The sequence below is a fragment of the Kribbella sp. NPDC056861 genome, assembly GCF_040687575.1.
In the GTDB taxonomy this organism is placed as follows: domain Bacteria; phylum Actinomycetota; class Actinomycetes; order Propionibacteriales; family Kribbellaceae; genus Kribbella.
Map to the genome: position 1 here is coordinate 1,515,079 of NZ_JBFBNQ010000001.1, position 53,334 is coordinate 1,568,412.

The 53,334-nt window shown below is 68.0% G+C and carries 46 protein-coding genes; 24 read left to right on the top strand and 22 right to left on the bottom strand.

Annotated elements, in window-relative coordinates:
* Window positions 1–151: 151 nt before the first annotated feature.
* The 5 genes from AB0P21_RS06865 to gcvT all read right to left on the bottom strand — a co-directional run bounded on the left by AB0P21_RS06865 (window position 152) and on the right by gcvT (window position 10,436).
* Window positions 152–1,912 (bottom strand): ABC transporter substrate-binding protein, encoded by a 1,761-nt coding sequence (locus AB0P21_RS06865; protein WP_363694324.1) that lies wholly within the window; start codon window positions 1,910–1,912, stop codon window positions 152–154.
* 40 nt (window positions 1,913–1,952) lie between these two features.
* Window positions 1,953–2,960 (bottom strand): ABC transporter permease, encoded by a 1,008-nt coding sequence (locus tag AB0P21_RS06870; protein WP_363694325.1) that lies wholly within the window; start codon window positions 2,958–2,960, stop codon window positions 1,953–1,955.
* A 356-nt stretch (window positions 2,961–3,316) separates the two neighbouring features.
* On the bottom strand, window positions 3,317–6,229 hold the full coding sequence (locus AB0P21_RS06875; protein ID WP_363694326.1) for a BTAD domain-containing putative transcriptional regulator: 2,913 nt from the start codon (window positions 6,227–6,229) through the stop codon (window positions 3,317–3,319).
* A gap of 1 nt (window position 6,230) precedes the next feature.
* A complete protein-coding gene (locus AB0P21_RS06880) occupies window positions 6,231–9,035 on the bottom strand; it encodes a BTAD domain-containing putative transcriptional regulator (RefSeq protein WP_363694328.1) in 2,805 nt (934 codons plus the stop codon).
* A 294-nt stretch (window positions 9,036–9,329) separates the two neighbouring features.
* Window positions 9,330–10,436, bottom strand: a complete 1,107-nt coding sequence (gene gcvT, locus AB0P21_RS06885) for a glycine cleavage system aminomethyltransferase GcvT (protein ID WP_363694330.1) — start codon at window positions 10,434–10,436, stop codon at window positions 9,330–9,332.
* 186 nt (window positions 10,437–10,622) lie between these two features.
* Here gcvT and AB0P21_RS06890 point away from each other — a divergent pair, with 186 nt between their 5' ends.
* Window positions 10,623–12,116 carry a leucyl aminopeptidase gene (locus AB0P21_RS06890; RefSeq protein WP_363694331.1) on the top strand — a complete coding sequence of 498 codons (1,494 nt, stop codon included), beginning with the start codon at window positions 10,623–10,625 and terminating at the stop codon, window positions 12,114–12,116.
* A 14-nt stretch (window positions 12,117–12,130) separates the two neighbouring features.
* On the opposite strand, the gene AB0P21_RS06895 is transcribed toward AB0P21_RS06890, so the two are convergent.
* A complete protein-coding gene (locus AB0P21_RS06895; protein WP_363694332.1) occupies window positions 12,131–12,451 on the bottom strand; it encodes a cupin domain-containing protein in 321 nt (106 codons plus the stop codon).
* A complete protein-coding gene (locus tag AB0P21_RS06900; RefSeq protein ID WP_363694334.1) occupies window positions 12,448–13,131 on the bottom strand; it encodes a DUF2848 family protein in 684 nt (227 codons plus the stop codon). Before AB0P21_RS06900 ends, AB0P21_RS06895 begins: the two co-directional genes overlap by 4 nt.
* An 87-nt stretch (window positions 13,132–13,218) precedes the next feature.
* Here AB0P21_RS06900 and AB0P21_RS06905 point away from each other — a divergent pair, with 87 nt between their 5' ends.
* Window positions 13,219–14,535 (top strand): MFS transporter, encoded by a 1,317-nt coding sequence (locus AB0P21_RS06905; protein ID WP_363694336.1) that lies wholly within the window; start codon window positions 13,219–13,221, stop codon window positions 14,533–14,535.
* Here AB0P21_RS06905 and AB0P21_RS06910 read toward each other — a convergent pair.
* On the bottom strand, window positions 14,522–15,163 hold the full coding sequence (locus AB0P21_RS06910; RefSeq protein ID WP_363694338.1) for a GntR family transcriptional regulator: 642 nt from the start codon (window positions 15,161–15,163) through the stop codon (window positions 14,522–14,524). The genes AB0P21_RS06905 and AB0P21_RS06910 overlap by 14 nt on opposite strands.
* Window positions 15,164–15,191: 28 nt before the next feature.
* Between AB0P21_RS06910 and AB0P21_RS06915 the strand changes: the two genes are divergently transcribed.
* Window positions 15,192–15,962, top strand: coding sequence for a carbon-nitrogen hydrolase family protein (locus tag AB0P21_RS06915; RefSeq protein ID WP_363694340.1), 771 nt, complete (start codon window positions 15,192–15,194; stop codon window positions 15,960–15,962).
* A 16-nt stretch (window positions 15,963–15,978) separates the two neighbouring features.
* Here AB0P21_RS06915 and AB0P21_RS06920 read toward each other — a convergent pair whose 3' ends face one another.
* Window positions 15,979–16,296 carry a hypothetical protein gene (locus tag AB0P21_RS06920; protein ID WP_363694342.1) on the bottom strand — a complete coding sequence of 106 codons (318 nt, stop codon included), beginning with the start codon at window positions 16,294–16,296 and terminating at the stop codon, window positions 15,979–15,981.
* A gap of 137 nt (window positions 16,297–16,433) precedes the next feature.
* On the opposite strand from AB0P21_RS06920, the gene lpdA reads away from it, so the two are divergent.
* The 3 genes from lpdA to AB0P21_RS06935 all read left to right on the top strand — a co-directional run bounded on the left by lpdA (window position 16,434) and on the right by AB0P21_RS06935 (window position 20,948).
* Window positions 16,434–17,822 carry a dihydrolipoyl dehydrogenase gene (lpdA, locus tag AB0P21_RS06925; protein WP_363694344.1) on the top strand — a complete coding sequence of 463 codons (1,389 nt, stop codon included), beginning with the start codon at window positions 16,434–16,436 and terminating at the stop codon, window positions 17,820–17,822.
* Between the two features lie 105 nt (window positions 17,823–17,927).
* Window positions 17,928–20,030: a 2-oxoglutarate dehydrogenase, E2 component, dihydrolipoamide succinyltransferase gene (gene sucB, locus AB0P21_RS06930; RefSeq protein WP_363694345.1), complete on the top strand. Its 2,103-nt coding sequence runs from the start codon at window positions 17,928–17,930 to the stop codon at window positions 20,028–20,030.
* A 30-nt stretch (window positions 20,031–20,060) separates the two neighbouring features.
* A complete protein-coding gene (locus AB0P21_RS06935; protein ID WP_363694346.1) occupies window positions 20,061–20,948 on the top strand; it encodes a TIGR01777 family oxidoreductase in 888 nt (295 codons plus the stop codon).
* A 21-nt stretch (window positions 20,949–20,969) separates the two neighbouring features.
* Here AB0P21_RS06935 and AB0P21_RS06940 read toward each other — a convergent pair whose 3' ends face one another.
* Entirely contained in the window at window positions 20,970–22,346 is a 1,377-nt protein-coding gene (locus AB0P21_RS06940; protein WP_363694348.1) for a protein kinase family protein, read from the bottom strand.
* Between the two features lie 119 nt (window positions 22,347–22,465).
* Here AB0P21_RS06940 and lipB point away from each other — a divergent pair, with 119 nt between their 5' ends.
* On the top strand, window positions 22,466–23,185 hold the full coding sequence (lipB, locus tag AB0P21_RS06945; RefSeq protein ID WP_363694350.1) for a lipoyl(octanoyl) transferase LipB: 720 nt from the start codon (window positions 22,466–22,468) through the stop codon (window positions 23,183–23,185).
* A gap of 222 nt (window positions 23,186–23,407) precedes the next feature.
* Window positions 23,408–25,468, top strand: a complete 2,061-nt coding sequence (locus AB0P21_RS06950; RefSeq protein ID WP_363694351.1) for a hypothetical protein — start codon at window positions 23,408–23,410, stop codon at window positions 25,466–25,468.
* A gap of 77 nt (window positions 25,469–25,545) precedes the next feature.
* On the opposite strand, the gene AB0P21_RS06955 is transcribed toward AB0P21_RS06950, so the two are convergent.
* From AB0P21_RS06955 to AB0P21_RS06975, 5 genes are all read right to left on the bottom strand, one after another.
* Entirely contained in the window at window positions 25,546–26,511 is a 966-nt protein-coding gene (locus AB0P21_RS06955) for a LysR family transcriptional regulator (protein WP_363694353.1), read from the bottom strand.
* Window positions 26,512–26,619: 108 nt separating this feature from the next.
* A complete protein-coding gene (locus AB0P21_RS06960) occupies window positions 26,620–27,792 on the bottom strand; it encodes an ABC transporter permease (protein ID WP_363694354.1) in 1,173 nt (390 codons plus the stop codon).
* On the bottom strand, window positions 27,789–28,679 hold the full coding sequence (locus tag AB0P21_RS06965) for an ATP-binding cassette domain-containing protein (RefSeq protein ID WP_363694436.1): 891 nt from the start codon (window positions 28,677–28,679) through the stop codon (window positions 27,789–27,791). Before AB0P21_RS06965 ends, AB0P21_RS06960 begins: the two co-directional genes overlap by 4 nt.
* A gap of 160 nt (window positions 28,680–28,839) precedes the next feature.
* Window positions 28,840–29,514, bottom strand: a complete 675-nt coding sequence (locus AB0P21_RS06970; RefSeq protein ID WP_363694355.1) for a response regulator transcription factor — start codon at window positions 29,512–29,514, stop codon at window positions 28,840–28,842.
* Window positions 29,507–30,892, bottom strand: coding sequence for a sensor histidine kinase (locus tag AB0P21_RS06975; protein WP_363694356.1), 1,386 nt, complete (start codon window positions 30,890–30,892; stop codon window positions 29,507–29,509). Before AB0P21_RS06975 ends, AB0P21_RS06970 begins: the two co-directional genes overlap by 8 nt.
* 61 nt (window positions 30,893–30,953) lie before the next feature.
* Here AB0P21_RS06975 and lipA point away from each other — a divergent pair, with 61 nt between their 5' ends.
* From lipA to AB0P21_RS06995, 4 genes are all read left to right on the top strand, one after another.
* A complete protein-coding gene (gene lipA / locus AB0P21_RS06980; protein ID WP_363694358.1) occupies window positions 30,954–31,898 on the top strand; it encodes a lipoyl synthase in 945 nt (314 codons plus the stop codon).
* A 33-nt stretch (window positions 31,899–31,931) separates the two neighbouring features.
* On the top strand, window positions 31,932–32,627 hold the full coding sequence (locus tag AB0P21_RS06985) for a DUF4191 domain-containing protein (protein ID WP_363694360.1): 696 nt from the start codon (window positions 31,932–31,934) through the stop codon (window positions 32,625–32,627).
* Between the two features lie 137 nt (window positions 32,628–32,764).
* Window positions 32,765–34,048 (top strand): cyclopropane-fatty-acyl-phospholipid synthase family protein, encoded by a 1,284-nt coding sequence (locus AB0P21_RS06990; RefSeq protein ID WP_363694361.1) that lies wholly within the window; start codon window positions 32,765–32,767, stop codon window positions 34,046–34,048.
* A 4-nt stretch (window positions 34,049–34,052) separates the two neighbouring features.
* Entirely contained in the window at window positions 34,053–35,261 is a 1,209-nt protein-coding gene (locus tag AB0P21_RS06995) for an aminopeptidase (RefSeq protein WP_363694363.1), read from the top strand.
* A 1-nt stretch (window position 35,262) separates the two neighbouring features.
* On the opposite strand, the gene AB0P21_RS07000 is transcribed toward AB0P21_RS06995, so the two are convergent.
* On the bottom strand, window positions 35,263–35,727 hold the full coding sequence (locus AB0P21_RS07000; protein ID WP_363694365.1) for an RDD family protein: 465 nt from the start codon (window positions 35,725–35,727) through the stop codon (window positions 35,263–35,265).
* Window positions 35,728–35,895: 168 nt separating this feature from the next.
* Here AB0P21_RS07000 and glnA point away from each other — a divergent pair, with 168 nt between their 5' ends.
* Window positions 35,896–37,320, top strand: a complete 1,425-nt coding sequence (gene glnA / locus AB0P21_RS07005; RefSeq protein ID WP_363694366.1) for a type I glutamate--ammonia ligase — start codon at window positions 35,896–35,898, stop codon at window positions 37,318–37,320.
* 30 nt (window positions 37,321–37,350) lie between these two features.
* Here glnA and AB0P21_RS07010 read toward each other — a convergent pair whose 3' ends face one another.
* Together AB0P21_RS07010 and AB0P21_RS07015 are read right to left on the bottom strand one after the other, a co-directional pair.
* Entirely contained in the window at window positions 37,351–38,448 is a 1,098-nt protein-coding gene (locus tag AB0P21_RS07010; protein WP_363694367.1) for a site-specific integrase, read from the bottom strand.
* 6 nt (window positions 38,449–38,454) lie between these two features.
* Window positions 38,455–39,009, bottom strand: a complete 555-nt coding sequence (locus AB0P21_RS07015; RefSeq protein ID WP_363694369.1) for a hypothetical protein — start codon at window positions 39,007–39,009, stop codon at window positions 38,455–38,457.
* 113 nt (window positions 39,010–39,122) lie between these two features.
* Here AB0P21_RS07015 and AB0P21_RS07020 point away from each other — a divergent pair, with 113 nt between their 5' ends.
* From AB0P21_RS07020 to AB0P21_RS07055, 8 genes are all read left to right on the top strand, one after another.
* A complete protein-coding gene (locus AB0P21_RS07020) occupies window positions 39,123–39,329 on the top strand; it encodes a helix-turn-helix domain-containing protein (RefSeq protein ID WP_363694370.1) in 207 nt (68 codons plus the stop codon).
* 157 nt (window positions 39,330–39,486) lie between these two features.
* On the top strand, window positions 39,487–39,753 hold the full coding sequence (locus tag AB0P21_RS07025) for a hypothetical protein (RefSeq protein WP_363694372.1): 267 nt from the start codon (window positions 39,487–39,489) through the stop codon (window positions 39,751–39,753).
* Entirely contained in the window at window positions 39,754–40,959 is a 1,206-nt protein-coding gene (locus tag AB0P21_RS07030) for an AAA family ATPase (RefSeq protein ID WP_363694373.1), read from the top strand. It begins immediately after the preceding gene.
* Window positions 40,956–41,279: a hypothetical protein gene (locus AB0P21_RS07035; RefSeq protein ID WP_363694374.1), complete on the top strand. Its 324-nt coding sequence runs from the start codon at window positions 40,956–40,958 to the stop codon at window positions 41,277–41,279. The genes AB0P21_RS07030 and AB0P21_RS07035 overlap by 4 nt, the downstream gene beginning before the upstream one ends.
* On the top strand, window positions 41,279–41,560 hold the full coding sequence (locus AB0P21_RS07040; RefSeq protein ID WP_363694376.1) for a hypothetical protein: 282 nt from the start codon (window positions 41,279–41,281) through the stop codon (window positions 41,558–41,560). Before AB0P21_RS07035 ends, AB0P21_RS07040 begins: the two co-directional genes overlap by 1 nt.
* Before the next feature lie 14 nt (window positions 41,561–41,574).
* The gene (locus tag AB0P21_RS07045) at window positions 41,575–42,363 is read left to right on the top strand and encodes a hypothetical protein (protein ID WP_363694377.1); all 789 of its coding nucleotides are present in this window, start codon (window positions 41,575–41,577) and stop codon (window positions 42,361–42,363) included.
* A 54-nt stretch (window positions 42,364–42,417) separates the two neighbouring features.
* Complete coding sequence (locus AB0P21_RS07050) at window positions 42,418–42,669, top strand: hypothetical protein (RefSeq protein ID WP_363694379.1); 252 nt, start codon at window positions 42,418–42,420, stop codon at window positions 42,667–42,669.
* 323 nt (window positions 42,670–42,992) lie between these two features.
* Window positions 42,993–46,793, top strand: coding sequence for a phage tail tape measure protein (locus AB0P21_RS07055; protein ID WP_363694380.1), 3,801 nt, complete (start codon window positions 42,993–42,995; stop codon window positions 46,791–46,793).
* A gap of 423 nt (window positions 46,794–47,216) precedes the next feature.
* Here the strand turns inward: AB0P21_RS07055 and AB0P21_RS07060 are convergent, their stop codons facing one another.
* The 4 genes from AB0P21_RS07060 to AB0P21_RS07075 all read right to left on the bottom strand — a co-directional run bounded on the left by AB0P21_RS07060 (window position 47,217) and on the right by AB0P21_RS07075 (window position 50,267).
* On the bottom strand, window positions 47,217–47,360 hold the full coding sequence (locus AB0P21_RS07060; protein WP_363694381.1) for a hypothetical protein: 144 nt from the start codon (window positions 47,358–47,360) through the stop codon (window positions 47,217–47,219).
* Between the two features lie 41 nt (window positions 47,361–47,401).
* Window positions 47,402–47,650: a hypothetical protein gene (locus AB0P21_RS07065; protein WP_363694382.1), complete on the bottom strand. Its 249-nt coding sequence runs from the start codon at window positions 47,648–47,650 to the stop codon at window positions 47,402–47,404.
* Between the two features lie 557 nt (window positions 47,651–48,207).
* A complete protein-coding gene (locus AB0P21_RS07070) occupies window positions 48,208–49,263 on the bottom strand; it encodes an aldo/keto reductase (RefSeq protein WP_363694384.1) in 1,056 nt (351 codons plus the stop codon).
* A gap of 11 nt (window positions 49,264–49,274) precedes the next feature.
* Window positions 49,275–50,267 carry a saccharopine dehydrogenase NADP-binding domain-containing protein gene (locus AB0P21_RS07075; RefSeq protein ID WP_363694385.1) on the bottom strand — a complete coding sequence of 331 codons (993 nt, stop codon included), beginning with the start codon at window positions 50,265–50,267 and terminating at the stop codon, window positions 49,275–49,277.
* A gap of 93 nt (window positions 50,268–50,360) precedes the next feature.
* Between AB0P21_RS07075 and AB0P21_RS07080 the strand changes: the two genes are divergently transcribed.
* The 3 genes from AB0P21_RS07080 to AB0P21_RS07090 all read left to right on the top strand — a co-directional run bounded on the left by AB0P21_RS07080 (window position 50,361) and on the right by AB0P21_RS07090 (window position 53,182).
* Window positions 50,361–50,972 (top strand): TetR/AcrR family transcriptional regulator, encoded by a 612-nt coding sequence (locus AB0P21_RS07080; RefSeq protein ID WP_363694387.1) that lies wholly within the window; start codon window positions 50,361–50,363, stop codon window positions 50,970–50,972.
* A gap of 44 nt (window positions 50,973–51,016) precedes the next feature.
* A complete protein-coding gene (locus AB0P21_RS07085) occupies window positions 51,017–52,081 on the top strand; it encodes an LLM class flavin-dependent oxidoreductase (protein ID WP_363694388.1) in 1,065 nt (354 codons plus the stop codon).
* A gap of 189 nt (window positions 52,082–52,270) precedes the next feature.
* Window positions 52,271–53,182, top strand: a complete 912-nt coding sequence (locus AB0P21_RS07090; protein WP_363694390.1) for a peptidoglycan recognition family protein — start codon at window positions 52,271–52,273, stop codon at window positions 53,180–53,182.
* The last annotated feature ends 152 nt before the right edge of the window (window positions 53,183–53,334 follow it).

Genomic DNA, 53,334 nt, shown 5'->3' on the forward strand with positions numbered 1-53,334 from the left:
CCCCGTCACGCCCTGCCGCAACGGTCTGCGACCCTGACGCAGAGCCCCGAGGTGTGGGGCGGGGGGGGGGGGGGGGGGCGGCGCCCCCCCCCCCCCCCCACCACCCCTTCGTTCAGTTCTGACCAGTCGGCTGCCTCACGGCAGCCTCAGATCACGGCTGCTTCAGGTACAACGAGGTGAACTCGGGCAGACCCTGGGTCGGGTCGTTGACCGCGTTACCGATGTTCTTACCGACCGGGAACGCACTGGCCGAGTAGTACAGCGGAACTGACGGCAGGTAGTCGGTCATGATCAGCTTGTCGACCTTCGACCACTCCTTCACCTGCTCGTCCGGGGTGAGCGCGGCGACCCGGTCGATCTCGGCGTCCAGCTTCTTGTCCTCGAGCTGACCCTGGCTGTTGCCCAGGGCGATCGCGTCGGAGCGGTACAGCACCGGCATCCAGCTGGTACCGGCCGGCCAGTCGGAGCACCAACCGGCAGGAGTCTTGCCCATGTTGACCGGCGCGTCCTGGTTACCGACGAGGGTCCGGATCTTGGCCTTCGGCACACCGACGGCCTTGACCTTGAAGCCGGCCTTCTCGTAGGTCTGGGTGCGGAGCTGGTTGACCTGGGTCGCGATCGGGTCGTCGTTGGAGTAGTACCAGGAGAGCTCGAAGTTCTCCTTGCCGAGCTCCTTCAGCTTGCTCTTGATCTCGTCGGCGACGGCCGGGTCAGCTGCACCCTTGCCGGTACCGGTCAGACCGGCGACCTCGTACTTCTCGAAGCCCGGGACGGCCGGCGGCAGGTACGTCGAGGCCGGGATGGCGGTGTCCGGGGTCAGACCGGCGACCTTGCGCCAGTCCTCGATCGGGTAGCCCTTGGCGATCAGCTTGCGGATCTCGAGCGGGATCCGGCGGCTGTCCATCGGCCAGGTGATCGTGCAAGGCGTCGGGCCCTTGATGATCTGGGCCGGGTCCTTGACCTCGTTCAGGAGGCTGGCGTCCAGGTTGCTGTAGTTCAGCGCGTTCGCGTCGACACCGGAGCTGGCCAGCACCTGGCGCTGCACCTTGATGGTGTCCTGGGCGAACTTGAAGTTGAAGCCGTCGACGTACTGGTGCCGCACCGGGTCGGTGTTCGGGTCCCAGTTCTCGTTCTTGACCAGCTTCAGCTCCGAGCCGGGGGTCAGCGACGCGAGCTTGTACGGGCCGGTCGACTTCGGCTTGAGCTCGTACTCCTTCTTCGTGTCGGCGGCCTGCGGGATCGGGGTGAACATCGGGAAGGCGGCGTAGAACGGCAGGTCGTCGAACTTCTTCGCCAGCTTGATGACGAGGGTCGACTCGTCCGGCGTCTCGACACCGGCGTACTTGTCGCCACCGGCGCCGTACGGGCCCTTGTACTTGTCGCCGTCCAGGAAGAACTGCTGCTGGTACGTGGGTCCGGCGTCGAACAGGTCGTGCGCGAAGGAGCGCTTGATCGCGTACGCGTAGTCGGCGGCCTTGACCGGCGTGCCGTCGTCGTACTTGATGCCCTGCTTCAGCTTGAACGTCCAGGTCAGGCCGTCGGCCGACTTGGTGCCCAGGTCGTCGGCGAGGTCGGGGACCAGGGTCGGCTTCTGCGTCTTCGGGTCCAGCCGGTACTGCGTCAGCGCGCGCATGTACAGCTTCGCGATCTGGTTACCGTCGGTGTAGTAGATGTTCGTCGGGTCGAAGGTGTCCGGCGTGACGTCGGACAGGATCTGGATCGTCCCGCCCTTCTTCGCGCCTTCGACCTCGGCCGCCGGGCCCTTGGCTGCCGGGTCGGTGGCCTTGACCTGCGTGCCGCCTGCGTCGCCCCCGCTACCGCCGCTGGGCTTGTTGCTCGACGACGGGCTGCCACATGCCACGGCGGCCAGCATGACCGTCGCCGCGACCGCGGTGATCCGTTTCCACTGCATTGTCGTGTTTCTCCTTTTCTGCCGCTGGGGCAACGTCGGGCTACCGACGAGTCTTGGGGTCGAAGGCGTCGCGTACCGCGTCACCGAGCAGGGCCAGCGCGAGCACCAGGATGGTGATGCCCAGCACCGGGAGCCACAGGTAGAGCGGGTCCGCCTTGAACCAGTTGGTCGCGTTGGCGATCGTCTGACCCCAGGACGGGATCGGCTCGATCAGGCCGACGCCGAGGAAGGACAGGCCTGCCTCCGCGGTGACGTAGGCCGGCAGGGACAGCGAGGCCGAGATGACGATCGGGGCGACCAGGTTCGGCAGCAGCTCCTTGAAGAGCACCTGCCGGGTCGGCACCCCGATGGCCTTGGCGGCCAGCACGAACTCACGCTCGCGCAGGGACAGCACCTCGCCCCGGATGATCCGGGCCAGGCCCGCCCAGCCGAAGAACGAGAGCACGAAGATCAGCACGAAGAACCGGGTCGAGGCCTGCTCGCTCGGGCTGAGGTTGAACGAGCCACCCCGCAGCGACTCGACGATCGGGACCATCGCGATCGCGAACAGCAGGTACGGCAGGCTCAGGACGAAGTCGATGATCCAGGAGATGACCCGGTCGGTCCAGCCGCCGAGGAAGCCGGCCAGCAGGCCCATCACGACACCGACGACGGTGCCGAAGATGGTCGCGACGAAGGCGACCACCAGCGACGGCCGGGCGCCGTACACCCAGCGGGCGAAGTTGTCCCGGCCGGTCTTCGGCTCGACCCCGAACCAGTGCTGCGCGTTCGCGAAGAACGTCGGGTACCCGTACTCGTCGACCAGGTCGGAGTTGAAGGTCCCGATGTCGCTGCCCTCGAGCTTGGTCAGCACCGGCGCCAGGATCGCGACCAGGATGAACAGCAGCACGATCACCGTGCAGACGACGGCGACCTTGTCCTTGCGGAGCCGGTCCATCGCGATCCGGGTCGGGGACTTTCCGTGCGCGACAGACGCCGAGCGAGCCGGCTCTGCTGATGCCGGATGATCCTCGACTCCTACGGTCGAGTCGGGTGCCCCAATACTCATTCGCGCTCCGTCAGCTTGGTCAGCAGAATTCCGGGATTCAGTCCCGGCACCGATCGGTAGATCGTGCCGAGCCTGGCTCTGGAAGGCCTTTACGTCAAATTGCCTTGACAAGGGCCGAACACCTGGGCCGCGCGCTAGCCTGCCCGACCCGGTGACGCCAAACCAGCGGTGTCCGGGACCAGTGCACAAATCGTTACCGGAACGCGTACCCGACTGGAACATTGATCGCCGATGGTTACTCTATGCGCACAACCCAGCGCGAAATGCGGCGGCACAGCACCGACAGTGGCAAATTTGTGCCACAATGTTACAGATCGTTACACTCGAGGGACATTGGGCTTCTGTTGCGACCTACGTCACGGACTGGGATTGCCCGCGTCCCTAGGGCACCCTTCGGCATCAATCCGGGCCCAGTACTGCAATAAGTTCGAACGGCTGTACGGAATATTGCCGTCGATGCATTCCTGTAATTTGCTCCGAAGTGTGCTCCGGGCGTTATCGAGCTGCCCTTGCGCGAGCTGTAGAGAGGCCCGCCCGAGCGCGGCCATCAATTGACCAGTCGAATCCGGTCTATACCGGAATGTCTTTTCCGCCTGGCCCAGCAAGTCGCCGGCGCCGTCGAGGTCACCGAGCAGCACTTGCAGCCGTGCTCGGGCGACACCGACGTGGGCTTCGCCGAGCTCGTCCCCGATCTCCTCGACCGCCTGTCTGGCCTGGGTCAGCAGCTCGGTCAGTTCGGCGATGTGCTTCGCGCCTCGGCCGGCATCCAGGAGCAGGACGCTGGCAAGGTTCACCGAGCGGATCGCGTACAGACGGGTTCCCGCCGCGCTCAGGTGGACCGCTCGGCGGATCGACTGCTGTGCTTCGTCGAGCCGGCCGAGCAGCGTCAGCGCTCCACCTTGATGGTCGAGCCCTCTCGTCAGCAAGGCCTGATCGGATCGCCTCGTCGCGGCCAGCGACAACATCATCTGGGCAACTTCGAGTTGCCGCTCACCATCGGCCCGGGCCTCGGCGGCCCAGGCGACCTGGCCGAGCGCCCGCACCCGCACTTCGAGGCTTCCGGCGCGTCCTGCCGAGTCGAGGCTGCGCTCCGCGAGGACCGTCAACTCGGCCAGCGGCGCGCCCCGTTGCGCACTCGCGCCGAAGACCGCGCGGTCGATCTCTGCCTCCAGCCCGACCTCGCCTGCTCCGATCACCGCGTCCCTGACCAGCCGGAAGATCTCGTCGCGGGCCTCCCGGTGATCACGGACCACCAGATATCCGTGCAGGCGAAGGGTCAACATTCCAGCCAAGCGAGCCCGCTTCCCGGCAGCGAGGTTGATGGCCGAGTGCATCAGCGGCAAGTGCGCATCGAGCCAGTTGGCGCGCTCGGCGGCAACCTCGGCCTCGACGATCGGCAGTGCTCGCCCGCTCCCGCCGTCGATCGGGATCAACACCTCGACCCCGTGCTCGATCTGCTCGTCGGCGATCGTCAGGAGGCGCAGTACGGTCTCCAGGTAGCGCTCCTCGACGCCCGCCCGGACCTCCGGGGAGATCTGGCCCAGCAGCTCACCGGAGTACGAGCGGACCAACCCATGCATCCCGTACGTCGCCGGCTCTGTCCGGCGCTGCTGCAGCAAGCCCAGAGCGATCAGGCTGTCGAAGACCGCGTCGGCTCGCGGTTCGCTGAGGCCGAGTAGCGGGGCGGCGACCCAGGACGAGAACTCGTCGGCGCCGACCAGGTGCAGCAGGGCAAACAGCCGCTGGGCGGCGGGATCCGCGCTGCGCAGTGTGATCTCGAGGCTGGCGCGGACCGCGCGGTCCCCCGCCACCAGGTAGTCGAGGCGTTGGGTGTCGTCGGCCAGGGCCTTCAGTACGTCGGCAGTGTCCTCGCCCGCGATGCCAAGCCGGGCGCCGACGATTCGCAGGGCCAGCGGCAGGCCTGCGCAGTACTGGATGATCTCTGTCAGCTCGGAGAGCGGCAGGCCGCTGAGTGACTCGAGTAGCTGGGCGCTCTGCTCGTCGGCGAGCGGCCGGACCTCGCGGTGGACCGCGTCTTCGAGGCCGAGCAGTGGCTGTCGGGAGGTTGCCACGACAGCACAGCGACCGTCGGCGGGGAGCAGCGGCCTCAGCTGGCCTGCGTCGCGGACGTCGTCGAAGACGAGGAGAACAGCGCGCCCTGCCAGCGTGCTGCGGAGCAGCGACGAACGCTCCTCCAGGGAGTCCGGGATGTTCTGACTCTCGACGCCCAGTGATCGCAGCAGTCGCCCGAGCACGACCCGCGCCGGTACTGCGTCGCCGTGCACGTCCTGCAGCCGCACGAAGACCTGTCCATCCGGGTACTCATCAGCCAACCGCCGCCCAAGCCGCACAGCCGCAGCCGACTTGCCGGTGCCGGCACCGCCGTACAGCGACACCACCACCGGTACGCCGTTCCTGCGCGTCGCCCGAGTCAGTACCCCGGACAGCTCAGCCAACAGCTCATCGCGACCCACCAGCAGCCCCACATCGGCCGGTAGCTCTCGCGGACCCGTGCTAGGTGCAGTGAGGCTCAGCGACTCGTCCTGCCGCAGCATGGCCACCTGCAGGTCCCGGAGCTCCTCGCCAGGCTCGACTCCCAACTCCTGGTCCAGGTGACGCACCAACTCGGCATAGACGGCCAGTGCATCGGCCTGCCGACCAGAGCGATACAGCGCGGTCATGCGAGCCGCTGCCAACCCCTCCCGAGTCGGCTCGGCGCTGGTGAGCTCCGCCAGCTCAGGCAGCAGCTCCTGATGACGTCCCAACGCCAGGTCGGTACTCAGCCGCAGCTCATGAGCCGCCCACCGCGACTCGTCGAGACCGCCACACAGCCGCCGGCGTACGTCCTCGGAGGCGACATCTGCCAGCGCAGGTCCTCGCCACAACGCCAGCGCTTCGACCAGCAGGTCACGCCGCTGCTCCAAGTCCCGCAGGTCCTGGGCACGGCTGACCAACTCCGCGAACCTCTCGACATCGGTCCGCCCAACAGCCCCCTGCAGCGAGTACCCCTGGGTCTCAGCCAGCAGCCGCGCATCCGGATCCTCGGCAGTCAGCGCGGCCCGCAGCCGGGACACGTAGACCTGCAGTGCCCGCTTCGGGGTCCCCGGCAACTCCTCCGGCCACAACAACTCGATCAGCCGGTCGGTGGGCACGACCTTGCCTGGCTCCAGCAGCAGCACGGCAAGCAACAACCGCTCCTGCCGACGCTTCAGCACGACCTTGCGACCGGCGGCCCAGACCTCGACAGGACCCAGCAAGCGGTACTCCACGTCAGCGGCCCCCTTCACCCAGTACTGCGCGCGCCTCGGCGAGCCGGCCGACAAGGACAGCTCGTCTCGCCTCGTCCCTAGCTCGCGTCGCTTCGTCGAGCCCGATCTGCAGGCAGCTGATCGCCTCGGTGATCTCGCCGTGGGCCAATAACGCCTCACCCAGCTCGCCGACCGTTTCGGCCATGTCGTCCGGCTGGCTCAGGCTGCCGTAGACCGCGACGCTCTCGCGAAGATGCTGGACCGCGGCCCCCGTCCGGCCGTTCCGAAGCTCGAATGTCCCCAGGCTGGCCAGGATGTAGGCCCGACGCCATGGATTCGACTCGCCGGCACCGTCCGCCAGCGCGGCCTCCAGGTGGCGTCGTTCCGCGACAGTGTCACCGATCTCGGCGTACAGCAGACTGAGCGCCAGGTGACCACCGCTCCGCAGCGAGATGTCGCCCACCAGGTCTGCCAGCTCGAGATTCTCCAGACCGACCTCGATCCCCTCGTCGAACCGGCGCGCTTGCTGCAGGATCCGGGTCAGGTTGTTCGAGATCGCCACCGCCGCCCGGAACTCGCCGAGCGCTCGCAGTCGGCTGAGGGCCTGCCGGAAAGCCGGGATGGCGGCATCGAAGTCGCCGATCCCCGCGGCGGCGATGCCCAGGTCGCCGAGCACGAACGCGGTAGCGAGCTGGTCGCCGCCGGCCTCGGCGATCTCGACCGCCACCGTTGTCCTGCCGACCGCTTCGCGCCACTCCCGCCGCGCCTTGTCGTACGTGCCCAGTGCGACGACCAGCTCCAGGACCGTTCGCCGGGTCTCGCTCGACCCACGCGCGCCCTGCAGAACCGCCGAGTTCAACGGCGTCGAGTCCAGCCAGTCGAGGCTCACCTCCCCGGTGGGAACCCCGGCATCCTCCTCGACCTTCACCAGGTCGGCCGCCCACTCCAACCTGGTCGCCTGGGGATTGCGGGCAACCACCGATTGCCAGGCGACCTGTGAGTAGAGCGTCAGCAGCCGTTGCAGCGCTGCCTCCCGGGCCGGCGCCTCGATCGTGGCCTCCGCCTCCTCCCGGGCATAGGACCAGACCAAGTCATGAAGTCGGTACGTCCTCGGCCGCGGCGTCATCAGCAGCTGGGAGTCGACCAGGCGCTCCAGCAGATCCTCGACCGCCTCGTCGTCGAGTCCGGTCAGCCGGGCCACCTCGAGCACCCGGCTACGCGGGCTGTCCGGAATGCCCAGCGACACCAGCACCTGGGCGGCCCGGCGATCCAGCGGGTCATCCGACCCACGGAGCTGCTCCAGGGAGCTCGCCAGGACCGCCCGGAGGCCTTTTCCCTCCGGGTCCAGATGCTCCAGTCGCTGCCGCTGGTCGGCGATCCGCTCGGCCAGGTGACTGATCGGCCAGTTGGGTCGCGCTGCCAGCCGCGCGCCGGCCACCCGCACCGCGAGCGGCAGATTGCCACACGCGGTCAGAATCGCCTGGGTCGCGTCTGGCTCCGCCCGGACTCGTTCGGCGCCGACCAGCTGTTCGAGCAGCTCGAGCGCCTCGTGGTCCTCGAGTACGTCGAGCTGCAGCACCCCCGACGGGGTCAGCCTGGTCAGCTGGGCCCGGCTGGTCACGATCACCGCGGAGTCACCCGACCCCGGCAGCAAGGGTTCGACCACCGCGGGCCGGGCGACGTTGTCCAGCACGATCAGCACCCGGCGTCCGGCCAGCACCGTCCGATACTTCAGAGTGGCCTCGGCGACATCGTCCGGCACATCCTTGGGATCCAGACCCAGGCTGCGGAGCAGGATGCCGAGCGCTTCGCGGGCGGTCATCGGCTCCTCTTCGCCGTACCCGCGCAGATCGAGGAAGAGCTGACCGTCCGGGAACTCGGCAGCGACGCGGTTCGCGACCTGGATCGCGAGCGCCGTCTTACCGACGCCACCTATGCCGGCGATCGCGGACACGACGACCACCGGAGCAGCGTGCGACTGCTGCCGCTCGGTCAGCATCCGGGTCAACCGCTCGGCCACCTCCGTCCGCCCGACGAATCCACTCGCTGCGGACGGAAGCTGCCGCGGTACGCCGTCGCGCGGCGGCTGCGGCCTGAGCAGATCCTGGTCGTTGTGCAGGATCGCCGCCTCGATCTCCTGCAGCCGTGGGCCCGGGTCAAGTCCGAGCTCCTCGGCCAGTAGTCGTTTCGCCGCCCGCAGGCTCTCCAGCGCGTCCGGTGTTCGACCGGCGCGATACAACGCGATCGCCTGCGCGGCCACCAGACGCTCCCGGCCCGGGTGGTCGGCGACCAGGCCCGCGAGCTCGACCACCAACTGACTGTCGAGCCCTGACTCCAGGTCGGCTTCGATCCGCGACTCCAGCGCGTTCAGCCGGCCTTCCTCCAGATCAGCGCACAGCCTGTGCCGAAGCTCAGCCGATGCCACATCAACGAGGGCCGGCCCCCGCCACAGCTCCAGCCCGGCGCGGAGCAATTCGGCGCGGGCCGTCGGATCGGCGGTCAGGTCGGCCTGCCGGACAGCCTCTCGAAACCGGTGCACGTCGATGGTCGCGACGTCAGTGGTCAGCTGGTAGCCCTGATCCCGGGCGTCGAGCGTCGAACCGGCCGGGAGCGCCTTGCGGAGCCGGGAGACGTAGACCTGGAGGGTGCGCGCCGGGTTGTCCGGGCTCTTGTCCTGCCAGAGCAAACTGATCAGCCGCTCGGCCGGCACCAGGCTGTTGGCGGACAGCACCAGCAGAGCGAGCAGCAAGCGCTCCTGCCGACGCCCCAGAGCCACCGGCTTCCCCGCTACGACAACCTCGACAGGACCCAGTAAGCGGTACTCCACGTGCGCAGAGTAGCTCGGTGGTAGGCGCTGGGTAACAGGGTTCCCACATGCTGCACCAATGCATTGGTCGCGAAGCAATCTGGTGGTCCTGGCAGCCGTCGTACTCGGGCTGGTCTCGAGTCTGCCGGCGGCCGCCCCGCAGCCGGGGCGCGGGTGGTGTGTGAGCGCGGAGGGGCTACAGGCGAACTGCCGCGGTACGGCGGCGCCGCGGGTGCGGGACGAACCCCGGGTCCGGACCTTGGTGGCCGGGGTTCGCCGCCGCAACCGGCGTACGTATCAGCGGTGTGGCTCGGGTCAGCTCTCGCGGACGTTGACGGTGACGAACGGAGGCTTGACCACCTCGAACGCCTCCTGCCGGCCGCGGATGTCGACGGCGACCTGGTCGCCTTCCTTGATCGCGGCGTCGAGCAGGGCCAGCGCGACGCCCTTCTTCAGGGTCGGGGAGAACGTGCCGGACGTGACCTCGCCCAGCGCAGTACCAGCCGGGTCGACGACTGCCATGTGAGGCCTCGGGATGCCACGGCCAACTGCACGCAGGCCGCGCAGGATCCGGGCCGGGCCGGCCTCCTTCTCTGCCCGCAGGGCCTGGTCGCCCCAGAAGTGCTCCTTCTTCCAGCCGACCGCCCAGCCGGACCGTGCCTGCACGGGAGTGATCTCGGGCGAGATGTCCTGGCCGTGCAGCGGGTAGCCCATCTCGGTCCGCAGAGTGTCGCGAGCGCCCAGACCGGCCGGGACCAGGTTGTACTGCTCCCCCGCCTTCAGCAGTGCGTCGAAGACGGCCACGGCCGCCTCGTTCGGTACGACGAGCTCGTAGCCGCGCTCGCCCGTGTAACCGGTGCGGCAGACAACTACCGGAGTACCGGCGAAGTCGGCCACAGCAAAGGACATGTAGTCGTGACCGGTCGGCAGCCCGATCGCCGCGACCACCTCGTCACTGTCGGTGCCCTGGACGGCGAGGATCGCGTAGTCGTCGTGGGTGTTGGTCACCACGACGCCGTCGGGGGCCTGCTCGGCGAGCCGGCGGACCACCTCGGCGGTGTTCGCCGCGTTCGGGATCAGGAACACGTCGTCGTCGGCGTGCAGGTAGGCGATCAGGTCGTCGACCACCCCGCCGTCCTCGGCACAGCACAGCGTGTACTGCGCCTGGCCGGGAGCGATCTTGCCCAGGTCGTTGGTCAGGCAGGAGTTCACGTACGCCGCGGCGCCCGGCCCCTTGACGGTGGCCTTGCCCAGGTGGCTCACGTCGAAGATGCCGACGGAGGTCCGGACCGCGGTGTGCTCGGCGACCACCCCGCTGTACTCCAGCGGCATCTCCCAGCCGCCGAACTCGGCGAACTTGGCGCCCAGGGCGACGTGCCGATCGTGCAACGGGGACTTCTTCAACACGGGAGACTCGGTCATGCAGCGGAACCTACCGGATGACGGCCGGGCCGCGATGCGGCCGACATCACTGCCTGCGAGTCGCATCCGTGACATGGCACAAGTGCTTTACGTGGCACAGTGCTGTGGCGCGTAGCATGCGGAGGCAGCATTCACGTACCGTCACGACCGGCCCCTGCCACCCGGTCAAGGAGGACTGAGGATTTCGTGAGCACCATCACCCTGAGCAAGTCCGATCCGGCCGGCGTCAAGACCGACGTCCTGGTGATCGGCGTGGTCAAACTCGACGGCGGGGTCACGCTGCCCGCCGGCACCGAGTCGCTGAACGCCGCCTACGGCGGGAAGCTGGTGGAGGTGCTGGCCGGCCTCGGCGCCACCGGCAAGAACGGCGAGGTCACCAAGGTGCCCGGCCCGAAGCCCGGCCGGTCCGCCGTGCTGATCGCGGTCGGCCTCGGCGCCGCCCCCGACGGCGCGCTGAAGACCGAGGACCTGCGGGTCGCCGCCGGTGTCGGCGTCCGCGCCGCCAAGGCGGGTCAGTCGATCGCCTTCGCACTGCCGACCCCCGACGCCGAGTGCGTCCGCGCGGTCGCCGAGGGTGCGCTGATCGGCCGCTACACCTTCAACGCCTACAAGTCCGACGCGAGCACCGAGGCGCCGGGCAACGTGATCGTGCTGACCGACCTGGCCCGCAACCGCGACGCCAAGGTCGCGCTGGACCGGGCACAGATCACCGCCGACGCCGTCCACCAGGTGCGCGACTGGGTGAACACTCCCCCGTCCGACCTGCACCCGACCGAGTTCGCCGCGATCGCCCAGAAGCTGGGCAAGGAGCACGGCGTCAAGGTCGAGGTGCTGGATGAGAAGGCACTCGCCAAGGGCGGTTACGGCGGCATCCTCGGCGTCGGCCAGGGCTCCACCAACCCGCCGCGGCTGGTCAAGCTGACCTACACCCCGAAGAAGCCGGTGACGCACCTGTCCTTCGTCGGCAAGGGCATCACCTTCGACTCGGGCGGCCTGTCACTGAAGACCGCCAACGGCATGATCAGCATGAAGTCCGACATGGCCGGCGCCGCCGCGGTGATCGCCGCCACGGTCGCGATCGCCCGGCTCGGTCTGCCGGTCCAGGTGACGACGTACGCCGCGATGGCCGAGAACATGCCGTCCGGCTCCGCGGCCCGCCCGTCCGACGTGCTGACCATGTACGGCGGCAAGACGGTCGAGGTGCTCAACACCGACGCCGAGGGCCGGCTGGTGCTCGGTGACGCGCTGGTCAAGGCGTCCGAGGACAAGCCCGACCTGATCGTCGACGTGGCCACCCTGACCGGCGCCTGTGTCGTTGCCCTGGGCACCAAGGTGGCCGGCGCGTTCGCCAACACCGACACCGCCCGCGACCGGGTGGTCGACGCCGCCGTGGCGGCCGGCGAGGCGATGTGGCCGCTGCCGATCCCGACCGAGATGCTCGACAAGCTGCGCTCGCACTCGAAGATCGCCGACCTGGCGAACATCACCGGCGAGCCGTGGGGCGGCGCCCTGGCGGCGGCCGCCTTCCTCGGCGACTTCGTTGCCGATGGCATCGACTGGGTGCACCTCGACGTGGCCGGCCCGGCCTTCAACGACGGTGGACCGTCCGGCTACACCACCAGCGGCGGCACGGGGTACTCCGTCCGCACCCTGGTGGAGCTCGCCGCCGCTGCCAGCTAGTCCAGCTGGTCCAGCTAGTAGCGGATCTCCAGCATCGTGCACCCCTCGCCGGTCCGGTACGGCCCATGTGGCATACCGGGCCGGCGAGCTGCGTAATCCCCCGCGGTGAAGGTCTTCCCGAGGGTGAGGTCGGTCAGGCTGCCGTCGAGCAGGTAGACCTCCTCGAAGTACTCGTGCCTGATCACCTCGTCGCCTGAGGTGGTCCCGGGCGCCCAGCGCGCGATCCGGGTGATCCGGCCGTCCTCGGCCGCGCTGAGCAGCCGCTGCGTGATCCCCGGGACGTCTTCCGTCCAGGGCACCTCGGCGACCGGGAAGAACTCGTGCTCGGCCTTCATTCCCAGGCCGCCGCGAGCTGCTCCACGGCGTACTCGATCCGGCTGGTGAGCCCGCGCGGATCGGTCAGCTCGACCCGCCAGCCGTCCGCGAACTGGTCGACGCCGGCGATCATCGGGATCGTCCCGCTGAGCAGCACCGTGCCCGGCCGGAGCCGGTCGCCGAGCTCCTTCACCCAGTACGCCGGGGGCAGCAACTGCGCGAGCGTGCCGTCCTGGATCAGCTGCTCGGTGTCACCGTGCCGCACCCAGGCCTTGAGGGTGAAGCCGTCCAGCTCGTCCGCGATCGTCGCCAGCGGCCAGGCAACGTCGCCGACCAGGTCGGGCGCGGTCTGCTTGCTCCACGCGACGCCGTGCACCTCGAGCGCCCGGTCGGTGTGGTCGCAGGCGACCGTCAGCAGCAGGTCGTCCGGCCCGTCGCCGACGATCAGCGCCCACTCGGCCTCCCCTGACGTCCGGCCGTGCGCGACCTGGACCACCTCCGGCCGGCTCACCAGGCTGGCCGCCAGCGGGTAGAGCGTCGGGATCCGCTTCGGCGCCGGCACCCCCAGCTCGGCGAGCTCGTCGACGTGGTGCTGGACCTGCTGGGTGTCGCGGCCGGCGTACCCGGCGTTGAGCGCATAGCGGACGTCGATCCGCCGCTCGGCGCCGTCGGGCAGCGTGAATCGCAGGGTCTCGGGCATGGCAACCACCACCGAATCTGAGTCAAGACTTGCGTGAACACGTTGTATACAGCAAGTATGGAGCAACGACGCAAGGAGGTCCACCCGATGTCCAGCCCCACCGCCCCCGCCGGCGACCGGCGAAGTCTGTACAAAGCGTTCGCCGCCAGCCTGTCCGGCACCTCGCTGGAGTGGTACGACTTCGCCGTCTACAGCTCGGCCGCGGCCCTCGTCTTCGGCGACCTGTTCTTCCCGGGCAGTGATCCCCTCACCGGGACCCTGCAGGCCTTCGGCACGTACGCCGTCGGCTACATCGCCCGGCCGCTCGGCGGCATCGTGTTCGGCCGGCTGGGTGACGTGATCGGCCGCAAGAAGGTGCTCGTCGCCACCTTGCTGATCATCGGCGTCGCGACCTTCTTCATCGGCTTGCTGCCGACCCATGCCCAGGCCGGCGCACTGGCCCCGACCCTGCTGGTGTTCCTGCGGTTCGTGCAGGGCGTCGGTGTCGGCGGTGAGTGGGGTGGGGCGGTGCTGCTGAGCAGTGAGTTCAGCGAGGCGGGACAGCGGGGTTTCTGGTCCTCTGCCGCTCAGGTGGGGCCGCCGCTGGGCACCTTGATGGCCAACGGCGTGCTGGCTGTGCTGGCGGGATCGCTGTCCGAGGATGCCTTCCTGAGCTGGGGTTGGCGAGTTGCATTCCTGTTGTCCGCAGTACTGGTTGCTTTCGGGTTGTTGATCCGGACGAAGCTGGAAGAGACTCCGGTCTTCAAGGAGTTGGAGGCGCGTGGCGATCGGCCGACCGCGCCAGTGACCGAGGTACTGCGGACGCAGCGGCGCGCGCTCGTCGCTGCGATCCTGGCCCGCGTCGGGCCCGACGTGCTCTATGCGATGTTCGCCGTGTTCGTGTTGACCTATGCGACCAAGAACCTGGGGATGAGCCGCGGTCAGGCGGTCACCGCGGTACTGGTCGGGTCGGCGTTCCAGGTGGGGCTGATTCCCTTGTCCGGTTGGCTTTCCGACCGGTACGGGCGGCGGCTGATCTATGGGATCGGCGCTGTCGGCGGTGCGATCTGGAGTGTGGTCTTCTTCGCCATGGCGTCGTCGCTGGCGACTGTGCTGCCGGGCGTGGTGATCGGGCTGGTGTTCCACTCGCTGATGTACGGGCCGCAGGCGGCGTTCGTGTCGGAGCAGTTCACTGCAAGGCTTCGCTACACGGGCAGCTCGCTCGCCTACACGTTCGCCGGCATCATCGGCGGAGCGCTGGCACCGCTGGCCTTCACCTACTTCCTGGCGAAGACCGGCACGGGCTATGTGATCGCGCTGTACATCGTGGTGGCGTGCGTGGTCACCATGGTCGGGCTGCGGCTCGGCCGGGCGGTGCAGGACGAGGACTCGTCGGCTCCGGCCGATGTGGTCACCCCTGCATGAGGATGGAGCCGGTGGTGTCGAGGTGGCGGAGGATCGCCGCCTCGGCTATGGCCGCGTCACCTGATGCCAGGCCGTCGACGATTGCCTGGTGCTCGGCCAGCACGTCCTGGCGGCGAGTAGTGCTTCGCTGCAGGGCCACTACGCCCAGAAGCACGTGCCTGGCACGCAGGCTGTCGTACAACCTGCCGAGCACGGTGTTGCCCGCAGCCTCCACCAGGAGGGCGTGGAACTGGCTGTCGAGCTCGATGAACTCCTTGGCGTCCCCTGCCTCGACGATGGCCCGCTGCTGCTCCACTACTGCGGCCATCGGCTCGACCGGGGCACCAACTGGGGAGGCCAGGCAGGTGACTGCGGCCCAGGACTCGATCACGCCGCGCGCCTGCATCATCTCGGCGATCTCGCGGCCCGGCACAGGTGCCACAAAGGCGCCGCGGTGCGGGACGAGTTGCACCAGGTCCTCGGCCGCCAGCATCAGCAAGGCCTCTCGGACCGGAGTACGGGAGACTCCGACTTCGGTGGCGACGGCTTGCTCGTTGATGAACGTCCCGGAGACCGCGGGGTCGCTCAGCACGGTCCCCCGCAGGTACTGGTAGGCACGGTCTCGGCCGGAGTCCCCACTCAATTGCATACTCAATGTATACAGCCTTGGAGGGTTCATGACATCCCTGCGCGTCGCGGCGGCTCAGATCAGCACGGGTCCGGATCCGGTCGCCAATCTAGCCATCGCTGTCGAATCCGTCCGCCGGACCGCTGAGGCGGGCGCCTCGGTGATCGCTCTGCCGGAGGCGACGCTGGCTGCTTTCGGCAGCGATCTGCGGGCTGTCGCGGAACCGCTGGACGGGCCGTTCGCGAGTGGGCTGCGCAAGGTCGCGGCCGATCTTGGCGTGGTCGTCATTGCGGGGCTTTTCGAGCCTGCGAGTGACGGGCGGGTGCACAACACGCTGCTCGTGACCGGGCCGGGCGTCGAGGCGTCGTACCGGAAGATCCACCTGTACGACGCCTTCGGGTCGCGCGAGTCCGATCTGGTTGCGCCGGGCGATGAGTTGGTCACGTTCGAGGTCGACGGCGTACGGGTTGGGCTGGCTACTTGCTACGACCTGCGCTTCGCCGATCAGTTCACGGCGCTGGGGCGAGCCGGGGCGGAGCTAATCGTCGTACCGGCCTCGTGGGGTGCTGGGCCGGCGAAGGAGGACCAGTGGGATCTGCTGACCCGGGCACGCGCTTCTGATGCTCAAGCGTGGCTGCTGGCCTGTGACCAGGCTTGGACCGCGCCACGCGGCACCGACCCGCTGGGGATCGGGCGCAGCGCCCTGATCGACCCGCTAGGTCATCCGCGTGGTCGCCTCGGCGCGGAGGCCGATCTGCTAGTAGGCACGGTGGAGACCGAACTGGCGGTGGCTGTCCGCGCCCGGGTCCCGATCCTCTGAGAGGCTCGCCTGGAGGTCAGGCGAGGCCGTTCTTCTTCTGGCGGGCGTTGTACTCGCGCATCCGGGGCGGGACTCCGACCACGGCCGCGTCGTAGGACGGAATGCCCATGCTGTTGGCGAATTTGTGCGCCCACTCCACCGAGGGGACCCGGCGACGGGTCCACTCGCCGTCGATGGCGACCAGCAGCATGGTGTAGTCGGTCACCGCTGTTCGCGGCTCGACGAATCCCTCGACGCCTTGCCGAGTCTGGACGAACTCCCGCAGGTGCGCCTGGTCAGGGTTGTCCGACTTACGCATCGTGCCCGGCTTCTGCCGGCGACCGAACCACTTCATGGGAGCTAGTGTCCACCATTCCCGCAAATCCGGCCCGGCAGCGAACCGGGAGGCCGACGGTGACAAGATGACGCCCGGGCCGGAACTCCGCGATCCGGGGCCGCCCGCCGACCTTGTTGACGCCCACGGAGGAACTCGTGACGAACACGGCAGACAGCAACACGACGTACGACCTGGTGATTCTGGGCGGAGGCAGTGGTGGCTACGCCGCCGCGCTGCGCGCCGCAGTACTGGGGATGTCGGTTGCTCTGGTGGAGAAGGACAAGCTCGGCGGCACCTGCCTGCACCGTGGCTGTATCCCGACCAAGGCGCTGCTGCACGCCGCCGAGGTCGCCGACTCGGCCCGCGAAGGTGAGCAGTTCGGGGTCCGCTCGACGCTCGAGGGCGTCGACATGGGCGGCGTGAACAAGTACAAGGACGGCGTCGTCGACCGGCTCTTCAAGGGCCTGCAGGGGCAGATCAAGTCCCGCGGCATCACCGTGATCGAGGGCGAGGGGCGGCTGACCTCCCCGACCACGATCGCCGTCAACGGCACGACGTACACCGGTAAGAACCTGATCATCGCGTCCGGCTCCTACTCGCGCTCGCTGCCCGGGCTGGAGCTCGACGGCAACCGGGTGATCGCGAGCGAGCACGCGCTGACCCTGGACCGGGTGCCGGAGTCCGCGGTGATCCTCGGCGGCGGCGTGATCGGCGTCGAGTTCGCCAGCGCGTGGACCTCGTTCGGCACCAAGGTGACGATCCTCGAGGCGCTCCCCCGGCTGGTCCCGAACGAGGACCCCGACTGCAGCAAGACTCTGGAGCGGGCCTTCCGCAAGCGCAAGATCGGCTTCAAGACCGGCACCCGGTTCGAGTCGGTCGACACCCACGACAACGGCGTCCGCGTCACGGTGGCCGGTGGTGAGGTGATCGAGGCCGAGCTGCTCCTGGTCGCCGTCGGCCGCGGCCCGAACACCGCCGGACTCGGCTACGAAGAGGTCGGCATCGCGCTCGACCGCGGCTTCGTCACCGTCGACGAGCACCTGCAGACCAGCGTGCCCGGCGTCTACGCGGTCGGCGACATCGTCCCCGGCCTGCAGCTCGCGCACCGCGGCTTCCAGCAGGGCATCTTCGTGGTCGAGCACATCGCCGGGCTGAAGCCGGCCCTGATCGACGAGGCCGGCATCCCCCGGGTCACCTACTCCGAGCCGGAGGTCGCCTCTGTCGGCCTGACCGAGGAGCAGGCGAAGGCGAAGTACGGCGAGGTGGAGATCCTCAACTACAACCTCGGCGGCAACGGCAAGAGCCAGATCCTCAAGACCCAGGGCTTCGTGAAACTGGTCCGCGCCAAGGACGGCGCCGTGGTCGGCGTCCACATGGTCGGCTCCCGGGTCGGCGAACTGATCGGCGAGGCGCAGCTGATCTACAACTGGGAGGCCTTCCCCGCCGACGTCGCGCCGCTGGTGCACGCCCACCCCACCCAGAACGAGGCTCTCGGCGAGGCGCACCTCGCGCTGGCCGGCAAGCCCCTCCACTTCCATGAATAAGTTCTGAGTGCCGCGACCGGCGGGTCGGGTGTGACCCAGATCCCGCCGGTTCGAGCGGCACCGTAGGCTGAACACGACCGATCAGACGAAGGAGCAACGACCGTCATGCCGACCTCAGTATCCCTGCCGGCCCTCGGGGAGAGCGTCACCGAAGGAACCGTCACCCGCTGGCTCAAGCAGGTCGGTGACACGGTTGCCGTCGACGAGCCCCTGCTGGAGGTCTCGACCGACAAGGTCGACACCGAGATCCCCTCCCCCGTGGCCGGCACCCTGCTGGAGATCAAGGCCGCCGAGGACGAGACCGTAGAGGTCGGCGCCGAACTGGCCGTCATCGGCGACGCCGGCGAGTCCACCGCCTCCGACAACGGCCAGGCCCCTGCTGAAGCTCCCGCCGAGGCCCCCGCCGAAGCCCCCGCCGAGGAGGCCCCGGCCGCTCCCGCAGCCGAAGCCCCCGCCGCTCAGGCACCTGCAGCGGAAGCGCCCGCTGCCGAGGCACCGCAGGCCGAGGCCGCGCCGCAGGCGCAGGCTGCCCCGGCCACCTCGAGCGACGCCTCTGCCGACAACTCGGCCGAATCGGCCCCGGCCGCCGCGGCCTCTCCGGCCGCATCTGAGCCGGCCTCCGGCGCCGCGTCCGGTACGTCGGTAACGCTGCCCGCGCTGGGCGAGAGCGTCACCGAAGGCACCGTCACCCGCTGGCTCAAGCAGGTCGGCGACGACGTAGCCGTCGACGAGCCGCTGCTCGAGGTCTCCACCGACAAGGTCGACACCGAGATCCCGTCCCCCGTCGCCGGCAAGCTGCTGGAGATCAAGGTCGCGGAAGACGAGACCGTCGAGGTAGGCGCCGAACTCGCCATCGTCGGCTCCGGCGACGCAGCCCCGGCCGCGTCAGCCCCCGCCCCGTCGGCCCCCGCCGAGTCCGCCCCCGCTCAGTCGGCCCCCGCCGCCGAGCAGGCAGCCCCGGCTCCCGCCGCCCAGGCACCCACAGCGCAGGCTCCGGCAGCAGAGGCCCCGGCCGCACAGGCTCCTGCCCCGCAGGCACCCGCAGCCCAGGGCCCGCCCGCTCAGGCCTCGCAGGCGCCCGCCGCACAAGCACCTGCCGCACAGGCCCCCGCGCCCCAGGCACCGGCAGCTCAGGCTCCGGCTCCGCAGGCAGCTCCGCCAGCTCAGCCTGCAGCCCAGGCCCCGGCGCCGCAGTCCGCTCAGCCTGCAGCTCAGGTACCGGCCCCGCAGGCAAGCCAGGCTCCGGCAGCCTCGTCGAATGGTTCCTCTTCAGACGCCCCGAACTACGTCACCCCCTTGGTCCGCAAGCTCGCAACTGAGCACCAGGTGGACCTCGCCGCAGTACAGGGCACCGGCGTCGGTGGCCGCATCCGTAAGCAGGACGTGCTCGCCGCAGCCGAGGCTCAGAAGGCCGCCGCTGCTGCGGCTGCCGCCGCTCCGGCCCCGGCCGCTGCTGCCTCCGCCCCCGCGGCGAAGGCTGCCGCACCGGTCAGCCCGCTGCGTGGCACCACCGAGAAGATGAGCCGGATCCGCAAGGCCATCGCCAGCCACATGGTCAACTCGCTGCACGTCTCGGCGCAGCTGACCACCGTGGTCGAGGTGGACGTCACCGAGATCTCCAAGCTCCGGAACGCGAAGAAGGCCGAGTTCGAGGCCCGCGAGGGCGTCAAGCTGTCCTTCCTGCCGTTCTTCGCGCTCGCCGCGGTGGACGCGCTGAAGCAGTACCCGAAGCTGAACGCCTCGATCAACGACGAGGCCGGCGAGGTCACGTACCACGCGGCCGAGCACCTGGGGATCGCCGTCGACGCCGAGAAGGGCCTGATGGTCCCGGTCGTGCACAACGCCGGCGACCTGAACATCGCCGGCCTGGCGAAGAAGATCGCCGACCTGGCCAACCGGGTCCGGATCAACAAGGTGCTGCCGGACGAGATGGCGGGCGGCACATTCACGATCACCAACACCGGTAGCCGGGGCGCGCTGTTCGACACCCCGATCCTGAACCAGCCGCAGGTCGGCATGCTCGGCACCGGCGCGGTCGTCAAGCGCCCGGTCGTCATCACCCACCCGGAGCTCGGCGAGACGATCGCGATCCGGCAGATGGTCTACCTGGCGCTGACCTACGACCACCGTCTGGTCGACGGCGCCGACGCGGCCCGCTACCTGACCGCGGTCAAGCAGCGCCTCGAGGAAGCCCAGTTCGACGTCTGATCCCACCAGGAAGCCGGAGCTGACTGACCAGTGAAGTACGTGCTCGCCGGTTCCTCCGGCTTCCTCGGCAAGGCCCTCGCAAGTGACTTGGTGGCTGCCGGCCACCAGGTCACCCGGCTGGTACGGCGTGAGCCGTCCCAGCCGAGCGAGGTTTGGTGGGATCCCGCGCGGGGGCAACTCGATCCTCGCGCGCTGGAGAACGCCGACATCCTGATCAACCTGGCCGGCGCGAACATCGGCCAGCCCTGGACCCCGACGTACCGCGCTGTCATCCGGGAGAGTCGGGTCAGCACGACCGGCACCCTCGCCGCAGCCGCCGCGCAACTCGATCGGCCGCCGGTGTTCATCACCCAGAGCGGTGTCGGCGGGTACGGCCGAGACTGCGGCGATCAGATCCTGACCGAGGAATCCGAACTCGGTGAAGGTTTCCTCGCCGACGTCGTACGGTTGTGGGAAGGCGCTGCCGATCCGGCCCGCGAAGCCGGCTGCCGTGTCATTGCTCTGCGCACCGGTGTTGTTCTCGGTCATTCTGCTCCTGCCTTCCAGTTGATGTCGCTTCCGTTCCGGCTGGGCGCCGGTGGGCGTCTCGGCTCGGGCAAGCAGTACTTCCCCGTCGTCTCGCTGGCCGACTGGTTGCGCGCCGTCCGCCACTGCGCTGAGAACGAGCAGGTCTCCGGCCCGGTGAACGTCACGCTCCCGGAGCCCGCCACCAACGCCGAATTCACCAAGGCGCTGGGCGCGGCTCTGCATCGGCCGACGCTGCTTCCTATTCCTTCGGTTCTGATGACCACCCTTCTGGGCGAGTTCGCGTGGGAGCTTCTCGGCAGCAAGCGAGCGCTTCCCGACGCGCTGCTCTCGACGTCCTTCACCTTCACGCACCCCACGGTCGCGCCTGCCCTCCAGTCGGCTCTTGCCTAACTTGTCTCCGCTGGCACTGCTTTAGGCCGCTGCGATCGCGGAGATTCGCCAGCCGGGACCATTTGCGGTGAGTGTGATGCGCCGTGATGTTGGTGTGCCTGGTGGGAAGGCAGTCCGTTGGCCCGAGCTACTGACGGCTGCTCCAGCGACCAGCCGATCGACGATTCGCAGTACGACGGTCTTCGGGTTTGCGGCTTCAATCTTCACCGTCTTGATCTCCAAGCGGAGGTCTTCGATGCGGAGGCGTTGGCTGCGGTAGGTGGCGATCAGTTTGCGGTCGGCGGTCCACGGCGGGCTGCCGCTGACGTAGACAGCGTTCAGTTCGCCGGGATCCAGCCGAGCGAACGCGCGGGATCGGCTGCTGTCCAGCGCTTGCAGAATCTGTAACCACTGCTGGTCCTTCGCTGCGCTGGGCATGCGAGACGGTGTTGGGGTGGGTTGTGGAGTTGGGGTTGGAGTTGGGTGGGTGGTTTGGTCTGCTGCGGCAGTGGAGGTGTTGGCGGGATCGCCAAGAACGCCGAGAGTTGCTATCCCGATCGCGAGCGTTGTCACCGCGCCGGCTCCGCAGGCCGCGAGGATTCCGTAGGCGGCGCGCTTGGTGTGCAGGAATCGGCGGATCTGGCCAGCGGTTGGACGACCGGATCTGCGTGCGGCCGCCCGACGTATTGCGGCCTTGGCTATTGGTGGCTTGCGATGGGTTGGGCGAACCAGCCGCTGAGAAGGTGCCTGCGTGGGAACCGAGTACGGCGTCGACGTGGGTTGCTGGTCGGGAGTGAAGCCGAGGTCTATGGGCAGAGGAAGAGCTTGCTGGAGGGCGTGACGGGCCAACTGGTCGGCGGTACTGAAGACAGCTGGAGGGAAGGTCTTTGCCGTGCTGCCGGCGGCTTGGGCGATCTCGGAGAGGGACTGCAGGTCGGACTCCGGAGTGGCGGATGGGACAAGGCTGCGAAGACCTGCGTCGGTGATCACTGGGCGGCCGTCGGCGTCGAACATGATGTTGTCGGAGGTCAACCGACCGTGGGGCAGGCCGGTGCCGTGGAGCAAGGACAGAGCTTGAGCCAGCGGGCTGAGCAGGGTGACCAGCTCGCCTGGTGACAGCACGCCTCGACGTTCCAGCAGCGAGGTCAGCGTGCCGGCAGCGACGTACTGGCTGAAGAGGAGCCACTCGCGGTCGGATTCGCGGACCTCGTACAGGCGGGCGAGGTGAGGGTGGTCGATGGTGCGGGCGAGCTCCAGATCGCCGAGGAAGCCCTTCGGCGCTGGGACGGTGCTCTTCGGGATGCGTTTGAGCACAGCGTGCCGCCCGGTGGCCAGGTCGCGGAGCAGCCAGACCGTGCCGGCCGTTCCGGACCCGAGCCCCCGTCGCAGGCTGTAGCCGGAGAGGTCTTCGTGTTCCATACCCAAGAGGATGCAGGGATCGGCCTCGACCGGCCGGAAGTTATCCACAGCCCTGGCTCCGACCGGGCCCTGTGGATGGCGGCGAACGGCCTCCGGACGGGCCGCCTACACTCGAAGTCGTGAGCGCAATCAAGTATGTGGAGGCCGGCTTCGGCGCCAACGCGGTGGACTACGAGCAGGCCTGGGCCGAGCAACGGCGCCTGCACGCGCAGGTTGCCGAAGGCACCGGACCGGACACGGTCATCCTGCTCGAGCACCCGCCGGTCTACACGGCCGGCAAGCGCACCGAGCCGCACGAGCGACCGCTGGACGGTACGCCGGTGGTCGACGTTGACCGCGGCGGCAAGATCACCTGGCACGGTCCTGGTCAATTGGTTGGCTACCCGATCGTGAAGCTCGCCTCGCACGTGTACGTCGTGGACTACGTGCGCCGGCTCGAAGAGGCGCTGATCGCGGTCTGCGCCGAGCTCGGTGTGCGAACCGGGCGGGTGAAGGGACGCAGCGGCGTCTGGGTGCCTGCCGACGAGCGCGGCAAGGAGCGGAAGATCGCCGCCATCGGGATCCGGGTCTCGCAAGGCGTCACCATGCACGGTTTCGCGCTGAACTGCGACAACGACCTGACCTGGTTCGACCGGATCGTGCCGTGCGGGATCTCGGACGCCGACGTCACCACGTTGTCGCAGGAGCTCGGCCGGGACGTGGCGATCGCCGAGGTGCTCGAGCCGGTACGCCGTCACCTCGACGTGGTGCTGTCCTGGCAGGACTATCAACGCTCCCCTGACCTCGGGCACGACGAGGAGCCGGCGCCGGCTGGCATCACGTACGGGCTCACCGTCTGACTCAGCGGGAAAGTGGGGCCTGACTCCGCGAGGACCATAGGCCCGACCTGATCGGCGAGGTTCGGCTTGGCCAACGGGATTGTCGGCCTGATCCAACGGGGTGATTTGTCCTGCCCCGGTGGAGAGGTTTGGCTAGCGGTGGGTGGCGGCGCCGGTGGGTGACGTAAAGATTGAGCGAAGTGTCGCCGCTGTGCGGAGCGTGATCGTCGCTACGGTGTGGAGGTGTCCAAATTTCTCGGCTTCCTCCTTGGTATCGCGGTAGCGCTCGTCGGACCGGCCATGTTCGGGGTCCTCGCGGCGGACGGCGGTATCAAGCTGAACGCGAAGGAGATGGCGCTTGCCTACGGCATCGGCGCGCTGATCTTCTGGACCGTGGCGTCGTACTTCGCGGGTGCCGCGGCACTCGGTGCGGCGCTGACCTTCGGCGCGATGATCTACACCGTGCACTGGATCCCCAACCGGCTGACGAACTTCCTCAACGACGTGCCGGGGGTGACCACCGGGATGATCGACGGGATCAAGCAGTACACGCTGAACGGTGTAGTACCGATCCTCGCGGTGATCTCGCTGATCTTCGGCATCCAGTCGATCGTGCGGTCGGTGCAACGCCGGCGGCGCGCGCGGGTCGAGGCGGATCGCCTGCAGCGTGAGCAGGAAGCCGCGGTTCAGGCGCAGCAGATGCCGGAGCCGCCGGTCGCCGTTGCTGCTGTTGCCCCGGGCGACTATCCGGCGGAGAACAACCGGTTCGGCAACAACTTCGGGAACAGCAACTACGACGATCTGTTCGACGACGAGCCGGTGGAGACGCCGTTCAAGCCGCGGAACCAGGCGGACGAGCAGACGACGCAGTTCGACCCGGCGGCTGCGGGGATGGCCTACTCCTCCGAGGCTGGGCGGGACGATACGGCTGAGAACGAGCACGACCGTGATGATCGTGGCGATGAGACGGTGCTCGTGCCGACGGATTCTGATCAGACGGTGTTGGTGCCGACGGACTCCGATGAGACTGAGCTCGTGCGGGCGGATGAGCAGACGGTTGCCGATGACACCGATTCGGACGAGACGGTAGTTGCCGCCTCGCCTCAGGTTGCTCCGGTGCAGCGGGTTGACGAGTCGGAGGATGCGGCCGCGGAGGCTCGTACTGCGCCGGGCGTCGCGCAGGCTGATGCTGAGGAGACTGTCGTGCAGCGCGGTGGTGGGTCTCAGGACGATGGTGACGCCACGCAGCCGGTGCCGGTGCCGGTGCCGGTGCCTGAGCCGGAGGCTCCCAAGCACGTTGCGCCTCGAGTGGCTGGCAACCAGCAGGCCGTAGTACCTGAGGCGGCTGCTGGAGCGGTGGCTGGTGCGGCTTCTCCGGTGGACGATGGCGGTGAGCCTACTCAGGCGATGCCGGTCAGTCGTCCGCAGGCGACGCAGGCTGTCGCGCCTGTAGCTCCGGTGGAGGACGACGGCGGTGAAGCGACGCAGGCGGTGCCTGTGACTCGGCGGGACACGGGAGTGCCGGTCGCTGGAACGCACAGCGCGGCTCCGCGGGAGGACGATGGTGGTGAGGCGACACAGGCTGTGCCGGTGACTCGGCCTGACGTAGCTGGGCGAGCGCCTGCGCCGCAGAGTCAGACACCGCAGGCATCCGCGTCGCAGGCATCGCAGGCATCGGGGTATGGCGCCACGACGCAGAGCGCGGCTCAGGATGACGACGGGGGCGAGGCAACGCAGGCGGTGCCGGTAACTCGACCGCAGGCAACAGCACCCACGGCGCCGTCAGCACCCGCAACCGCACCTCAGGATGACGACGGTGGCGAGCCAACGCAGGCTGTGCCGGTGAATCGGCCGCAGGCAGCAGCACCCGCCGCGCCGCCCGCAACCGCGCCACAGGCACCCGCGTCGCCGGTGCAGGCACCGCAAGCGTCGGCTCCTCAAGCTGCAGCGCCTGAGTTGTTTGACCAGGAAGATCCTCGCTCGCAGGCACCCGCACCCTGGGCTGCCGCACCGCGAAGCGACCGCAGCGCAGGCTCCAACTGGGACGACGACGGCGGCGAGGCGACCCAAGCTGTTCCGGTGAGCCGGCCAGAAACAGACGCACCCGTCGCGCCGCAGACGCACACCCCGCAGGCTGGCTTGCATCGCAAGGAAGAGATGGGTCAGCAGTACCGCGAGCGGATGGATCCGCCGGATGTCGACGACACCGGGGAGTTCTTCATGGGCGCGTTCGAGAGCCCCACCACCGAGCAGTCATCGTCGCGGATGGAGCTTCCCGGGCACTTCCGGCCCGCCGGGACCTGATCCGGAGTACAGACAACAGAGCAGAACAGGAAGAGCCCCCGCCAAACGGCGGGGGCTCTTTCACGTGGCGAGGAGAGTCAGGCGACGTGCATCCGCTGGTGCTGGCCCCAGCGGGCGTGCTCGGCGAAAGCCTCGTCGTAGGCGTGCATCGCCATCTGGCAGACATCCGCCGCCATCTGGGCCCGCGGGGATTCGGTGCTCCAGGCAAGCATCAGGCGGCGGTGGATCGGGTCGCCGGCCAGCGGGCGGGTGGTGACGTCGCTGGACAGCATCCGGTACGACGTGGGCGAGATCAGCGCGACGCCCTGGCCGCTGGTGACGAAGCCCATCAGCACCGAGGTGTCGACCGAGTGGTGCTCGATCTTCGGCTGGAAGCCGGCTTGCTCGCAGGCCGCCCGGAAGAGCACGTGGAAGCCGCTGTCGTCCGGCGGCTCGCCGATCCACTCCTCGTCGGACAGCGTCGACAGGTCGATGTCGGAGCGGTGCCGGGTCGCCATCGCGAGCGGGTGATCCGCAGCCAGTACGACGTACGCCGACTCCGATTCGACGATCGTGCGCGCCTCCACCCCGCTCGGCAGCCGCAGCTCGAAGCCGGGGAACTCTCGCAGCAAAGCGAAATCGAGCCGCCCGCTCTCCAGTTGTTGCAGCAGCACGCTGGTGGCCCACTCGACCTCGATGCTGACCTGCTCGATCTCACCGTGGTCCCGCAGCCGGCTGGCGATTCCCGACATCGGTGCCGTCGGGAATCCGCCCAGCCGGACCGCACTCGACTCGACCGCGGTCATCGCCGACACCGTCGCGGACAGGTGGTCCACATCGACGAGGATCGCCCTGGCCCGGTCCACCGCGTACCGGCCCAAAGCGGTCGGGGTGACACCGGTGCGGGAACGCTCGAAGAGCTCCCCGCCAAACGCCGACTCGATGCGCTTGAGCTGGGCGGTCAGGCTCGGCTGGCTCACCTTCAGCCAGCGGGCGGCCCGACCGACGGACCCTGCTTCTGCCACCAGGACCACCACCCTGAGGTGGCGCAGCTCAACGTTCATGCATCGTGACCGTAGTCCAGTTTCCGGCCGCACACACAGTCGTCGCGTGTTGCGGTTTTGTCACAGGCCACTAAATTCGTGTAACGCCGGGCCGATTCTCACGATAGGTCATGACGACTTGAGAGAAATCGCCTCTCGGTAACCAAGTTTGCGCCCGGTCTGCAGCAGCGTCCGCTCGTACAGACGTGCCCCCAGCCGGATGATCAAAACGGTGGTCACCACCAGAATCGCGATCGCCGCCAGCGGCTGCCACAGCGGCACGTGCTCGGTCAGCATCCGGCCCGGCATCGACATCGAGGACGCGATCGGCACGAACGACGCCACCGTCTTGGCCTCGGCGCCGGCGAAGGCGGAGAAGAAGAACGGGATCATCAGGATCATCTGGCCCGGCAGCGTGGTCGAGCCGAGATCCTCCTGCCGGGTGGCCAGCGATCCCGCCACCGCCCAGAGCCCGGCCAGCGCGACGAAGCCGAGCACGAAGAACACCACGAACCAGCCCGCCACCGGCGCGATCACCCGGAGGATGTCGGCCTGCCCGGTCACCATCAGCCCGATCAGCGACGCGACCGCGATCACCACGATCTGCCCCAGCGCCAGCACCGTGTTGCCGATCACCTTGCCCCACAGCAGCGCCCGGATCGGGATCGCGGCGGCCAGGATCTCGACCACCCGGCTCTCCTTCTCCTGTACGACGCTCTGCGCGATCATCATCCCGAAGCTGAGCGCGGTGATGTAGAAGATCAGCGCCAGCCCGATGTTCACGAAGCCGGCCACCACCTCGGGCAGCGGTCCCGGGTCGAGCAGCCGTTCCTGCACCTGCGTCCCGGCCCGCAGTTGCTCAGGCGTCAGACCTGCCCGCCCAGCGTTCTGCTCCATCCCGAGATTGGCCGCCGCCTCCCGCAGGTTGCCCTGCAGGCCGCTGTCGATCCGCTGCTTGCCCAGTACTTCGAACCCGTCCTTGCCCGGCAGCAACGCGGCCTTCACGTCGCCGTTCTTGACGAGTTGCTCGGCCGCCGCGGCGTCCGTAGTACGGGTGGACTCGTAGCTGTCGCCGCCCTTGATCGCATCGGCGACCGCGACGACGCGCGCCCCCGCGTCGTCCACCACCGCGATCTTGTCCCGGCCGCCCATCCCCGAGATCAGCGCCGGGATGATGGTCGCGGCCAGCACGACAATCAGCATGAACGCCGTCGAGCCGAGGAAGGTCTTGTCGCGCAGTTTGGTACTGATCTCGCGCTCGGCCACCAGTTGCCACGGGTGCCGCAGGGTGTCGTTGCTCATCGGGTCGCCTCCCGGAAGACGTCGCTCAGCGCCTGCCGCTCGGGCCCGAACTCGAGCACCGGCCCACGGCTCATCGCCTGCTGCAGAATCTGTTGCACAAGGCCCCCATCGTGATCGGTCGCGACATCGAACAGGGCCGTCGCACCGGCCACGTCGCGGACCTTGATCCCCGGTACGTCGCGCAGCCAGCCGGCGTCCCCACCGACCACCAGCCGGTACGTCGTAGTCGGGCCGGCCGCCAGCTCGGCCACCGGGCCCGCGGCAACCACTTTGCCCCGGGACAGCACGATCAGGTCGTCACACAACCGCTCGACCAGCTCGAGTTGGTGGCTGGAGAACAGCACCGGCACCTCCGGCGTCACCTCGTCGCGCAGCAGGTCGACCATCGCGTCGACCGCGAGCGGGTCGAGGCCGCTGAACGGTTCGTCCATCACCAGCGCGATCGGCTCGTGCACCAGCGCCGCGGCGATCTGGACCCGCTGCTGGTTGCCCAGTGAGAGCGTCTCCAGAGTGTCGGTCGCGCGCTCGCTCAGCCCGAGCTGGTTCAGGATCTTGTCGGTCCGCTCGGCCGCCCGGGCCGACGTCATCCCGTGCAACCGGCCGAAGAAGACCAGCTGGTCGCGGATCTTCATCTTCGGGTAGAGCCCGCGCTCCTCCGGCATGTAACCGAAGTCCTGGCGCACCTGTGCCGACAACGGCTCACCGTTCCAGGTCACCGCGCCGGCAGTGGGCGCGAGCACCCCCAGAATGATCCGCATCGTCGTCGTCTTGCCGGCTCCGTTCGCTCCGACGAACCCGGTCATCCGACCCGGCCGTACGTCGAAGCTGACGTCGTCCAGCGCGAGGTGATCACCGAACCGCCGGGTCAACCCAGCAACGCTCAGCATCCCGTTCACCGTTCCTCTGCTACTCCGGCCCCCTGAACCAGGCGAACGCCCGATTCGCTCCCATCACCAGGAGTAGTCACCACGCTAGCGAGCCGAGCCCCCGAAGTACGTCGCCCCGCAGTGTGATCACCCGTGTCATCCGCAGGGGGGACCAATCAGCTCAGTGTTCGTCGCCCGGGATGACCAGACCGCACTCGTAGGCGAAGACGACAGCCTGCACCCGATCGCGGAGCCCCAGTTTGAGCAGCACCCGGGAGACGTGCGTCTTCACAGTCGCCTCGCCGACGAACAGCGAGGTGGCGATCTCCGTGTTGGTCAGCCCCCGCGCGATCAGACCGAGGACCTCGCGCTCGCGCTCGGTCAGATCGGCGACCAGGTCAGGCCGATAGACGCGATCGCCACCACCGGTGAACCGCTTGATGACCCGCCGCGTCACCTCGGGCGCCAGCAAGGCGTGGCCGGAGTGGACCACCTGGATCGCCTCGACCAGATCCTCGGGCGCGGTGTTCTTCAGCAGGAAGCCACTCGCCCCCGCTCCCAGCGACTCGAACAGATAGTCGTCGCGGTCGAAGGTGGTCAGGATGATCACCTTGCCGGCGTCCGCGGTGACGATCCGCTGGGTCGCCGCGATGCCGTCGAGACCAGGCATCTGCACATCCATCAGTACGACGTCAGGCCGCAACTCCAGCGCGAGCTCGACCGCCTTCTCGCCGTCGGCGGCCTCGCCGACCACCTCGATATCGGGCTCGACCGACAGGATCATCCGGAATCCGGCCCGGACCAGGTCCTGGTCGTCCACCAGCAGGACGCGCATCGGCGTACCGGCCTCACTCATCGTCGCTGTTCTCCTTCGGGGTTGCGGCCTGGAGCGGAATCCGGGCCCGGACCCGGAAGCCACCGACCGGGCGGGGGCCGATCTCGCTCTCGCCGCCGAGCAGGCCGACCCTCTCACGGATGCCGACGTGGCCGAGCCGGCTGCCGACCGGCGCGTGCTTGGGGCGGCCGTCGTCGATCACCTCGAGCTCGATCGCGGCGTCGCCCAGATAGCGCAACGTGACGTGCGCGCTGCGGGCGGTCGAGTGCTTGCGGACGTTCGTCAGCGCCTCCTGCGCGATCCGGTAGACCGACACCGAGATCGTCTCCGGCAGCTTCACCGGCTGGCCGATCTGGTGGAAGCCGACCGACAGACCTTCGCCGTTCGCCGCAGAGACCAGCCCGGGCAACCGGTCCGCCCCCGCCTGCGGGGCCTTCGTCGCCGGTACGCCGAGCTCGTCGTCGTCCAGCTCCGGATCGGCCGCGCGCAGCATGCCGAGCAGCTGGCGCATCTCGTTGACCGCGCTCCGGCTGGAGTTCTCGATCACGCTGAGCGCGTTCTTCGCCGCCGCCGGATCCTTCTCCATCACCCGCCGCGCGCCGCCGGCCTGGACGCCGATACTGCTGATGTGGTGCGCGACCACGTCGTGCAGCTCCCGCGAGATCCGCAGCCGCTCGTCGATCACGGCCCGCCGCGCGTTCGCCTGCTGCTGGGTGGCCAGCTCGGCGGCCTGGTGCTCGAGCTCGTATCGCTGCCGGGCGGTGCGCCACGCAGTACGGCCCCAGAAGTAGGCGCCGAAGAAGTACAGGACGTTGAGCGCGAAGTTCAGCAGCACGAAGGACACGTACGGCGAGAGCACTCCCCCGCCCGGCCCCTTGATCGAGTCGTCGGCCAGCGCTTTGACGAAGCCATAGGCGAGCCAGCCGAACATGCCGACGAACACGAACACCATCGTCAGCTTCATCCGGCGCCGGTCCCGCCCCCACGCCACGGCCGCGTAGATGGCCATGAACTGCGTCGCCTGGGTAACCAGGTTGCCGGCGAAGGCGAAGACGTTCCGCTCACCGTTGACGAAGAACAGCACCGAGACGAGCAGCAGCACGGTCAGCGGATACCGCCGCCGCAGGCACAAGGGCAGCGCGACCGCCGCGCTCAGCACGTAGGCCTCGACCCCGCCGAGGCCCAGATCCACCGGCATCCCCGACGTACTCCGGGCCAGGTCGGTGCCGATCACCCCGGCCAGGGCCATCCCGGCACCGAGGGCCAGATCCTGCCGGAGCTGGCGACGGCTCGGCCCGGGCCGCCGCCACTCGGTGGCGTTCGTCACAGTCTGTTCGGCAGCCTGCGGCGCCGAAGTCGCGGCAGAGCGCGGTACAGGCTGTGGCTGCGGGGTGGACATGGTTGCCCAGCCTACGGGTGGGCTCACCGGGGCATCGGGAGCGCCGCGTACTCTGGTCCGCGTGACGATCGTTCCAGAAGGACGGAAACTACTCAGACTCGAAGTGCGCAACGCGGCGACCCCGATCGAGCGCAAACCCGAGTGGATCAAGACCCGCGCCAAGATGGGCCCGGAGTACCAGAAACTGCAGGCTCTGGTGAAGTCCGAAGAGCTCCACACGGTGTGTCAGGAAGCCGGCTGCCCGAACATCTTCGAGTGCTGGGAAGACCGTGAGGCCACCTTCCTGATCGGCGGCGACCAGTGCACCCGGCGGTGTGACTTCTGCCAGATCGACACCGGCAAACCGCAGGACCTTGATCGCGACGAGCCGCGCCGGGTAGCGGAGTCCGTGGTGAAGATGGGGCTGCGCTACGCGACCGTGACGGGTGTCGCCCGTGACGACCTCGACGACGGCGGCGCCTGGCTGTACGCCGAGACGATCCGCCAGATCCACGCGATGAACCCCGGCACCGGCGTCGAGATGCTCGCGCCCGACTTCAACGCGGTACCGGAGCAGCTGGCCGAGGTGTTCTCGTCCCGCCCCGAGGTGTTCGCGCACAACATCGAGACGGTGCCGCGGATCTTCCGCCGGATCCGCCCGGGCTTCCGCTACGAGCGGTCGCTCGACGTGATCACCCAGGCCCGCGACTACGGCCTGGTGACGAAATCCAACCTGATCCTGGGCATGGGCGAGACCCGTGAGGAGGTCAGCCAGGCGCTGACCGACCTGCACGAGGCGGGCTGCGAGATCATCACCATCACGCAGTACCTGCGGCCGTCGGTGCGGCACCACCCGGTCGAGCGCTGGGTCCGGCCGGAGGAGTTCGTCGAGATGAAGGAAGAGGCCGAGGAGATCGGTTTCGCCGGAGTGATGTCCGGTCCGCTGGTGCGTTCGTCGTACCGGGCCGGTCGGCTGTACCGTCAGGCTGTGGAGTCGCGCATGTCGTCGGCCTCCCAGGATGCTTAGCCCGGACCGCAGAAGACACGGACAAAGGTAGAGATGGCCAAGAACGACGCGCCCGCCGAGAAGACCAGCCGGCTCAAGCAGATCCGGTCGGCGTACCAGCTGACCAAGAAGTCCGATCCCCGGATCGGCCTGATCCTGGCCGGGATCTTCCTCGGCGTGGTCGCCCTGTTCGTCGCGGGCGGTATTTTCATCGGCCCGCTGATGATCTGGATCCCGCTGGGCGTCGCGCTCGGCTTCCTCGGCGCGACGATCGTGTTCGGCCGCCGGGTCGAGAAGGCGGCGTACAGCCAGATCGAGGGCCAGACCGGCGCGGCCGCGTCGGCGCTGCAGACGCTGCGCCGGGGCTGGAACGTGACGCCCGCCGTCGCGGTCACCAAGAACGCCGACATCGTGCACCGCGTGGTCGGCCGGCCGGGCATCGTGCTGGTCGGCGAGGGCCAGGCCAGCCGGGTGAAGAACCTGCTCGCGGCCGAGGGCAAGAAGCACAGCCGGGTGGCCGGCGGCGCGCCGGTGATCCAGGTGATGGCCGGTCAGGGCGAGGGTGAGATCGACATCCGCAAGCTGACCAAGCACGTGATGAAGCTCCCGCAGTCGCTGCAGCCGTCGGAGATCACCGACCTGCTCCAGCGGCTGAAGGCGCTGGACGCCGTTCGGCCGCAGGTGCCGATGCCCAAGGGCCCGGTGCCGACCAACATGAAGGGCGCCCGGCAGGCCATGAAGGGCCGCTGAGCAAACTCGCCGTAACGCGACAGGCCCCAGGGCCGTTTTCCCTGGCGTGAGGACTTCTGTTCCTCGTGTCGCGCCCGGAGGCCGTCCACCGGCCTTAGGGTGCGACCAGGGACGGGATCAAGACCAGGGGTAGCCAGATGACGGATCTATACACCGCGGTGCACGAGCCTGCCGTGGAGACGTGGCCATCGCTGGCACCGCCACGCTCCAACCCGGTACGCCGGGCCGGCGCGCACGCCGCGCTGCGCTTCATCGCGCGGGATCTGCCGGCCACGATCACGATCGACAACCGCAGCTACGGCCTGGGCGGCCCCGCGATGCGGGTGCACCGCTCCGGACCGTTCCTGGACCGGCTGGGCAACGACGCGGGCTCCGGTTTCGGCGAGGCCTACCTGGCCGGCGACTGGGACCCGGAGCCGGGCACCGACCTGGCCGACCTGCTGCTGCCGTTCGCTGAGCGGTTCAACTCCGAGCAGGACCGGCACCTGGTGCCGAAGTGGGCCCAGTCGTTGCGCTGGCTGGTGACCCGCTCGCAGCCGGGCGAGCAGGAGAACGACCGGGCCGGCGCTCGGGAGAACATCAGCCGCCACTACGACCTCAGCAACGCGATGTTCTCGGAGTTCCTGGACCCGTCGCTGACCTACTCGGCCGCGCTGTTCGACCAGCAGCCCGAGTCGGATCTGGCGACGGCGTCGTACGACGAACTCTCCAACGCCCAGCTGCGCAAGCTCGACGCGATCCTGGACGCGGCCGGTGTCGTGTCCGGATCGCGGGTGCTCGACATCGGCTGTGGCTGGGCCAGCCTCGCGATCCGCGCGGCGCAGCGGGGTGCCTGGGTCACGGCGATCACCATCGCGTCGCAGCAGGCCCTGCTGGCGCAGCGCCGGATCGCCGATGCCGGGGTGAGCGACCGGGTGCAGGTCGCGCTGCGTGACTACCGCGACCAGATCGGCGTTTTCGACGCAGTACTGAGCGTGGAGATGATCGAGGCGGTCGGCGAGAAGTACTGGCCGGTCTACTTCGACGCGATCGAGCGGCGGCTGGCGCCGGGCGGCAAGGCCGTCATCCAGGCGATCGTGATGCCGCACGACCGGATGCTCGCCACCCGGAACACCTTCACCTGGGTGCAGAAGTACATCTTCCCCGGCGGCCTGATCCCGTCGGTCGACGTGATCGAGCAGGTCACCGCGCAGCACACCGGCCTGCAGACCGAGGTACTGCGGCACATGGGGATGGACTACGCCCGCACGCTGCGGATCTGGCGCAACCGCTTCATCGAGCACTGGCCGGCCATCGCCGCGCTCGGCTTCGACGCCACCTTCCGGCGGATGTGGGAGTTCTACCTCGCGTACTCCGAAGCCGGCTTCCGGGCCGGCTACCTGGACGACGTGCAGATCCTGCTCACCAAGCGCTTCGGCTGAGCCGATGACCACCGACCTGCTGACCCGGTTCGCCGACCTGGTGGTCCGGGTCGGCGTGAACGTCCAGCCTGGCCAGGGTGTCGTGCTCAGCGCCGACATCGCCCAATTGGAGGTCGCCCGGGCCGTCGTCGAGCAGGCCTATGCGGCCGGCGCCGGCTGGGTCGAGGTGCTCTGGACCGACGGGCCGATGCGGCGCTCCGCGTTGACCCATGCCGCGGTGGCGACGCTGAGCAAGGACCGGCCCTGGGTGCTGCAGCGCACTCGTGAGTGGATCGACGCGGGCATCGCGACCATCGACCTCACCGGTACGCCGGACTCGAACCTCTTCGTGGGCATCGAGCCCGCGAAGGTGACTGCGGTCCGTAAAGCCGAGATGACAGCCCGGCGGGAAGCAGTGATGGCCGGCAAGTGGCGCTGGACCGTGGTCGCGGCGCCGAACCCGGGCTGGGCCGAGCAGATCTACGGCGAGCCCGACGTCGACCGGCTCTGGGCCGCGGTCGCGCAGGCGATGCGGCTGGACGAGGTCGATCCCGTCGCAGCGTGGCGCGAGCGCGCCGCGACGCTGACTGCCCGGGCGGCCAGTCTCGACGCGCTGCAGATCAGCGAGCTCACGTACTCCGGTGACGGTACCGACCTGACCGTCGGCCTGATCCCCGACTGCCGCTGGACGGGTGGCTCCCTCACCGACGGCGCAGGTCACACCTACATGCCGAACATCCCGACCGAGGAAGTCTTCACGAGTCCGGATCGCCGCCGCGCGGACGGCGTACTGCGGGTGACCAAGCCGGTGGTCATCGCCGGGCAACTGGTCGACGGGCTGCGGCTCACCTTCGAGGGCGGCCGGATCACTGAGGTCGCGGCCGATACCGGTGGGGAGATCGCCAGGGCCCAACTCGACTCGGACGATGGTGCCCGCAGCCTGGGTGAAGTCGCCCTGGTCGATCGCGAGTCTCGGATCGCACAGGCGAACACTGTGTTCCACAACACGTTGTACGACGAGAACGCCGGCTGCCATGTCGCCTGGGGGCAGAGTTTCGCGTTCGCAGTACCGGGTGGGCTGGAGTTGGGGACGGACGAGCGGTACGCCGTCGGGCTCAACGCGTCGAGTGTGCACACCGATGTGGTGGTCGGCGGTGCTGGGCTGACTGTCACCGCCAAGACTCCTGGGGGCGAAGTGACGTTGCTGGCCGACGACGAATGGGTGCTGGGCTGAGCTAGCGGCGTACGACGATGGTCTTGGCGGCCAGGTCGTGCAGGCCCCGGTGCTCCTTGTCGAAGATGATCGCCGGGAGCACCAAGCAGAGCAGGAAAGTCCGGATCGCCCCGCCCAGCAGGCCAACCTGCGCGGCGTACCCGGTGCCGCCGGTCTGGGTGCGGATCACCCGCAGGCCGAGCAGGCGGTGCCCGATCGTCGCGCCGGCCAGACCGGTCAGGATCGCCGACATGGCGAAGAAGATCACCAGCTGGGCGGTGTTGAAGTCGTTGCCTCCGGCCCAGATCGGCTTGCCGACCACGGCCGACGCGATCAGGCCGGCGATCATCCAGTCGACGAACAGCGCCACGAACCGGCGGCCCCACCCCGCGACCGAGCCGGAGCCCTGCTCGGGCAGCCCGAGCCGATTGCCCGGATATCGGTAATCTCCGGTGGGTCCTGCGCCGGATTGAGCAGATGATGCCATGATGACCAGGCTACCGAGGCGGTCCGGGATCTCACTCCCCTACCCGCCGCCACCAGTGGGTCAGCGCGGACACGCTGGGCGTAACATCCGCGAAACACTGGGGTCACGGCCGAGTAATCGGCAGGGCCTACGTTCAGAACAATCTCTGAGCCACCCCGAGGAGTCTGTATGTTTTCCAGCGCTGAAGAGCTGCTCGCCTACGTCAAGGACGAGGGTGTCGTCTTCATCGACGTCCGGTTCTGTGACCTGCCGGGCACGATGCAGCACTTCACCGTCCCGGTCGGATCGTTCGGTCCGGAGGTGTTCGAGGACGGTCTCCAGTTCGACGGTTCGTCGATCCGGGGCTTCCAGCAGATCCACGAGTCGGACATGTCCCTGCTGCCTGACCCGACCACCGCGTACCTGGACCCGTTCCGGCCGGACAAGACGCTGATCGTCAACTTCTTCGTGCACGACCCGCTGACCGGTGAGGCCTACTCCCGTGACCCGCGCAACATCGCGCGGAAGGCGCAGGAGTACCTGAAGTCGACCGGCATCGCCGACACCGCGTTCTTCGCGCCGGAGGCCGAGTTCTACGTCTTCGACGACGTGCGGTTCGACACGAAGCAGAACGAGAGCTACTACCACATCGACTCCGTCGCCGGCGCCTGGAACACCGGCCGGGTCGAAGAGGGTGGCAACCGCGGCTACAAGGTCCGCTACAAGGGCGGTTACTTCCCCGCCCCGCCGGTCGACCACTTCGCCGACCTGCGCAACGACATGACCAAGCACCTCGAGGCCAGCGGCCTGACCGTCGAGCGCGCGCACCACGAGGTCGGCACCGCGGGCCAGGCGGAGATAAACTACCGCTTCGACACGCTGCTGACCGCGGCCGACGACGCGATGAAGTTCAAGTACATCATCAAGAACACCGCCTGGGAGGCCGGCAAGACCGCGACCTTCATGCCGAAGCCGATCTTCGGCGACAACGGCTCGGGCATGCACTGCCACCAGTCGCTGTGGAGCAACGGCCAGCCGCTGTTCTACGACGAGTCCGGCTACGGCGGCCTGTCCGACATGGCCCGCTGGTACATCGGCGGCATCCTGAAGCACGCGCCGTCGCTGCTCGCCTTCACCAACCCGACGGTCAACTCGTACCACCGGCTGGTGCCGGGCTACGAGGCGCCGGTCAACCTGGTGTACTCGCAGCGCAACCGCTCGGCCTGCATCCGGATCCCGATCACCGGCTCCAACCCGAAGGCCAAGCGGATCGAGTTCCGCTGCCCCGACCCGTCCGCCAACCCGTACCTGGCCTTCGCGGCCCAGCTGCTGGCCGGCATCGACGGCATCCGCAACAAGATCGAGCCCGCGGACCCGATCGACAAGGACCTGTACGAGCTCCCCCCGGAGGAGCACGCCTCGGTCAGCCAGGTCCCCACCTCCCTCCCGGCCGTCATCGACGCCCTGGAAGCCGACCACGACTTCCTGCTCGAGGGCGACGTGTTCACCGCGGACCTGATCGAGACCTGGATCGACTTCAAGCGCGAGCAGGAGATCCTCCCGATCCAGCTCCGCCCGCACCCGCACGAGTTCGAGCTGTACTACGACGTGTAGCAGGTAACCCTGCTCTGACCTGCGGGAACGTCATCTCGACGCCCCCTCAGTCCTTGCAGAGTCCTTAGCAGCATTCGATGAGTCCATCCGGGCCGCCAACACAGCACCGACGGCGGCGCGGGTGGACTCATCTGCGTCCGGCCAGAGATGCCCGTAGGTATCGAGTGTCGTCTTGGCCGATGCGTGGCGCATCCTCGCCTGCACCACCTTCACGTCGGCACCGCTGGCGATCAGCAGGGACGCCAGGTAGTGGCGCAGATCGTGGAACCGGAACTCCGCCGGCAGACCAGTCACCTTCTTGCGTGCCGTACGCATCGCCCGGTCGATGGACCACGGTGACGCCTGGCCTCCCCCGCCATCCGACACCACCCAGTCACTCCCCCACTCCGCCACCGCTGCGGACAGCTGGAGGGAGAGCTCGGCAGGGATGGGCACGGCGGTCTTGGAAGTCTCGGTCTTCAGTTCGTCGGCAGGCCACTGCAGGGTCGGGTTCACGATGCCGCGCATGAAGTCGACATGCCCGGTCTTCAGCCCGCACGCCTCGGCTGTCCGCAGACCGACGAACGCGCCGAGCAGGACGGCGGGCCGCAGGTGCGCCGGGAACGTGTCGTACAGGCTCCACACCTGCTCGGTGGTCGCGCAGTACGGACGCTGCTTCCCAGCGCCTGGCGAGGTCCGCCGGCTGCATGGGTTCTTGGCCAGGATCCCGTCATGCACGGCGTCACTCATGATCTGACTCAGCCGAGCGTGTAACGCGTAGACGTACGAGTCGGCCGCGCCGTCAGCCTTCAGCTTGGCGCACCAACTGCGGACCGCGGACGGCCGGACCTGGCCGAGCTGGAGCGTGCCGAACGCCTTCTCGATCTGGGCCACATGCGTCTTCGCCTGCCGGACGGTCGACGCCCTACGGGTGGCGTACCCGGCAAGCCAGGTCGCGCACCACTCCCCCACGGTGGTCTTGGCGTTCTTCGGGTCCACATAGGTGCCGGTGACGACAGCAGCCGTGACCTCATCGAGCCACCGCCGCGCGTCGGCCTTCCGATCAAAATGACGGGTGGGCTGCTTTCCCGCAGCGTCGTAGTACTGGGCCCGCCACTTACCGTTCGGACGCTTGTTGATGCTTGCCATGACGCGCTATCCCCGCTTCTTGCCGGGTTCGGTTGGCGGAAGAAGGCCCGCCTCTTCCGCTTGCTTGACTCGCCGTGCGGCCGTTCGCATCGAATAGCCGAGGAACGTGGCAACCGTTTCCGTGGGCTTGCCTGCGAGGTTGTCCTTGTAGATCCGCGCCACCTCCTCGAGCTCCGCCTGAGGAATCGGCCGGCTCTGCCGCTGCCGCCGCGGCCGTGCGGAGCCCGCAGCGCCTTTGGCCTGCCACCGCTCCCGATCGTCACGGGGTGGGGTCATCCCTCGAACCGCGCCCTCTTCGTCAGTCCTCGGAAGTAACGCGACCTTGGCAAATGCGGCCGATACGAGCGCCTCGAGCAGAAGGTCCATGTCGCTGGCCCGAAGTCCGCGCCCCTTCGGCTTCGCCCGGACGATGAGTTCGACCAATTCGGGGCGGCCCTCTCGGATCTCGAAGTGGGTCGTGATCTCAGGCTCGTCGCCGCCGTAGAGCGTGTACGTCACTTTCCTCGGGAAGACCACGTCACCGACGCGCTCAACGTCACCGAGGCTCGACGTGTGTTTCATGCGGCGCTCACTCATTTTGACCCTGCCATTTAGAGGACTCTTGGCTGACAGGGACAACCATGCCATCCGTCCGCCACTGTTGGCAACAACCAATAGTCAACGGAGGTCAACGAATGATGGATCGCCTGCTCACCCTCGACGAGGTATCCGAGCTGACACGGGTTCCCGTGAACACCCTTCGGTATTGGCGGCACTGCGGGACTGGACCGTCGTCCGCACGTCTCGGCAAGCGCGTCGTGTACCGCGAGTCGGAGGTCGTCCGCTTCGTCGACGAGCAGTTCGCCGACAGCGGGCGCGGCGGTGACCTGGATGTCGCCTAGCCCAAGCGAAAGACGCCGCCCCCCAGGGGAAACGGCGTCCAGGATCACCGGCCAGGAGATCCCCACCAATGTAGCGCGGATGTCCGACAGTCGCCGTAGCCAAGCTGCCGACCGGCTTATGTCGCCTGGCTACGTACTGCACTTCCAGGCTCGAGTGATGACCGACGCTCTCGCTGAGGCGAGTGCCGGCTACTTCCTTCACCGTGCTGCGCAGTTTAAGCAATGCCTTTCGCGCCCGGACGACTTCATGGGTGACAAGTACGCCACCCCCGAAGAAATCGCCATCCGAGACCAGCAACGGGCAGACCGCGACGCCCGTCTACGAGCCGACATCGAGCGGTGCCGCCTGCATGCAGGACTGCTCGCCGCGACGCCCGCTGAGCTGTCGCCTGAGGTAGTCGACGTACTGAGGGAGGTGGCGTAGGTGGTCGACTTCGCCGACGACTTCACCGGGTCCGCATTCTCCGAGCGTTCCCCGTTCCCCGGGAACGCTCCGGGAACACGGGAACAAGAGCGTTCCCCGTTCCCCGCCCCCTATGTGGGGAACGGGGAACAGCCCCCGCTGGGTCTGTTTTACGACGTTGCAGCCATGTTCGACGGAGGCCTTCCGGATCCGCCCGCACCCTCGCTGGCGCACCGCTCTGACGGGCATGCGCTGTTCTACGACGGACAGACGAACATGGTGTTCGGCGACCCCGAGAGCGGTAAGACCTGGCTCTGTCTCGCTGCAGGCGTGGAGGCGCTGAATCACGGCCGGCGCGTCTTAGTGCTCGACATGGACCACAACGGGCCTGAGGCCACTATCGACCGGCTCACCATGCTCGGTGCTCCCGTGAGCGCTTTGATGGATCTCGATCGCTTCCGGTACGTCGAACCTGACGACGCGTCCCACCTCGTGGCTGTCATTGCTGCTGTTGTTGAGTGGCGCCCCGCGGTGGCCATAGTCGACAGCGTCGGTGAGCTACTTCCGATCTTCGGTTACAGCTCGAACAGCCCGGACGACTTCACTGCCGTGAACACCCGCGTACTCAAGCCCCTGGCCAAGGCAGGGGCAGCGGTGGTCGGGATCGACCACCTTGCGAAGAACACCGAGAGCAGGGCTTCTGGTCCCACGGGAACGGCAGCCAAGCGCCGCGCGGTGGGTGGCGTGTCCATCCGGGTGTCATGCAAGGATCCGTTCACCCCCGGACGCGGGGGGAGAGCGGCTCTGACAGTCCACAAGGACCGGCACGGCGGCCTGCGTCGATGGTGCCCCGCACCGGATGGCGGCGAAGCGTACGCAGGGACGTTCATCCTCACTGCTGAGGATGACGGCTCTACCTCGTGGCACATCGCAGCACCGGAGCTGGGAGACAGGGCGCCAGGTGCCGTAGCTCGCGCAGATCTCGACGCACTCGACCGCCTCGACCCGCCGCCGAGCTCAGTCCGGGACGTGAAGACGCGACTCAACTGGCGCTCTGATCGAGCAGCAGAAGCGCTCAGGGAGTGGCGTTCCCGTGTTCCCCATACAGGGGTCGGGGAACGGGGAACGCTGACCGAGCCGGCTCCTGAGTGCCCTGACTGCACGCGACTACAGCGCATCAACTCCGCTGCCATCTGCTGGCGGCACCAAGACCAGAAGGCGTCATGAGCGACGACCTGAAGTTCGACGCCATAGCCGCCCTGCCGGACGACATCCGGGTAAGCGCCGTCATGGAACTCAGGCGATGGCTGCGCGAACGCGTGAAGGCGACAGAGGTGGTCATCCCCGGCATGGAGGCGCCTCTCTCAGCGTATGAGCAGATGACGGCCGAGGCCGACCGGCGAGCCCAGACAGGAGATCCCTCGGCGCCGTTGTGGGCTGCAGCCGCCGAGTCCATGCGAACACGAGCCCACACCACCGCCCTCGAAGAGCAGTTCGACACCACCGCACCTCTACCTCCAGCACCACCAACGAAAGGAGCCGAGTGATGGCCACCGAACAAGGCGACCAGTTCGCCGCATGGCTGAGCCCTCAGCTCGACCCAGCATCCGAACCGGCCAGCGAGCCTGCCCAGGACCAGCCGGGTACACCCAAGCCAGACCTCTCCCAAGGTAGCCACGGGGTCTCGGCTGCGGCGCCGGCGGACGGAGTCTCGGCCTTCGCCGACATGCTCGCGGAAATTCTGCCATCCCCCCTCGGGGACGGCTGGTACGACGTGCACGACGTCCGTACCGGCGGCCCCTACAACGAGCAGTTCAAGTCCCTCTAGACAAGGAGCTACCGATGAACAACAACCCTGAACTCGCACGGTTCCGTGAGCACGCACACACCGTGCTGGCCATCGCAAGATTCGGCGGCTGGGAACTGCCCGCCGGCTACGAGCAGAACGCCGCGATCCACCAGGCCGCGGCCGATCTCGCCCGCAACGCTGCGCCGAAGATCACCTCTGACCCAACCGACCCGGCAAAGGTCGCCAAGTGGGTCAACGACGCTGCTCGCGCACGGGTCGAGCATGAGCACACCGCGGACGTCGCCGCAGCCCTCGCAGACCGGGCTGAGCTCGAGTGGATCCGCTGCGCCCTCGACGCCGCCAACAGCTACGCCAGACCGCTCGCCGACTGGTTTAACGAACGCGCCGAACGGTTCGCCGCGCTCGCCGCCACCGCACCCCACGCCATCGACGTCAACACTGCGCCTGATGAGTTCGAGGCGCACAAGGAACTCCTCAAGCTCGCAGCCGCGCTCACCGTCGGCAGCCAGTACCGCGCCGCACTCGCTGTCGCAACAGGCGAGAACGAGACGTTCGGCCGCGAGCCGTTGTGGCTCGTACTCGACCCGGCCAAGACCGCGAGCATCTCTGCGATCCGCGCCGCGGTCCGCGCCAACCTGCACCCGACCGACATCGACAGCTGGACCAATCTCACCGTTCTTGGCTGCTCGATGGCCAGCCATGGCGAGGCCCAGCGCCGGCGTGAGCAGTTCATGCAGCTCGAGCACCAGCACGGCATTGGTCGTCGCGACCCCGACGCCGCGATCAGCACGGCCGAAGAGATGGCCCGTGCGGTCGCCTGACCCAACCGGCAAGCAGTACCTGCACTGAACCCAACCTAGAAACGGAGCAACACCATGGCGGCTCTACCCATCACCGGCCCGAACCTCTCCAACTACGGCATCGCGGGAGCGCTCATCGGTGCCAGCGGTTCCACCACCAAGATCATGCTCGTCGGTGGAGGCACCCTCACCGGCACTGTCGACACCAGCAGCCTGACGAACCCCGGCGCCAACCCGGGCACCCCAGGCGGTCTGGTCAAGCTGACCGACAGTGGCCCGGTCACGTGGCTCATCCCCGCGGCTTCGATCATCGCAGTCGGCCAGTAGGGGCCAACGGGGTGCAGGCTCACTCAGCTGCACCCCGCACAGGGGTGTCGGTAGTAGCGACACCCAACGGATCTCGCAGGCATCACTCACGGTGACGAAGGGGTGGGGGGTGACCCCGAAACGGGCCCGAATGGGAACCGCCGGAGAGGGCTCTCTGAGGTGTGGAGGGTTCAGAGATTCCATTCGAGGCATATACCGCTACTCAACGTGACGCTCAACTGAAGCACGAACCAGGATAACAACAGACCGAACCGAGAAAAGCCAGTCCCGGTTGAGGGCCCCGTAAGGGGGATCTCGGTTCTTCCGCACCAGGGAGAACCGACATGGGTGACCGCACTGTCAGCGTGAAGCTGACGCTGAGAAACGAAGGCTTCGTAGCCGGCCTCCGCCAGGCCTCGAGCCAAGCCAAGGACTTCACCAACAGCGTCCAGCAGGGCGCACAGAAGAACAAGGGCAGCCTCGACACGATGGCGCGCAGCTTCGCCGGTGTCGGCCTCGCTGCCGGTGCTGTCGGCGTCCTGGCCGTGAAGCACTTCGCTGATTTCGATCAGGCGATGTCGAAGGTCCGCGCCTCGACCCATGAGACCGCGGGTAACATGCAGGCCCTGCGGGATGCAGCACTGGACGCGGGCGCGAAGACGACGTTCTCTGCGACCCAAGCGGCGACGGCGATCGAGAACCTCGCCAAGGCGGGCGTGTCCACGAAGGACATCCTCGGCGGCGGACTGAAGGGTGCCCTCGACCTCGCCGCTGCCGGGTCGCTGCAGGTCGGTGATGCGGCGGAGATCGCCGCAACGGCGATGACCCAGTTCGGTCTTGCCGGCAAGGACGTGCCGCACATCGCCGACCTTCTCGCTGCCGCGGCCGGTAAGGCGCAGGGCGAAGTGTCGGACATGGCGATGGCCCTGAAGCAGGGCGGTCTCGTCGCGGCCCAGATGGGCCTGTCGATCGAGGAGACCACCGGCACTCTCGCGGCGTTCGCTTCGGCCGGCCTGATCGGTTCCGATGCGGGCACGTCACTGAAGACGATGCTGCTGGCGCTGGCGAACCCGTCCGGCAAGGCTGCCCAGACTCTCGAGGATCTCGGTATCGCGGCATACGACGCGACGGGCAACTTCGTCGGCCTGGCTCCGCTCGCCGAGCAACTCAAGACCAAGCTCGGTGGCCTCTCGCAGCAGCAGCGGGACGCGGCACTGGCGACGATCTTCGGCTCCGACGCGATCCGGGCTGCTTCGGTGCTTTACAAGAACGGTGCCGGCGGGATCGCGGACTGGACCGCGAAGGTCAATGACCAGGGTTACGCGGCGGAGACCGCGGCGCTGAAGACGGACAACCTGAAGGGCGACCTGGAGCGCCTCGGTGGTGCGTTCGATACGGCGCTGATCAAGCTCGGCGAAGGTGCGAACGGTCCGCTGCGGTCGCTGGTCCAGAGTGCCGACGATGCCGTGTCCGCCCTGGCGGATCTGCCCAGCTGGGTGCAGCAGGGCGCTCTGGCACTGACCGGTCTGCTCGCGGCCGGTGGCCTGGGTGCGGCCGGCCTGATCAAGGGCGTGCAGGCTGCTAGCGATCTCCGCGGCGCGCTGCAGAAGCTCGACGGGGTCAGCAAAGGCCTCAAGTTCGGTCTCGGCGGCCTCGGCCTGGCGCTCACCACCGCCGCCGTGGTGTTCGGCGCCTTCGCGAAGCAGTCCGCCGACAGCAAGCGGAAGGTGCAGGAGTTCCAGGACACCCTGGACCAGACCACCGGCGCGATCACCGGCAACACCAGGGCCTATGTCTCGAACGAGCTCGCGCAGAAGGGCTTGTCGGAGAAGGCGAAGTCGTTCGGATTGTCGCTGTCCTCGGTCACTGACGCCGCCCTGGGCAACCAATCGGCACTGGACAGCATCGTCGGCACTCTGACCAAGGTCGCCGACGCGAACGTCATCGCCGGGTCCGGCGCGAAGTCCGGCGTCTCCCGCTTCAACGAGCAAGGCGAAGCGGCGAACGCGCTGATCAAGGAACTGACCGGCATGAACGGCTCACTCACTGAGGCCCAGAAGCTCCAGAAGTATGCGGCCGAGGGTGCGACCGAGAACAAGAGTGCTCAGGAACTGCAGGCCGAGGCGGTGAAGAAGGCAAACGAGGCCTTCCAGGCTCAGGCTCAGAGCCTGCAGGACGTCATCACCAAGATGCACGCGGCGTCTGGCGCCGCGCTCGACCTGGCCGGCTCGCAGATCGCCGTAGAGGCGGCGATCGACAAGGCTTCAGAAGCGATCAAGGAGAACGGCAAAACTCACGACATCACCAACGAGAAGGGCCGCGCGAACAAGACCGCGCTCCTCGACATCGCCGACGCGGCCAACAAGCAGACCGATGCAATGCTCAAGGCCGGAAAGGGCAATGCGACGGTCGCGGCAACGGCGACCACTGTTCAGGCGTCGTTCGTCAAGCTCGCGACGCAGATGGGCTACACGGTCCCGCAGGCGAAGGCGATGGCGAAGTCGTTGATCGACATCCCGAACGTGACGCGTGAGGCGAAACTCAAGGCGAACAAGGCTGACCTCGACGCAAAACTGGCCGCGGCCCAGAAGGCTTTGGCGAACCCGAAGCTGGAGGAGACGAAGAAGGCGACGCTTCAAGCGCGCATCGATCAACTACTCGCGGCTCAGCGACAAGCTCAGGCGGCCATCGACTCCCTCCACGGCAAGACGGTTAACGTCAACCTGAACACCACGAAGACCACCACCGAGCGCACCATCCGCACACAGACCACGACGGGCGGCGGGCACGCGGTAGGGCACGCGGCCGGTGGGCAGATCGGCGGCTACAGCCCCTCGTCCACCGCCGACAACATCCCGATCATGGCCACCGCCGGCGAGTACATGCAGCAGGTCGCCGCAGTGGACTACTACGGCGTCGACGTCATGAACGCGCTGAACAACCGTCGCATCCCGAAGAGTGCGCTCAAGGGGTACCGCTACGGTGGTGCGATCGGCCTCGCCACAGGGGGCGGCGTGCCCAGTGGGCGGCTGGTTGACCCGGCGTACATCCTTCGCCAACTGAACATCCCATTCAACCCGCTGGCGGGGATCAACTACTCCGGCGCCCTGTCTGCGGTGAACAAGGCGAACGCATCCGCCAATGCGGCGCGCGAAACCGCGACCCGTGCGGACGCGAACGAGCAAGCCGCGAAACTGAAGGTCGCCCAGATCCAGCGGGCCATCACCTTGCAGCAGCGCTACGTCGCGCAACTGCGCGCGCAGGGTGCTTCCGAGGCGACGATCCGCCGCGAGCAGCGAGACACGATCCGGCTCCAGGATCAGCTGTATGTGGCGAAGGGCAAGGTCACCGCAGCCACGAAGGCATCGAACAACGCGGACGCGGTCTACCGGATCCGCGCGGAAGCCGCAGCGAAGGCCGCGCAACTCCACAAGGAAGCCATCGCGCAACTGGTCGAGCAGCAGAAGGCCGCCGTCGAAATGGCGGGCCAGATCGCCGAAAGCCTCAAGGGCCAGGCGGACATCGCCGACCTGTTCAAGACCTCCATGACCGGGAGCGGTCTCCTCGCCGGCCTGCAGCAGCAAGGCGCTCAACTGGCGAAGTTCCGCACCCTGCTCGACGCTCTACGGAAAGCGAAGCTGTCCGAGGATCTCATCTCGCAGATCATCGGCAAAGGCTCAGCTCAGGGCTCAGCGATCGCCCAGGGCATCCTCGCAGGCGGCGCTGGCCTCGTCGCTGCATTGAACAAGGCGCAGGCGAACCTGGACGCTCAGGCGAACCAGATCGGCGCCGGCGCAGCGAACGCCCAGTACGGGGTGAAGCTCAGCGGCAAGCGCGCAGGCGGCGGGTACGTCGGCGCGAACTCCAGTTACCTCGTCGGCGAGCACCACCCGGAGATCCTCACCATGGGATCCCAGCCTGGGTGGATCACCCCCAACCCGGGCACCTTCATGGGCTCCAGCGCCTCGGGCATCGGCGGATCGGTAGTGATGAAGCTGGATGCCCGTGACCTGCGGGCGATTGCCGCGGCAGTCTCCAGGGTGGACGTGAGCGTCAACGAGGGCAGACTGACCGGCCTGATCGATGCCCGCGCGAAGACCCTGGATGACCGTCAGGCGCTCGAGTACGCCACCGGAAGACGGTAGCGGCACAGACAACGATGGCCCCCTGCGATCTGCTGCAGGGGGCCATCGTTGTGTTGCCTAGCCGGGACCGGGCGTCCCGTTCATGATGTCGTCGACCGCTTCATCCATGAGGCGTTTTAATGCTGTCCGGTCGATACCCGAACAGACAGCCTTTCGAGTTGACGGCGGCCACGGGTCCGCACTGGCTGTCCACCCCGTTTCGTAGTCGCCGCGGAGAGCGGCACGGCACTTCTCCAGGTCGGGCCCCACCGGCGTAACGACTTTCGTCACCGTGACGGTGGGTGCGGGACTTGTCTGGGCTGCCGGCTGATCAGAACCGCAGCCGGTGATGGTCAGGACGAGCAGGGCCGCCCCTATTGCTGTTCGCATGTGTACCCCCAGCTGGGTACATCGTGACCGGTCACGATCCGTTACAGCGCGGTGCTACGGCTGCTCCAGATCGTCGTGGCGCTCCTGCTCGGAGCCGAGCTTGGGCCAGCCCTTCTCGTCGCTCTCGACGGGCCGCGGCTCGGGCCGCTCGAGGATCCGCCGGATTGCTGCCGAGATGCCCTCAGCTTCGTTGATCATCCGCTGCAACTCGGATCGGACGACGACTACACGCTCGGTGCTCACTGCTCGGTCAATTCGATGACGGTCTCCGCGAACTCGATCCGGCCGCGGGAGGGGGTGTGTTCTGTAGACACACCCTCGGCGGCGACCATCGTATCGAGAGCGGCGACCAGGAACCGTATCTCCGTCGCGATATCGGCCATGCTCGTCGGCGCCAAGACCTCGCAGATCTTGCTCACGGCTTCGGTAGCGAACTCCTCTTCGGCGATGATCCGCTGGATCGCCTCGATGCGCTGGGTGTCCATCACCGTGGACCCCCTTTCGTCGGAGACAGGGGTACGCATCCGATGCGTACCCCTGTCCTCAGGGGAGGGGGTACTCGCTGAGGGAGTGCCCTTGGCTTCAGGGGAGGGCATGTGCAGCTGGCCAGCTGCCGACAAGCCGTAGAGCAGGGTGCCGCACAACTGACGCTCGCGGGCAGAGAGGGGGCCCTCGTGCGCCTCGAGCGAGTCCAGTGCGGACTTGATTGCTTCGGTACGAGATGATGCGTTCATGATTCGGAGCTCACTTCCGGGTCTAGGCCCTCGTCCGGTGTTCTAGCACCGGCGGGGGCCGCTTCATTCTTGTTGCTCTGGGCAACCGACAGTCCTCAGATAGTCCTTGCGAGGACCGTTTACGACCATCGGTGTTCAACAGCATTCAACAGAGAATGTGCAGGTCAGAGGCGGAGACCGTGAACGACCAACGACAACCAACCACGGAGTGAGAGTTCGAGCTGTACTACGACGTCTGAGTTCTGACGCTTCGTCCGACAAGCGGCGGCCGTCCCCGGAGGTTCGGGGCGGTCGCCGCTTTGCTTTCTGGGTCAGACGATCGGGGTGAGGGGCTCGACGAAACGGCTCGGGTCGCCGCCGAGCAGGTTGCCGCGGATGGCCGCGTTGATTCCGTGGGGTACGCCGAGGTCGATGGCGCTGACCTCGTCCAGGTGGGCGTACTGCTTGTCGGTGAGGGTCACGTCGAGGGCTGCTAGGTAGTCGTCGAGTTGGGGCAGTGTGCGGGGGCCGATGATCGGGATGAGGGCGGCGGCCGATCGGGTGCCTCGTTCGCGGAGCCAGGCCATGGAGACCTGTGCGGCGGTCGCGCCGGTCTCGTCGGCGATGGTCAGGATTGCGTCGATGACGGCGGTGCGCTGGTCCGTGGACTCCAGTGTCACGAAACGGCTGGGGTCGGTCGCGCGGCCTTCGCCACCCGTGCGGTACTTGCCGGTCAGCAGGCCGCCGGACAGGGGTGACCAGAGGTTGACGGCCAGGCCGAGTCCTTCGGCCATCGGCAGGAGTTCGCGCTCGGCGGAGCGCTCGATCAGGCTGTACTCCGTCTGGATGCCGACGATCGGCGACCAGCCGCGCAGGTCCGCGAGGGTGGCGGCCGCGGACACCTGCCAGGCCGGGTAGTTGGAGAGCGCGACGTGGTGCACTTTGCCCGAGCGGACCAGATCGTCCATCCCACGGACGATCTCGTCGATCGGCGTGACGCCGTCGGGGAAATGCACCCAGAGCAGATCCACGTACTCCGTACGCAGCCGCCTGAGGCTCGCCTCCACCGACGCGAGCAGGTTCTTCCGTCCGCTGCCCGTCCGCGAGACGTGTGGCTGGGCCGCGTCGCTCGCGCCGTACTTCGTCGAGACCACGAAGTGATCGCGATCAGCGGCGAGCAGCTCGCCGAGGATCGTCTCGGACTCCCCCGCTTGGTACATGCCCGCGGTGTCCAGGAACGTGCCGCCGGCTTCGGCGTACCGGTCGAAGATCGCGCGGGCGTCGCCGGCATCGGTGCCGCTGGCCCACTGGGTTCCGAAGTTCCCGGTCCCGAGCGCGTACTCGGAGACCCGCAGGCCCGAGCGTCGTCCAAAGGTCGTGTAGCGCATGGTGCTCTTCCTCAGAGGTCGGTGATGTGAGTGTCGGAGATGCTGACGGCGAAGTCTGGGCCGAAGGCGGACGACGGGGTCTGGAAGCCGGCGGAATGCTGCCCTGCAAGGACATTCCGGGCAGCTGCGACCGCCGAGAGCTGGGTGTACGTGTAGCCGGTCGGGGTTTCGATGACCGAGCGGACGACGCTGCCGTCGGCGTCGGTGACCTCGGCGAGCGCCCAGTACCGGCCCTCGTTCCGCTCCGCGGCCGTCGGGCCATCGGGCAGTTCCTCACCAGGCGTGGGAATCGCGCCTTCGGAGCGCATGAAGACCTCGATGTCTCGCAGGCCCACCGAGTGCCAGGCGGTGATGAGATCGCCCATCGGCACCGGCACGTAGTCCTCGATGCCCGCTCCGAGGTCGAAGCCGACGGGCGCCGCGTCGGCGCGGCGTACGAGCTCTCCGTCGGAACGGACCAACCCGATCAGATCAGCGATCCCCGCGGCACTCGAGACCGAGCCCCGGGAGAACCCGCCGGTCACCTTGAGCGCCACCCGGAGTCCGACCGGTCGCGGTGTTCGGCCCGCTGCGTGCACGGCCACCGCATCACTCGGTACTACGTCCCAGCCGACGCCCGGCACCAGCATCACGCCGGCCTCCGCCGCAGCGGCGGATCGCTCCTCGGCCAGAGCGAAGATCGCGTACTCCGCGGTGGTGTCGAGATAGTGCACGCCCGCCGCGATGGCTGCATCGATCAGCCGCTCCGCGGTCTGGCTGAACGGACCAGCGACATTCAGCACGACCTGGAAGTCCTGCAGCTCCTTCTGGACGGTCGACGGGTCGTCGAGCGCGAAGGTCCGGCCGGGGACGCCGAGCTGGTTCGCAAGCTTCTCGACCTTGGTGCGGTCACGGCCGGCGACGGCGAAGTCCAGGCCCGCGCGAGAGGCTTCCTCCGCGATCAGCTGTCCGGTGTAGCCAGTGGCGCCGTAGATGAGTAACGCCGGCAGTTCAGTTGAGGTCATGGAGCCAACCTAACAGAGAACGGAGGGACATCCTCCGTTCGGAGTTATATCGTCCTTTGGGAGAGCAGCTCTCCGCTGAGCTACGATTCGTCCATGGCAGAGACGGTGACCGGCGAGGCTCCGAAGGAGCGCGCGGACTCGCGGCGCAAGCGGCTGCGCCTGATCGAAGCCGCTCGATCGGCCGTCGCCGAGCACGGCCTGAAGGCGTCGACGGCCGACATCACCGAACGCGCCGAAGTCGGGGTCGGCACGCTGTACCGGCGGTTCGGGTCGAAGGAGGCCTTGGTCACCGACGTCCTGCTCGACGGTCTGGCGGAGATCCAGGCCTGGGCCGAGGCTGCGCTGGAGGATCCGGATCCCTGGGCCGGCCTGTCCAGCTTTCTGTTCGCCTACACCGAAGCCCAGTTGGCCAATCTGGGCCTCGCGGAACTGACCAGCGGTGACTCGCACGAACTCCCGCCCGAGGTGGCGGAGCGCAGTACGGTGCTGGCGGGGGCGATCGATCGACTCGTGCGCCGCGCGCAGGAGCACGGCGTACTGCGGGCCGACGTGACCTGGCGGGACGTTGTACTGATCTCGATCGCGCCGATCGGTGGAGTCGAGTGTCTCGGAGCCACCCGGGGCGAGGGCCAATGGCGCCGGACCATCGCCATCGCGCTCGACGGACTCAGGGCGCCGGCCGCCAGCACTCTGCCCGATGAGTGAGACGGCGAAAGTGCACTAAGTTCGTAGGAATAGATTTGCTGGGTATGAGCCTCGAGACGCTGTGGTACATCCCCAATCAGGTCGAGCCCGGGCATCGTGGTGATGATGCGGTGCGGGATCACAACAGTCTGGATCGGCTGACGGAGTTGGCCGAGCTCACCGAGAAGCATGGGTGGGGTGGGGCGCTGCTCGGGACCGGGTGGGGGCGGCCGGACACGTTGACGGTCGGGACCGCGCTGGCGGCTCGGACCAAGTCGTTTCAGCCATTGGTGGCGATCCGGCCGGGGTACTGGCAGCCGGCGCATTTCGCCTCGGCGGCGTCGACGTTGGACCAGTTGTCGGGTGGGCGGTTGCTGGTCAACATCGTGTCGGGGCAGGACAACCTCGCGGCATACGGGGACAGTGAGGGCGATCAGGCTCAGCGGTACGGGCGGACCAAGGAGTTTCTGCAGCTGGTCCGGCGGTTGTGGACCGAGGAGGATGTCACCTTCGCGGGCGAGCATTTCTCCGTGACCGGATCGACGGTCGCGACCCGGCCGGTCGTCCGGGAAGGGCGACCACACCCACGCCTGTACTTCGGCGGCGCGTCGGCTGCTGCTGAGCGGGTCGCGGCGACCGATGCCGACGTGCAGCTCTTCTGGGGCGAGCCGCTCGACGGCATCGCTGAGCGGATCGAGCGACTGAAGGGTCTGACCTCCGAGCTCGGTCGGGAGCATGCGCCGCTCGAGTTCGGGCTGCGGATCACCACGCTGGTCCGCGACACCACCGAGGAAGCGTGGGCGGACGCGGAGGCGAAGGTCGCCAAGATGGCGGAGTCCAGCACCTATCGCGACGAGCGTCGCTTCAAGGCGGTCGGGCAGCAACGGCTGCTTGAGTTGGCCGATCGCGGCGACGTACTGGACGACATCCTCTACACCGCCCCCGGCAAATACGGCGGCGGAGGCGCGGGCACCACCTGGCTGGTCGGGTCGGCGCAGGACGTCGCCAAGGCGCTGCGCAAGTATCAGGACCTCGGGATCACGCACTTCATCCTGAGCGACACCCCGTACCGCGAGGAGATCATCCGGATCGGCGACCAGCTGCTACCGCTGCTCGCCGGTGTCAAATGAGTGATACGAAGAGGCAATAGCGCTCGACTGGAAGGGTGGCGGGTGGGTAGGTTCCTGAAGGCTTCGCGGGCACCGGGTGCGGTGGGTTCCAACGCGGAGTACGGTGGAGCTCACCGAAAGTAGGGGAACCGCCACTCCCTGTCGCCGGAGGGGTGGGGCTCGCACCGCCAAATGCTGCAAGGAGTCCCGATGGTTGTCTACCTCCCACGCTCCGCGTGGGGTGCCCGTGCGCCCAGATCCGGGCCCGGACAACTCGTCGCGTCGCGGGTGCGCGGCGTTGCGATCCACTGGCCCGGAACCGGATCCACCAGTCCCATTCACAGCCAAGCCTCGGTCGCGTCCGCGTTGCGCGGCTGGCAGGCCTTCCACATGGACGATCGCGGCTGGTCCGACATCGCCTACCAGGTCGCCGTCGACCAGTCCGGCCGCGCGTGGGTACTGCGCGGCCTGCGCACCCAGTCGGGCGCGAACGGCGACGCGACGGTCAACCAGCAGTACGGCGCGATCCTGCTGGTGCTGGTCACCGGCGAGCAGCCGTCGAGCGCGATGAAGGCGACCGTGCGCGGCGTCGTCGCCGACTTCCGCCGATCCTTCCCCCGCGGTACGGCGATCCTGCCGCACTCCGCGGTCCGGCCCGACCCGACCGACTGCCCAGGACCGGCCGCCCGCGCCGCGATCGCCCGCGGGGACTTCACCCCGAACAGCTCACCGGAGGACGACATGACTCCCGCCCAGATGCAGGAACTGAAGAATTTCATCGAGGCCCGCACCCAGGCGTACGCCGTGTGGGTGCACAAGCAGTTGTCCCGCCAGGTCGAGCAGGTGGCGAAGGCTTATACCGCTGATCTGAAGAACTTCGAGCGGCAGACCGATGCGGCCGATGCGTCGCGCGCTGCCGCTGCTGTCTGGGCGACTCAGCCGAAGCCGAACACGGAGCCGAACGAGCCGACGGACCCGACTGATCCCACCGATCCGACGGACCCCACGGATCCGACCGATCCCAAGGACCCGAACGATCCGACGGAGCCGACTGATCCCGAGGGTCCGCTCGACCCGTTCCCGCCGCTCCCGCCCGAAGAGCCGACCGAGCCGAAGGCGTAGAGCCAGCAGCCGGCCTCAAGCACAGATTTTATTTAAGAGCTACCGCGGCGGGGCCCGGGGCGCCCCCGGGGGCGCCGGGGGCGGGGCCGGGGACCGGCAGCCGGGGGGGGAAAAAAAGTCATAAAAGAGGGAGGAGTGATTATGTTTTTTTG

What these genes read in the sequence shown, in the direction of transcription:
- AB0P21_RS06865 (WP_363694324.1), bottom strand. Translation starts at nt 1,912, where the DNA reads ATGCAGTGGAAACGGATCACCGCGGTCGCGGCGACGGTCATGCTGGCC.
- AB0P21_RS06870 (WP_363694325.1), bottom strand. Translation starts at nt 2,960, where the DNA reads ATGAGTATTGGGGCACCCGACTCGACCGTAGGAGTCGAGGATCATCCG.
- gcvT (WP_363694330.1), bottom strand. Translation starts at nt 10,436, where the DNA reads ATGACCGAGTCTCCCGTGTTGAAGAAGTCCCCGTTGCACGATCGGCAC.
- AB0P21_RS06895 (WP_363694332.1), bottom strand. Translation starts at nt 12,451, where the DNA reads ATGAAGGCCGAGCACGAGTTCTTCCCGGTCGCCGAGGTGCCCTGGACG.
- AB0P21_RS06900 (WP_363694334.1), bottom strand. Translation starts at nt 13,131, where the DNA reads ATGCCCGAGACCCTGCGATTCACGCTGCCCGACGGCGCCGAGCGGCGG.
- AB0P21_RS06905 (WP_363694336.1), top strand. Translation starts at nt 13,219, where the DNA reads ATGTCCAGCCCCACCGCCCCCGCCGGCGACCGGCGAAGTCTGTACAAA.
- AB0P21_RS06910 (WP_363694338.1), bottom strand. Translation starts at nt 15,163, where the DNA reads ATGCAATTGAGTGGGGACTCCGGCCGAGACCGTGCCTACCAGTACCTG.
- AB0P21_RS06915 (WP_363694340.1), top strand. Translation starts at nt 15,192, where the DNA reads ATGACATCCCTGCGCGTCGCGGCGGCTCAGATCAGCACGGGTCCGGAT.
- AB0P21_RS06920 (WP_363694342.1), bottom strand. Translation starts at nt 16,296, where the DNA reads ATGAAGTGGTTCGGTCGCCGGCAGAAGCCGGGCACGATGCGTAAGTCG.
- sucB (WP_363694345.1), top strand. Translation starts at nt 17,928, where the DNA reads ATGCCGACCTCAGTATCCCTGCCGGCCCTCGGGGAGAGCGTCACCGAA.
- AB0P21_RS06940 (WP_363694348.1), bottom strand. Translation starts at nt 22,346, where the DNA reads ATGGAACACGAAGACCTCTCCGGCTACAGCCTGCGACGGGGGCTCGGG.
- AB0P21_RS06955 (WP_363694353.1), bottom strand. Translation starts at nt 26,511, where the DNA reads ATGAACGTTGAGCTGCGCCACCTCAGGGTGGTGGTCCTGGTGGCAGAA.
- AB0P21_RS06960 (WP_363694354.1), bottom strand. Translation starts at nt 27,792, where the DNA reads ATGAGCAACGACACCCTGCGGCACCCGTGGCAACTGGTGGCCGAGCGC.
- AB0P21_RS06965 (WP_363694436.1), bottom strand. Translation starts at nt 28,679, where the DNA reads ATGCTGAGCGTTGCTGGGTTGACCCGGCGGTTCGGTGATCACCTCGCG.
- AB0P21_RS06970 (WP_363694355.1), bottom strand. Translation starts at nt 29,514, where the DNA reads ATGAGTGAGGCCGGTACGCCGATGCGCGTCCTGCTGGTGGACGACCAG.
- AB0P21_RS06975 (WP_363694356.1), bottom strand. Translation starts at nt 30,892, where the DNA reads ATGTCCACCCCGCAGCCACAGCCTGTACCGCGCTCTGCCGCGACTTCG.
- AB0P21_RS06985 (WP_363694360.1), top strand. Translation starts at nt 31,932, where the DNA reads ATGGCCAAGAACGACGCGCCCGCCGAGAAGACCAGCCGGCTCAAGCAG.
- AB0P21_RS06990 (WP_363694361.1), top strand. Translation starts at nt 32,765, where the DNA reads ATGACGGATCTATACACCGCGGTGCACGAGCCTGCCGTGGAGACGTGG.
- AB0P21_RS06995 (WP_363694363.1), top strand. Translation starts at nt 34,053, where the DNA reads ATGACCACCGACCTGCTGACCCGGTTCGCCGACCTGGTGGTCCGGGTC.
- AB0P21_RS07000 (WP_363694365.1), bottom strand. Translation starts at nt 35,727, where the DNA reads ATGGCATCATCTGCTCAATCCGGCGCAGGACCCACCGGAGATTACCGA.
- glnA (WP_363694366.1), top strand. Translation starts at nt 35,896, where the DNA reads ATGTTTTCCAGCGCTGAAGAGCTGCTCGCCTACGTCAAGGACGAGGGT.
- AB0P21_RS07010 (WP_363694367.1), bottom strand. Translation starts at nt 38,448, where the DNA reads ATGGCAAGCATCAACAAGCGTCCGAACGGTAAGTGGCGGGCCCAGTAC.
- AB0P21_RS07015 (WP_363694369.1), bottom strand. Translation starts at nt 39,009, where the DNA reads ATGAAACACACGTCGAGCCTCGGTGACGTTGAGCGCGTCGGTGACGTG.
- AB0P21_RS07020 (WP_363694370.1), top strand. Translation starts at nt 39,123, where the DNA reads ATGATGGATCGCCTGCTCACCCTCGACGAGGTATCCGAGCTGACACGG.
- AB0P21_RS07025 (WP_363694372.1), top strand. Translation starts at nt 39,487, where the DNA reads ATGACCGACGCTCTCGCTGAGGCGAGTGCCGGCTACTTCCTTCACCGT.
- AB0P21_RS07035 (WP_363694374.1), top strand. Translation starts at nt 40,956, where the DNA reads ATGAGCGACGACCTGAAGTTCGACGCCATAGCCGCCCTGCCGGACGAC.
- AB0P21_RS07040 (WP_363694376.1), top strand. Translation starts at nt 41,279, where the DNA reads ATGGCCACCGAACAAGGCGACCAGTTCGCCGCATGGCTGAGCCCTCAG.
- AB0P21_RS07045 (WP_363694377.1), top strand. Translation starts at nt 41,575, where the DNA reads ATGAACAACAACCCTGAACTCGCACGGTTCCGTGAGCACGCACACACC.
- AB0P21_RS07050 (WP_363694379.1), top strand. Translation starts at nt 42,418, where the DNA reads ATGGCGGCTCTACCCATCACCGGCCCGAACCTCTCCAACTACGGCATC.
- AB0P21_RS07055 (WP_363694380.1), top strand. Translation starts at nt 42,993, where the DNA reads ATGGGTGACCGCACTGTCAGCGTGAAGCTGACGCTGAGAAACGAAGGC.
- AB0P21_RS07060 (WP_363694381.1), bottom strand. Translation starts at nt 47,360, where the DNA reads ATGATCAACGAAGCTGAGGGCATCTCGGCAGCAATCCGGCGGATCCTC.
- AB0P21_RS07070 (WP_363694384.1), bottom strand. Translation starts at nt 49,263, where the DNA reads ATGCGCTACACGACCTTTGGACGACGCTCGGGCCTGCGGGTCTCCGAG.
- AB0P21_RS07075 (WP_363694385.1), bottom strand. Translation starts at nt 50,267, where the DNA reads ATGACCTCAACTGAACTGCCGGCGTTACTCATCTACGGCGCCACTGGC.
- AB0P21_RS07080 (WP_363694387.1), top strand. Translation starts at nt 50,361, where the DNA reads ATGGCAGAGACGGTGACCGGCGAGGCTCCGAAGGAGCGCGCGGACTCG.
- AB0P21_RS07085 (WP_363694388.1), top strand. Translation starts at nt 51,017, where the DNA reads ATGAGCCTCGAGACGCTGTGGTACATCCCCAATCAGGTCGAGCCCGGG.
- AB0P21_RS07090 (WP_363694390.1), top strand. Translation starts at nt 52,271, where the DNA reads ATGGTTGTCTACCTCCCACGCTCCGCGTGGGGTGCCCGTGCGCCCAGA.